At 61.9% G+C, this 52,414-nt stretch carries 54 protein-coding genes, 1 pseudogene and 1 riboswitch; of the genes and pseudogenes, 24 read left to right on the top strand and 31 right to left on the bottom strand.

The window, feature by feature from the left end:
* Positions 1 to 119: 119 nt before the first annotated feature.
* Positions 120 to 221: pseudogene (locus ACFQ6H_RS24820) on the top strand (4Fe-4S ferredoxin); the annotation flags it as partial.
* Here ACFQ6H_RS24820 and ACFQ6H_RS24815 read toward each other — a convergent pair.
* Positions 211 to 1,266, bottom strand: coding sequence for a 2,3-butanediol dehydrogenase (locus ACFQ6H_RS24815; RefSeq protein ID WP_003941279.1), 1,056 nt, complete (start codon positions 1,264 to 1,266; stop codon positions 211 to 213). The pseudogene ACFQ6H_RS24820 and the gene ACFQ6H_RS24815 sit on opposite strands and share 11 nt — an antisense overlap.
* A gap of 164 nt (positions 1,267 to 1,430) precedes the next feature.
* Here ACFQ6H_RS24815 and ACFQ6H_RS24810 point away from each other — a divergent pair, with 164 nt between their 5' ends.
* Positions 1,431 to 1,937: a DUF3558 domain-containing protein gene (locus ACFQ6H_RS24810; protein ID WP_378649183.1), complete on the top strand. Its 507-nt coding sequence runs from the start codon at positions 1,431 to 1,433 to the stop codon at positions 1,935 to 1,937.
* Between the two features lie 30 nt (positions 1,938 to 1,967).
* Positions 1,968 to 2,321 (top strand): hypothetical protein, encoded by a 354-nt coding sequence (locus ACFQ6H_RS24805; RefSeq protein WP_235867922.1) that lies wholly within the window; start codon positions 1,968 to 1,970, stop codon positions 2,319 to 2,321.
* Between the two features lies 1 nt (position 2,322).
* On the opposite strand, the gene ACFQ6H_RS24800 is transcribed toward ACFQ6H_RS24805, so the two are convergent.
* The 3 genes from ACFQ6H_RS24800 to ACFQ6H_RS24790 form a co-directional block, all read right to left on the bottom strand.
* Positions 2,323 to 2,676, bottom strand: coding sequence for a UBP-type zinc finger domain-containing protein (locus ACFQ6H_RS24800; RefSeq protein ID WP_003941317.1), 354 nt, complete (start codon positions 2,674 to 2,676; stop codon positions 2,323 to 2,325).
* Positions 2,677 to 2,746: 70 nt separating this feature from the next.
* Positions 2,747 to 4,183, bottom strand: a complete 1,437-nt coding sequence (locus ACFQ6H_RS24795) for an ATP-binding protein (protein ID WP_378649181.1) — start codon at positions 4,181 to 4,183, stop codon at positions 2,747 to 2,749.
* Positions 4,184 to 4,192: 9 nt separating this feature from the next.
* Complete coding sequence (locus ACFQ6H_RS24790; RefSeq protein ID WP_378649179.1) at positions 4,193 to 5,869, bottom strand: FAD-dependent oxidoreductase; 1,677 nt, start codon at positions 5,867 to 5,869, stop codon at positions 4,193 to 4,195.
* Between the two features lie 180 nt (positions 5,870 to 6,049).
* Here ACFQ6H_RS24790 and ACFQ6H_RS24785 point away from each other — a divergent pair, with 180 nt between their 5' ends.
* Genes ACFQ6H_RS24785 through ACFQ6H_RS24770 form a run of 4 tightly spaced genes read left to right on the top strand, consistent with a single transcriptional unit; the run spans position 6,050 to position 7,838 of the window.
* A complete protein-coding gene (locus ACFQ6H_RS24785; RefSeq protein WP_378649177.1) occupies positions 6,050 to 6,577 on the top strand; it encodes a DUF3558 domain-containing protein in 528 nt (175 codons plus the stop codon).
* 7 nt (positions 6,578 to 6,584) lie between these two features.
* Positions 6,585 to 6,947: a hypothetical protein gene (locus ACFQ6H_RS24780; RefSeq protein ID WP_378649175.1), complete on the top strand. Its 363-nt coding sequence runs from the start codon at positions 6,585 to 6,587 to the stop codon at positions 6,945 to 6,947.
* A gap of 8 nt (positions 6,948 to 6,955) precedes the next feature.
* On the top strand, positions 6,956 to 7,471 hold the full coding sequence (locus ACFQ6H_RS24775; RefSeq protein WP_378649187.1) for a DUF3558 domain-containing protein: 516 nt from the start codon (positions 6,956 to 6,958) through the stop codon (positions 7,469 to 7,471).
* Positions 7,472 to 7,478: 7 nt separating this feature from the next.
* Positions 7,479 to 7,838 (top strand): hypothetical protein, encoded by a 360-nt coding sequence (locus ACFQ6H_RS24770; RefSeq protein ID WP_378649173.1) that lies wholly within the window; start codon positions 7,479 to 7,481, stop codon positions 7,836 to 7,838.
* A gap of 56 nt (positions 7,839 to 7,894) precedes the next feature.
* Here ACFQ6H_RS24770 and ACFQ6H_RS24765 read toward each other — a convergent pair whose 3' ends face one another.
* Positions 7,895 to 8,356, bottom strand: a complete 462-nt coding sequence (locus ACFQ6H_RS24765; RefSeq protein ID WP_070797143.1) for a 6,7-dimethyl-8-ribityllumazine synthase — start codon at positions 8,354 to 8,356, stop codon at positions 7,895 to 7,897.
* 46 nt (positions 8,357 to 8,402) lie between these two features.
* Entirely contained in the window at positions 8,403 to 8,915 is a 513-nt protein-coding gene (locus tag ACFQ6H_RS24760; RefSeq protein WP_003941343.1) for an Lrp/AsnC family transcriptional regulator, read from the bottom strand.
* A 219-nt stretch (positions 8,916 to 9,134) separates the two neighbouring features.
* Between ACFQ6H_RS24760 and ACFQ6H_RS24755 the strand changes: the two genes are divergently transcribed.
* The 3 genes from ACFQ6H_RS24755 (at position 9,135) to ACFQ6H_RS24745 (ending at position 12,979) form a co-directional block, all read left to right on the top strand.
* Positions 9,135 to 10,250, top strand: coding sequence for a Glu/Leu/Phe/Val dehydrogenase (locus tag ACFQ6H_RS24755; RefSeq protein ID WP_378640125.1), 1,116 nt, complete (start codon positions 9,135 to 9,137; stop codon positions 10,248 to 10,250).
* Positions 10,251 to 10,379: 129 nt separating this feature from the next.
* Positions 10,380 to 11,498: a methyltransferase gene (locus ACFQ6H_RS24750; RefSeq protein ID WP_378640127.1), complete on the top strand. Its 1,119-nt coding sequence runs from the start codon at positions 10,380 to 10,382 to the stop codon at positions 11,496 to 11,498.
* Positions 11,499 to 11,611: 113 nt separating this feature from the next.
* Positions 11,612 to 12,979 (top strand): acetamidase/formamidase family protein, encoded by a 1,368-nt coding sequence (locus ACFQ6H_RS24745; protein ID WP_378640129.1) that lies wholly within the window; start codon positions 11,612 to 11,614, stop codon positions 12,977 to 12,979.
* 21 nt (positions 12,980 to 13,000) lie between these two features.
* On the opposite strand, the gene ACFQ6H_RS24740 is transcribed toward ACFQ6H_RS24745, so the two are convergent.
* The 7 genes from ACFQ6H_RS24740 to ACFQ6H_RS24710 all read right to left on the bottom strand — a co-directional run bounded on the left by ACFQ6H_RS24740 (position 13,001) and on the right by ACFQ6H_RS24710 (position 19,394).
* Positions 13,001 to 14,347 carry a hypothetical protein gene (locus ACFQ6H_RS24740; protein ID WP_378640131.1) on the bottom strand — a complete coding sequence of 449 codons (1,347 nt, stop codon included), beginning with the start codon at positions 14,345 to 14,347 and terminating at the stop codon, positions 13,001 to 13,003.
* 212 nt (positions 14,348 to 14,559) lie between these two features.
* Complete coding sequence (locus ACFQ6H_RS24735; RefSeq protein WP_378640133.1) at positions 14,560 to 15,042, bottom strand: hypothetical protein; 483 nt, start codon at positions 15,040 to 15,042, stop codon at positions 14,560 to 14,562.
* Between the two features lie 165 nt (positions 15,043 to 15,207).
* A complete protein-coding gene (locus ACFQ6H_RS24730) occupies positions 15,208 to 15,765 on the bottom strand; it encodes a LysM peptidoglycan-binding domain-containing protein (RefSeq protein ID WP_378539397.1) in 558 nt (185 codons plus the stop codon).
* Between the two features lie 288 nt (positions 15,766 to 16,053).
* Positions 16,054 to 16,845, bottom strand: a complete 792-nt coding sequence (locus ACFQ6H_RS24725) for an ABC transporter ATP-binding protein (RefSeq protein ID WP_378640135.1) — start codon at positions 16,843 to 16,845, stop codon at positions 16,054 to 16,056.
* A complete protein-coding gene (locus tag ACFQ6H_RS24720; protein WP_378649170.1) occupies positions 16,842 to 17,645 on the bottom strand; it encodes an ABC transporter permease in 804 nt (267 codons plus the stop codon). Before ACFQ6H_RS24720 ends, ACFQ6H_RS24725 begins: the two co-directional genes overlap by 4 nt.
* Positions 17,623 to 18,651 (bottom strand): ABC transporter substrate-binding protein, encoded by a 1,029-nt coding sequence (locus ACFQ6H_RS24715; protein WP_378539456.1) that lies wholly within the window; start codon positions 18,649 to 18,651, stop codon positions 17,623 to 17,625. The genes ACFQ6H_RS24720 and ACFQ6H_RS24715 overlap by 23 nt, the downstream gene beginning before the upstream one ends.
* Positions 18,651 to 19,394 (bottom strand): TenA family protein, encoded by a 744-nt coding sequence (locus tag ACFQ6H_RS24710; protein WP_378649168.1) that lies wholly within the window; start codon positions 19,392 to 19,394, stop codon positions 18,651 to 18,653. Before ACFQ6H_RS24710 ends, ACFQ6H_RS24715 begins: the two co-directional genes overlap by 1 nt.
* Positions 19,382 to 19,477, bottom strand: a riboswitch (TPP riboswitch). It overlaps the preceding gene by 13 nt.
* A 130-nt stretch (positions 19,478 to 19,607) precedes the next feature.
* Between ACFQ6H_RS24710 and ACFQ6H_RS24705 the strand changes: the two genes are divergently transcribed.
* Positions 19,608 to 21,176, top strand: a complete 1,569-nt coding sequence (locus ACFQ6H_RS24705) for a carboxylesterase/lipase family protein (protein ID WP_378649166.1) — start codon at positions 19,608 to 19,610, stop codon at positions 21,174 to 21,176.
* Here the strand turns inward: ACFQ6H_RS24705 and ACFQ6H_RS24700 are convergent.
* Together ACFQ6H_RS24700 and ACFQ6H_RS24695 are read right to left on the bottom strand one after the other, a co-directional pair.
* Positions 21,169 to 22,395 (bottom strand): MFS transporter, encoded by a 1,227-nt coding sequence (locus tag ACFQ6H_RS24700; RefSeq protein ID WP_378549480.1) that lies wholly within the window; start codon positions 22,393 to 22,395, stop codon positions 21,169 to 21,171. The two genes, ACFQ6H_RS24705 and ACFQ6H_RS24700, sit on opposite strands and share 8 nt — an antisense overlap.
* A 181-nt stretch (positions 22,396 to 22,576) precedes the next feature.
* Entirely contained in the window at positions 22,577 to 22,846 is a 270-nt protein-coding gene (locus tag ACFQ6H_RS24695) for a GNAT family N-acetyltransferase (RefSeq protein WP_007726096.1), read from the bottom strand.
* A 575-nt stretch (positions 22,847 to 23,421) separates the two neighbouring features.
* On the opposite strand from ACFQ6H_RS24695, the gene ACFQ6H_RS24690 reads away from it, so the two are divergent.
* Positions 23,422 to 23,748, top strand: a complete 327-nt coding sequence (locus ACFQ6H_RS24690; protein ID WP_003941297.1) for a hypothetical protein — start codon at positions 23,422 to 23,424, stop codon at positions 23,746 to 23,748.
* A 26-nt stretch (positions 23,749 to 23,774) separates the two neighbouring features.
* Here the strand turns inward: ACFQ6H_RS24690 and ACFQ6H_RS24685 are convergent, their stop codons facing one another.
* Both ACFQ6H_RS24685 and ACFQ6H_RS24680 read right to left on the bottom strand, forming a co-directional pair.
* Positions 23,775 to 24,398, bottom strand: coding sequence for a Type 1 glutamine amidotransferase-like domain-containing protein (locus ACFQ6H_RS24685; RefSeq protein ID WP_378649185.1), 624 nt, complete (start codon positions 24,396 to 24,398; stop codon positions 23,775 to 23,777).
* Between the two features lie 34 nt (positions 24,399 to 24,432).
* Entirely contained in the window at positions 24,433 to 25,251 is an 819-nt protein-coding gene (locus ACFQ6H_RS24680) for a maleylpyruvate isomerase family mycothiol-dependent enzyme (protein ID WP_378649164.1), read from the bottom strand.
* Positions 25,252 to 25,442: 191 nt separating this feature from the next.
* Here ACFQ6H_RS24680 and ACFQ6H_RS24675 point away from each other — a divergent pair, with 191 nt between their 5' ends.
* A complete protein-coding gene (locus tag ACFQ6H_RS24675) occupies positions 25,443 to 26,981 on the top strand; it encodes an AMP-binding protein (protein ID WP_378649162.1) in 1,539 nt (512 codons plus the stop codon).
* Positions 26,982 to 27,004: 23 nt separating this feature from the next.
* On the opposite strand, the gene ACFQ6H_RS24670 is transcribed toward ACFQ6H_RS24675, so the two are convergent.
* On the bottom strand, positions 27,005 to 27,442 hold the full coding sequence (locus tag ACFQ6H_RS24670; protein WP_378649160.1) for a DUF488 domain-containing protein: 438 nt from the start codon (positions 27,440 to 27,442) through the stop codon (positions 27,005 to 27,007).
* A gap of 202 nt (positions 27,443 to 27,644) precedes the next feature.
* On the opposite strand from ACFQ6H_RS24670, the gene ACFQ6H_RS24665 reads away from it, so the two are divergent.
* From ACFQ6H_RS24665 to ACFQ6H_RS24655, 3 genes are read left to right on the top strand one after another with little or no spacing between them, the layout of a single operon-like run.
* Positions 27,645 to 28,754: a Re/Si-specific NAD(P)(+) transhydrogenase subunit alpha gene (locus ACFQ6H_RS24665; protein ID WP_003941381.1), complete on the top strand. Its 1,110-nt coding sequence runs from the start codon at positions 27,645 to 27,647 to the stop codon at positions 28,752 to 28,754.
* A complete protein-coding gene (locus ACFQ6H_RS24660) occupies positions 28,754 to 29,077 on the top strand; it encodes an NAD(P) transhydrogenase subunit alpha (protein WP_003941319.1) in 324 nt (107 codons plus the stop codon). Before ACFQ6H_RS24665 ends, ACFQ6H_RS24660 begins: the two co-directional genes overlap by 1 nt.
* Positions 29,077 to 30,507 carry an NAD(P)(+) transhydrogenase (Re/Si-specific) subunit beta gene (locus ACFQ6H_RS24655; RefSeq protein WP_230817005.1) on the top strand — a complete coding sequence of 477 codons (1,431 nt, stop codon included), beginning with the start codon at positions 29,077 to 29,079 and terminating at the stop codon, positions 30,505 to 30,507. Before ACFQ6H_RS24660 ends, ACFQ6H_RS24655 begins: the two co-directional genes overlap by 1 nt.
* Before the next feature lie 359 nt (positions 30,508 to 30,866).
* On the opposite strand, the gene ACFQ6H_RS24650 is transcribed toward ACFQ6H_RS24655, so the two are convergent.
* From ACFQ6H_RS24650 to pdhA, 5 genes are read right to left on the bottom strand one after another with little or no spacing between them, the layout of a single operon-like run.
* The gene (locus tag ACFQ6H_RS24650) at positions 30,867 to 31,520 is read right to left on the bottom strand and encodes a hypothetical protein (protein WP_378539406.1); all 654 of its coding nucleotides are present in this window, start codon (positions 31,518 to 31,520) and stop codon (positions 30,867 to 30,869) included.
* Between the two features lie 29 nt (positions 31,521 to 31,549).
* Positions 31,550 to 32,755, bottom strand: coding sequence for an MFS transporter (locus ACFQ6H_RS24645; protein ID WP_378640156.1), 1,206 nt, complete (start codon positions 32,753 to 32,755; stop codon positions 31,550 to 31,552).
* A gap of 10 nt (positions 32,756 to 32,765) precedes the next feature.
* On the bottom strand, positions 32,766 to 33,965 hold the full coding sequence (locus ACFQ6H_RS24640) for a dihydrolipoamide acetyltransferase family protein (RefSeq protein ID WP_378649158.1): 1,200 nt from the start codon (positions 33,963 to 33,965) through the stop codon (positions 32,766 to 32,768).
* Entirely contained in the window at positions 33,962 to 34,939 is a 978-nt protein-coding gene (locus ACFQ6H_RS24635) for an alpha-ketoacid dehydrogenase subunit beta (RefSeq protein WP_378640161.1), read from the bottom strand. Before ACFQ6H_RS24635 ends, ACFQ6H_RS24640 begins: the two co-directional genes overlap by 4 nt.
* A complete protein-coding gene (gene pdhA, locus ACFQ6H_RS24630) occupies positions 34,936 to 36,024 on the bottom strand; it encodes a pyruvate dehydrogenase (acetyl-transferring) E1 component subunit alpha (protein WP_378649156.1) in 1,089 nt (362 codons plus the stop codon). The genes ACFQ6H_RS24635 and pdhA overlap by 4 nt, the downstream gene beginning before the upstream one ends.
* A 221-nt stretch (positions 36,025 to 36,245) precedes the next feature.
* Between pdhA and ACFQ6H_RS24625 the strand changes: the two genes are divergently transcribed.
* Positions 36,246 to 37,274 carry a phosphotransferase family protein gene (locus tag ACFQ6H_RS24625; protein ID WP_378640166.1) on the top strand — a complete coding sequence of 343 codons (1,029 nt, stop codon included), beginning with the start codon at positions 36,246 to 36,248 and terminating at the stop codon, positions 37,272 to 37,274.
* Here ACFQ6H_RS24625 and ACFQ6H_RS24620 read toward each other — a convergent pair.
* The 3 genes from ACFQ6H_RS24620 to ACFQ6H_RS24610 are packed head-to-tail and all read right to left on the bottom strand — an operon-like array spanning position 37,271 to position 39,465.
* Positions 37,271 to 37,720, bottom strand: coding sequence for an acyl-CoA thioesterase (locus ACFQ6H_RS24620; RefSeq protein ID WP_378549340.1), 450 nt, complete (start codon positions 37,718 to 37,720; stop codon positions 37,271 to 37,273). The two genes, ACFQ6H_RS24625 and ACFQ6H_RS24620, sit on opposite strands and share 4 nt — an antisense overlap.
* Positions 37,717 to 38,955, bottom strand: coding sequence for a benzoate/H(+) symporter BenE family transporter (locus tag ACFQ6H_RS24615; protein ID WP_378549337.1), 1,239 nt, complete (start codon positions 38,953 to 38,955; stop codon positions 37,717 to 37,719). The genes ACFQ6H_RS24620 and ACFQ6H_RS24615 overlap by 4 nt, the downstream gene beginning before the upstream one ends.
* 36 nt (positions 38,956 to 38,991) lie before the next feature.
* Positions 38,992 to 39,465, bottom strand: a complete 474-nt coding sequence (locus ACFQ6H_RS24610; protein ID WP_003941284.1) for an Lrp/AsnC family transcriptional regulator — start codon at positions 39,463 to 39,465, stop codon at positions 38,992 to 38,994.
* Between the two features lie 102 nt (positions 39,466 to 39,567).
* Here ACFQ6H_RS24610 and ACFQ6H_RS24605 point away from each other — a divergent pair, with 102 nt between their 5' ends.
* Together ACFQ6H_RS24605 and ACFQ6H_RS24600 are read left to right on the top strand one after the other, a co-directional pair.
* The gene (locus ACFQ6H_RS24605; RefSeq protein WP_378539414.1) at positions 39,568 to 40,191 is read left to right on the top strand and encodes a LysE family translocator; all 624 of its coding nucleotides are present in this window, start codon (positions 39,568 to 39,570) and stop codon (positions 40,189 to 40,191) included.
* A 22-nt stretch (positions 40,192 to 40,213) separates the two neighbouring features.
* Positions 40,214 to 41,050, top strand: coding sequence for a sulfurtransferase (locus ACFQ6H_RS24600; protein ID WP_378649154.1), 837 nt, complete (start codon positions 40,214 to 40,216; stop codon positions 41,048 to 41,050).
* A gap of 1 nt (position 41,051) precedes the next feature.
* On the opposite strand, the gene ACFQ6H_RS24595 is transcribed toward ACFQ6H_RS24600, so the two are convergent.
* The gene (locus ACFQ6H_RS24595; protein WP_003941357.1) at positions 41,052 to 41,513 is read right to left on the bottom strand and encodes a DUF6328 family protein; all 462 of its coding nucleotides are present in this window, start codon (positions 41,511 to 41,513) and stop codon (positions 41,052 to 41,054) included.
* 12 nt (positions 41,514 to 41,525) lie between these two features.
* Positions 41,526 to 42,344: a shikimate 5-dehydrogenase gene (locus ACFQ6H_RS24590; protein ID WP_378649152.1), complete on the bottom strand. Its 819-nt coding sequence runs from the start codon at positions 42,342 to 42,344 to the stop codon at positions 41,526 to 41,528.
* 128 nt (positions 42,345 to 42,472) lie between these two features.
* Between ACFQ6H_RS24590 and ACFQ6H_RS24585 the strand changes: the two genes are divergently transcribed.
* Complete coding sequence (locus ACFQ6H_RS24585; protein ID WP_378649150.1) at positions 42,473 to 44,047, top strand: molybdopterin-dependent oxidoreductase; 1,575 nt, start codon at positions 42,473 to 42,475, stop codon at positions 44,045 to 44,047.
* On the opposite strand, the gene ACFQ6H_RS24580 is transcribed toward ACFQ6H_RS24585, so the two are convergent.
* Entirely contained in the window at positions 44,034 to 44,669 is a 636-nt protein-coding gene (locus ACFQ6H_RS24580) for a TetR/AcrR family transcriptional regulator C-terminal domain-containing protein (protein ID WP_378649148.1), read from the bottom strand. The two genes, ACFQ6H_RS24585 and ACFQ6H_RS24580, sit on opposite strands and share 14 nt — an antisense overlap.
* A gap of 176 nt (positions 44,670 to 44,845) precedes the next feature.
* Between ACFQ6H_RS24580 and ACFQ6H_RS24575 the strand changes: the two genes are divergently transcribed.
* Positions 44,846 to 46,078 (top strand): amidohydrolase family protein, encoded by a 1,233-nt coding sequence (locus ACFQ6H_RS24575; RefSeq protein ID WP_378649146.1) that lies wholly within the window; start codon positions 44,846 to 44,848, stop codon positions 46,076 to 46,078.
* A gap of 1 nt (position 46,079) precedes the next feature.
* On the opposite strand, the gene ACFQ6H_RS24570 is transcribed toward ACFQ6H_RS24575, so the two are convergent.
* A complete protein-coding gene (locus ACFQ6H_RS24570; RefSeq protein WP_378649144.1) occupies positions 46,080 to 46,781 on the bottom strand; it encodes an HNH endonuclease family protein in 702 nt (233 codons plus the stop codon).
* An 80-nt stretch (positions 46,782 to 46,861) separates the two neighbouring features.
* Positions 46,862 to 47,782, bottom strand: a complete 921-nt coding sequence (locus ACFQ6H_RS24565; RefSeq protein WP_378649142.1) for an NADP-dependent oxidoreductase — start codon at positions 47,780 to 47,782, stop codon at positions 46,862 to 46,864.
* Between the two features lie 92 nt (positions 47,783 to 47,874).
* On the opposite strand from ACFQ6H_RS24565, the gene ACFQ6H_RS24560 reads away from it, so the two are divergent.
* The 3 genes from ACFQ6H_RS24560 (at position 47,875) to ACFQ6H_RS24550 (ending at position 52,360) form a co-directional block, all read left to right on the top strand.
* The gene (locus ACFQ6H_RS24560) at positions 47,875 to 50,691 is read left to right on the top strand and encodes a DEAD/DEAH box helicase (protein ID WP_378649140.1); all 2,817 of its coding nucleotides are present in this window, start codon (positions 47,875 to 47,877) and stop codon (positions 50,689 to 50,691) included.
* Positions 50,688 to 51,461: an SWIM zinc finger family protein gene (locus ACFQ6H_RS24555; protein ID WP_378539424.1), complete on the top strand. Its 774-nt coding sequence runs from the start codon at positions 50,688 to 50,690 to the stop codon at positions 51,459 to 51,461. The genes ACFQ6H_RS24560 and ACFQ6H_RS24555 overlap by 4 nt, the downstream gene beginning before the upstream one ends.
* A 149-nt stretch (positions 51,462 to 51,610) precedes the next feature.
* Positions 51,611 to 52,360, top strand: coding sequence for a GntR family transcriptional regulator (locus ACFQ6H_RS24550; RefSeq protein ID WP_378549304.1), 750 nt, complete (start codon positions 51,611 to 51,613; stop codon positions 52,358 to 52,360).
* The last annotated feature ends 54 nt before the right edge of the window (positions 52,361 to 52,414 follow it).

Genomic DNA, 52,414 nt, shown 5'->3' with positions numbered 1-52,414 from the left:
ACCCCTCAAACGCTTTTTTTTTTTTTTCTGGGGGGTGTGTTTTTTTTTAAACTCCCCCGGTTTTTCTGGTCAACAAAAAACCCCCCCGGGTTAAACGGGCGGTGGTGATGGTGTACTACCACCCGGCCCGCTACCGAGAGAAGCTAGGATGGGGCAAGGGCCGGGCACCTGGGTCGCTGACTGCGGTGGGTCCCGAGGTGCCCCGTCCGGTCACGACCTGACGAGAATCTTGACCGCCGTGTCGTTGTGCTCGATCAGAGTGGTGAATCCTTCGGAGATCAACTCTTCGAGCTGAATGCGACCGGTGATGAATGGCGCCAGATCGACGACACCGTCCTGGACCATCTTGATGACCGCTTCATGGTCACGGACGTACGCGATGGTTCCGCGTAGATCGATTTCCTTGAGGACCAGCTTCTGCATGTCGATGGTCGCGGGCTTGCCCCAAATCGACACGTTGACAACAACTCCAGCAGGCCTGACCGTGTCGAGCATGGTGTCGAGTACTGCGTTGACGCCTGCGCACTCGAATCCGATGTCTGCGCCGATGCCTCCGCTGAGTTCGAGGACGCGCGCCTTGACGTCTTCGGTGGTGGGATCGATGACGTAGTCGGCGACTCCACTGGAGAGGGCCTTGGCTTTGCGGGCTTCGCTGAGTTCAGTGACGATCGTCGTGACACCCAGACCCTTGAGAACGGCCGCAACGAGGAGGCCGATCGGTCCGGCTCCGCCCACGATGGCGACGTTGCCGCTTTCGGCTCCACTGCGCACGACTGCGTGATGGGCGACGCTCAACGGTTCGATGAGAGCTGCCTCGTCGAGCGGGATGTTGCCGATCTTGTGGATCCAACGACGGTCGACGACGACCTTCTCGCTGAGTCCGCCACCTCCGCCAGCCAAGCCGATGAACCCCATCTTCGTACACAGGTGGTAGTTGCCCGCCTTGCACGGGGCGCACTCGTTGCAGACGAAGTAAGGCTCGACAACGACATTTTCACCGACCTCGACGTCCGTGACACCTTCGCCGACCTCTTCGACGGTGCCGGAGAACTCGTGGCCCATCGTGACCGGCGCATTCTCGTGTGAGAGTGGATGCGGGTGTCCGGGTGCGGAGATGAAGATCGGTCCTTCGAGGTACTCGTGGAGATCGGTGCCGCAGATTCCGCACCATGCGACCTTCAGCTTGACTGTTCCTGGCCGCAATTCGGGCTCAGGGATCTCTTCGATCCGGATGTCTTTCTGCCCGTGGAACCGTGCTGCCTTCATTGATCCGCACCTCACTTCGTTGTGAATCCCCTGGTAGACCGACGTTAGGCCGATTATCGGCGCGGGTGAAGGGTTGCAACGGAATGCAATGGGGTGGAACCGATCGGTGCTGGGGAGCGTCCATTACTGTGAGCGGGTCGCGAACGAGGGGGAGTGCTGTGGGAGTGAGGGTTGCAGTGGTCCTGGTCGCGGCCGCGCTGTTGGTTGGGGGTTGTTCCTCGACCGTCGAGGGGCATGCAGTACGAGCCGACGAGGCTGTTGGGCTATTTGACCCTTGTAGCGGTATTAGCGACAGTGCCTTGCGGTATGTCGGCGTTGATCCGGCGACTGAGGAACGCGGGATTCTTGGAGTTCAGATTCCACGATTTGAAATCTGCTCATGGGATGGGACGGGAATTTCGCTGAGCGTCTGGTCAACAGACCACACTCTCGACGAAGTCGAAGCGAACACCAACAATGCCGATGTAAGGGCTGCGAATGTTCATGGCGGCCCTGCTATCAAATTCGGGCAGCGTGACGATGCGACCGGACAGATTTGCTCAGTAGCTTGGACGACCAATCAGGGGGTACTGATCGTTCGGATCGCCCCAGATTTCGGTGAGACGGCGATCGACCCGTGTGGCCTCGCCTCGACGATTACCGACAAACTCTTCCCGGAGCTCCCCAGATGAATCGCTCGCTTGATGAAGGTGGTGCTACGCATGAGTTCAAATGAGGACTCCGGGGCCGAGGTTTCGTTCTCGCTGGATCCGGATACGGCGCGATTGCTAGTTACGGCATGCGGCGAATACCAAATGACGTTGGAGCATTTGTCTGTTGCTGCTGCGAAACTGAGTTGGGTTGGTGGTTTAGGGACGCTCGCATCAGGTCGAGCGCTTCAGACGAAGTTCGAGGAGAAGGCCGTCGGTGGCCACGATGCGCTCGTCGATGTGTTGGCGAGTCATATCGCGGTCGTGGAGGCAATGCAGGCTCAGTTTCAAGCCTGCATCGACAACGCATTGGATCAGGAGTCGTCGAACGTCTCGACTTTGAGGTCGATCGACCAACCGAACTGAGTCAGTGGATGTGTTGCTGCCAATCGGCTGGGACACGACCCTTAGGTCCCGGCGTCGGCTGATCTACGGGATGTGAAGTGGGCGCCGCCAATTCAGGTCCGTCGTACGCCTCGTTGGTTTCGAAGCTCCAGAACCAATCCTCGCCGGGTTCGTAGCTCTGCATGAACGGATGCTTTGTCGAGGCCGCATGCTTGCTCGCGTGCTGTGACGGTGAGGAGTCGCAACACCCCACGTGACCGCATTGCGCGCAACGACGCAGGTGCACCCACCAACCGCCGCTCGCATCGCATTCGACGCATCCCGCGCCACTGGGCGGCACGCTCGGATCGATCCCCGCTGGAAGTCCGTCGGTCATGGTTCACCCTCTCACTGCCTGAAGTCGGTCATTTCATCGTGCGCTTTGCCTGCCGGCCGTGCAAGGGCGACTAGTCGTCACGCGTATCCCGCGGTGGGCCCGCGATTGGCAGCAAAACTCTGAACCGGGTGTTACCAGGCTCTGACGTGACCCGCAGCTCACCACGATGCTTGCCGACCACAATTCGCCACGAAATATCAAGGCCGAGACCGGTTCCCTCGCCGACTGGCTTGGTAGTGAAGAACGGTTCGAAGATCCTGTCGATGACGTCATCGGGAATCCCGGCACCGGTGTCACAGATCTCGATGCACACGCGGTCGCCATCGCGGCTTGTCCGAACGGTGAGTGTTCCCGATCCGTCCATGGCAGACACCGCATTGTCGATGAGGTTGGTCCACACTTGGTTGAGTTCGGCGGCGTAGGCGTCGATCGGTGGCAGCGCGAGGTCGTATTCCTTGACGACTTCGATTCCGCTTCCGATCTTTTGCCCCAACATGATCAACGTGCTGTCGAGCAGTTCGTGGACATCGATGGTCTGGAACGGAGCGCGATCCATCTGTGAATACTGTTTCGCCGCACCGACGAGCGTCGAGATCCTCGTTGTGGAGTCGGCGATCTCGTTCATCAGGAGTTCGGATTCGATGGTGTAATTCAGCCAGCGAATTGCGCCTTCTAGCACCGACTCGTCTACGGCTGCAGCAACATTCTCGAGCCAAGCGGTGTCGAGACCAGCTTGCACGAAGGTCGGAGCCAGATCCCAACCTTCTCGAATCGAATGATCCTCGAACCATTCACCCAACGAATCCTCTCGATCCGAGGCTTCGAGGGGAGTGAGCGTCGGCGCCTTGGCGACAACCTCTGCAACTTCCTCTTGAAGTCGCATGAGAGTGACGAGGGCATCGCGGTCGTAGGTGCCCAATGCGACCATTCCCAGTTTGTGACGCATGCCTGCGACACGCTCGCGCAAAGAGGCTGTCGCTCGAACCGCCGCGGCTGCAGGGTTATTGAGCTCGTGAGTCAACCCGGCCGACAGTGATCCGAGTGCAAGGAGTCGCTCTCGCTGATCGATGATTTGCTGAGTGTTCTTCTTGCCGAAGAAAACACCTTCGAGTAGATGAACCGCCATCGGAAACCACTCGCGCATCGCGTTGCCGAATTTGTCGGCGTCCAGGACGAAAAACGTCGAAGGAGTCGTCACTCGCATCGACCCCGCGTAGACCTGCGGTACACGATCGCCGAGATACGCCGTCCAGCCTCCCGAGTAGACGCCGCGCTGGGTGGTCCTGTTGATCTCGATGTCTTCGCCGCCCGACAGCTTGGACAAGACCACTTCGCCCTCGATGAGGACGTAGAAGCAGGTGGCAGGCTCACCTTCGAGGTAGACCTGACCTCGATCGATCTCGGTGATATGGCCTGCCTGGCACAGTGATTCGAGCTGATCGTCGGTGAGCTTCTCGAACAGGAACAGGGTGCGAAGCAAGTCTGGGCTGCATTCAGGAATGGACATCGAATCTCCCTATTGTTGAGCGAGATAGCGGTGGACGAACATCACGGCCATCGCGCCCTCTCCGACGGCCGACGCGACGCGCTTGGCCGATTCGGCGTGTACGTCCCCGGCGACAAATACTCCGGGGACACTGGTTTCGAGATGATGTGGTGCGCGGTCGAGCGGCCACCCGTCCGGTGTGACGCCTTCGGACGGAAGGTCCGGGCCGGCAAGAACGAAGCCATTTCCGTCGCGGACCACCACGTCTCCGAGCCAGTCGGTCAGGGGAGCGGCACCGATGAAGATGAACAACCACTGAGCATCGACAGTGTCTTCTTCTCCGGTGGCTCTGTTACGCAGTGTGATTCGTTCGAGGTGATCGTCACCCTCAGCGCCGACTACCTCCGTACACGTGCGCACGGTGATCTTCGGATTCTTTTCGATCTGCTGAATCAGGTAGTACGACATCGAGGCTTCGAGCGAGTTGCCGCGAATGAGAATGGTGACTGACCTAGCTCCTCGGGAGAGGTAGACCGCAGCTTGGCCTGCCGAATTGGCGCCGCCGACTATGTACACATCCTGCTCGCTGCACCGAGCGGCTTCGGTGACAGCTGACCCGTAGTAGACCCCTCGGCCGGTGTATGTATCGAGCCCTGGTGCTGAAAGTTGGCGATAGGAAACACCGGTCGCCAGGATGACCGAATGGGCGTCGACCGACGAACCGTCGTCGAAACGCACTGTGCGGGCCGAGCCGTTGATTTCCAGACCGGTGACGTCGCGAGCAGTGATGACCTCGGCGCCGAACTTGGTTGCCTGGCGCCTGGCCCGATCGGCCAACTGTGCGCCGGAGACTCCGTCGGGGAAGCCGAGGTAGTTCTCGATTCGTGAACTCTGGCCGGCCTGACCGCCGGTCGCTCGCCGTTCGATGAGGACCGTCCGAAGTCCCTCCGAAGCGCCGTACAGGGCCGCTCCCAGACCGGCGGGGCCGCCGCCGATGACAACGAGATCGTAAAAGTCTTCGGAGAGAGTGGTGCTCAGCCCGAGTTTGTCGGCGAGTTCGGCGTCGGTGGGCTCGACGAGGACATCTCCGTTGGATGCGATGACGACGGGAAGGCGCAGTTCGTCGGTGCCGGCGGCCGAGAGAAGTCGTTGACCTTCAGGCTCGTCCGACATGTACCAGCGATAGGCAAGTTGGTTGCGTGCCAGGAACTCTCGAACATCGGATGATCGCTCGGACCAACGATGGCCGATCACCTTGGTTTCCTCGGAGGGGTGATGGCTCGAGCTAGCCCAGGCATCGAGCAGCGCGTCGATGACGGGGTACAGCTTCTCTTCCGGGGGATCCCACGGCTTGAGGAGGTAGTGGTCGAGGTCGACTACGTTGATGGCGTCGATCGCAGCATCAGTATCGGCGTACGCGGTCAGTAGAACGCGACGAGCTACGGGATACAGGTCCATTGCCTGTTCGAGGAACTCGATCCCACTCAAACCAGGCATGCGGTAATCAGCGACGATCACAGCGACTGCATCGCCGCGAAGTTTCATTTCGCGCAAGGTCTCGAGAGCCTGGTCGCCGGACTCCGCACGAATGATTCGGTACTTCTCGCCGTACCGCTTGCGGAGGTCTCGGACGACGGCACGCGAAACACCCGGATCGTCGTCGACGCTGAGGATCGCTGGTTTGGCCGGGGCTTTCGGTGCGCTCACTCGGTGCCTTCCCGAAGTCGTAGTCAACCTCTCCAGTATGCGACTGCTGAGCTGAGCGTCAATCGCTGGAGATGCGCTCTGAGTGAACCGCCGAACGTGACCTGGGAATTTCGAGATTGCGGGAACCGATCGAGCCTCCGGTGCATCCAATACAGTGGGTCCACATCAACAGGGGGTGCCATGCGGGGGTCGGTGGGGGTTGGGCGACTGCTCATGGCTGGGATGTTGGTGTGGGCTGCGGCAGGATGCAGCTCAGTCGTGGAGGGGGCGGCTGAGCCTGCATCCGGCCAAGAGGGTTTGTTCGATCCGTGCAAGGACATCCCGGACTCGGTTCTGGAAGAAGTGGGGCTTGATCCAGCGACTGAACGAGGCGGAATCGCAGGGGTAGAACAACCTGGGTGGAAGATCTGTAAATGGAGCGGGTCATGGTTCTACCTCACGGTCTATTCGACGACGTACACCATCGAGGATGTGCGTCGGAATTCTGACTATGGAGGCTTCGAAGATGTGACTGCTGGCACCCGCCGCGGAATCCAGTATCAACGCGTCGCCGACGAAGGTGGCGAAGGCTGTTACGTGACGTTCCCTGCGACACAGGGGTCGATTTGGATCAACGTCGAGAAGATTCTGTCCAAAGTTCAGAAAGATTCGAGTTGTGCCGTAGGTCTGCGTGCCTCGGTCGATCTCGATCCGGTGCTACCGAATTGAGGGTTTCATGAACTGGTCGGAATTGGGAAATGGCGTCACGGACCCAAGCCTTGTAGTTGATTACGACGTTGCCCTGGGTGTCGTGGCAGCGTGTGTTGCACTCATTGGCGAAATCGATCTTCTGACGGGTGAATTGGCCGGAATCGAAACAGTTGTAGGGATGGGGACCCTGCAATCCGGATTGGATTTGGCCGATAAATTCTCAAAGAAGGCCATAGGTGGGGAGGACTCGTTGGAGAAGGCGCTGAAGAGCCACGTCCAGGTTGTCACCGAGATGCGGGACTTTTTTCAGAAGTGTCTGGACAGTTACAGCGGTGTCGATACGTCCAACGCGGTCACACTCGCGGGCCAGGATCTTCCGGGTTCGTGAGTTCTCGGATGAAGGCCAACAGGGTGGCGGCCGTACTGTTCACGGCCGCACTGGCGGCGGGGTGCAGTGCATCGGTACGAGGGGCGCCGCAGCCTGCGTCGGGTCAAGAGGGTTTGTTCGATCCCTGCAAGGACATTCCGGACTCGGTTCTGGAAGAAGTTGGGCTTGATCCGGCTACCGAGGAAGCTGGTGCGGCGGGCGTGGAGCAGCCAGGATGGAAAATCTGTGGGTGGAGCGGGTCCTGGTATTTCTTGACCGTGTATTCATCGTCGTACACCGTCGACGATGTTCGACGGAATCCTGATTTCCGAGGGTTCGAGGAACTCAATGTCGGTGGGCGGCGTGGTATCGAGTATCAGCGCGTCGACGACGAGGACAACAATGGTTGCTACCTTGCTTTCTCGGTTGAACACGGCTCAATCTGGTTCAACGTAGAACGAAAGCTGTCTGAGGTTCGGCAAGAGTCCAGTTGTGTTTTTGTGCAGCGTCTGTCGGTCAATCTTGAACCGACGCTACCGAAATGAGGTCTCGGTGAGTTGGTCTGATCGAAGCAATGGGTCTGACGACTCGCGGCTGGAAGTTGAGCCAGACATCGCACGTGATGTGGTTGCGGCATGCAATGGACTTCTTGGCGAACTCGATCAGATGCGCAGAAATCTGTTCGTGATAGCGAATGTTTCTGGGATGGGAACGCTCCAATCTGGAATCAACCTGGCCGAGAAGTTCTCCAAGAAAGCTAAGGATGGTGAAGATTCGTTGGAGAAGTCGTTAAACAGCCACATCCAGGTAGTCACCGAGATGCGGGACTTCTTCCAGCAATGCGTCGACCGCTACGGCGAAGTCGACGACTCGAACGCCTCTGCGCTGGCTGGTGCTGAGACCCCTCGATAGACACAAAAAATCTCGCTGAGCCGATGGCATTCGACTCAGCGAGACTTGGGAAACGACTAGCTGGTGGGCAGGGCCTTCAACGACTTGACGGTGGCGTCGACCGCGCGAGCAGCCTCGGCGCCCTTCTTCACGAAATGCGTGCTGAAGTACTCGACGTGCTCGGCGTGCTCGTGGAAGTGATGCGGTGTCAGGACTACCGAGAAGACCGGAACGTCGGTGTCGAGCTGCACGCGCATCAGACCGTCGATGACAGCCGTCGCCACGAAGTCATGCCGGTAGATACCGCCGTCGACGACCAGACCTGCGGCGACGATCGCCTGGTAGCGGCCGGTCTTGGCCAACCGCCGAGCATGCAGCGGGATCTCGAAAGCCCCCGGTACCTCGAAGAAATCAACCGTGTCCTTTGGGTAGCCGAGCTCGACGATCGCGTCGGTGAATCCGTCGCGTGCACGGTCGACGATGTTGCGATGCCACGTCGCCTGAATGAACGCGATGCGCTGTCCCTGGATCTCACTCATAACCATGAAACTAGCGCACCGGGAAGCAACGCCGCGACCACCCGTCCTAGTCCTGCTGGCGGGGGAAGGCAGTCGAACGACCCCAGCCGGCGTCATTGGTGAGGTGCTCGAGGAGAGGCTGAATTCGATACGGAAGGGGATTGGTCAGAGCGATCGTCGTGGTGGAATGCGTGACGCCTGGAAGCGACACGATCTGCTCGGCCAACTTCTGCAATGCCGCGTGCGTCGACGTGGCAACCCGAACGAGCAGATCCTCGCGGCCGGTTGTGGCGTGAATTTCGATCACCTCGGGCAACTCGGTCAGACTGCGGGCCACTGCGCTGATCTTGCCCTGCTCGAGCTCCAGACCGACAAATGCCTGAATCGGGATACCGACCTCGGGGAGATTGAGATTCGGCCGAAACCCGGTGAGAAGTCCGTTGGATTCCATGCGCTTCATTCGCGACTGGACGGTGTTGCGGGCGACGCCCAACGAGTTGGCCAACTCGGCCACACTCATCCTCGAGTCCTTGCTGAGCAGTCCGAGCAACTGGACGTCGAGCTTGTCGATGCTGAGCACTTTGTGAACCTCTCCTCAGTGATATGAGTCACTGGATGATCGAATTGACTAGTTCAAGAGATTTGCATTGACCAAATCGTAACTCAGGCAGAGCATTGGTTCCACGAATTGCTCAGCGGGATTCTCTTTGGGTTATTTGTCCCTAATAGTACCCAATGGCCAATTCGTCCCAATATTTCGACTGCGCCCCGTTAATCCTTCGGAAAGGTCTATCCCACAATGACTCTCACCGCCGAGCCCGTGAACTCCGTTGTTTCCCATGACGACACTGCGGGCGTGTTCGATCGCGCCGACTACCTGCGCGATTACCCCCACGAGCAGGTGAGCTTCTTCCAGGATCCCGCGAGCGGCCTCAAGGCCATCGTCGCCATCCACTCCACGACGCTCGGCCCCGCGCTCGGCGGAACGCGCTTCTACCCGTACTCCGACGAATCCGCCGCAGTCACAGACGTTTTGCGCCTCTCGCGCGGCATGACCTACAAGGCTGCGGTTGCCGGCGTCGACCTCGGCGGCGGCAAGGCTGTCATCATCGGCGACCCCGCAACGGCCAAGACCGACGAATTGCTCGGCGCCTACGCAAAATTCGTCCAGACCCTCGGTGGCCGCTACATCACCGCTGGTGACGTCGGAACCAACTCCAACGATCTCGACATCATCGGTCGCAACACCGACTTCGTCGTCGGCCGCAATGCCACCGTCGGCGGTTCCGGCGACAGCGCGCCGATGACGGCCCTCGGCGTATTCCAGTCGATGCGCGCCGCAGCGCAGTCGCATTGGGGCACTCCGTCGCTCGCGGGCAAGACCGTTGGTGTCGAGGGCACAGGCAAGGTCGGCTACGAGCTGATCAAGCTCCTCCTCGCAGACGGCGCAACCGTTCTCGCGACCGACGTCAACGCCGCAGCGCTCGACCGTGTCAAGGCGGACTTCCCGCAGGTGAGCATCGTCGACAGCATCGTCGACGCCGATCTCGACGTTTACGCACCCTGCGCGATGGGCGCAACCCTCACAGACACGACCGCACGCTCGATCAAGGCCGAGGTTGTCTGCGGCGCTGCCAACAACCAGCTCACCGTCCCCGAGGTCGAGAACATCCTCCGTGACCGCGGCATCACCTGGACCCCTGACTACGTGGCGAACGGCGGCGGCCTCATCCAGGTCGCCGGCGAGCTGAAGGGCAACTCGGCCGAAGAGGTCAAGCTCAAGGTCGAGAAGATCTTCGACACGGTCACCGAGATCTTCGCGAAGTCGAAGAAGGACGGAATCCTCGCCGGCGAGGCTGCTGACGCGGTCGCCGAGGCTCGGATCGCCGAGGCAGCTCGCGTCGCCAAGGGCTGACATCCCTCTCACAGTCATGTAGCGCGGCCGGTCCCGACTAGTGTGGACACCAGACAAGCAGATTTTGCAGATCTGGACCACTTCAGCCGGTAGACCGGCCGCCATGCGTCGGACGCCGGAAGGGCTTACATGACTGAACAATTCGCTGTGTGGACCGAGAACGACGCCGAACAATCGGCCCGTTGGGGTTCGACGAGCAACGCCCCGGCGCCCAAGCGCATCGTCGTCGCCGACGACACGATGAAGGCCGACGACGCCTATCGCTTGGCGTGCGAAGGCACGGCGCTGCTGTGGCGCGGAGACTTTCAGAACGCTCGCCAACTGACGAAGGCCGTCGCGTCGCGCATCGACCGCAAGCCGCGCCGAGCCTCCGACGATCCGGCCAAAGCCTTCCATCTCCACCGGCAGACCCAAGGGCGTCGTGCGCAGATTCTCGGCATGCTGCTCATTCCCTTGGATGCAGATTTGTCGATTCCACTTCGGCGCTCCCCGGACGCGCAACTGGCGTTGACCGAAGCCTTCGGGATTACCGGTGAGCCGTCGGTTCGCTCGTTGCGTGACATCCTCGGCGCGATCGGCGCTCACGAGTGGCACCGCAAAGGTGTTTTCATCGAGGCTCTCGACGAGCGCATCCATCCCGCCTTCGGAGTGTTCTCACCCGTCCGCGGCGAGTATGTCGATCTGGTCGCGTCTGCACCACTGCCGTCGATGGAATCGGCTTTCGACATCGGCACCGGCACCGGCGTTCTTGCCGCCGTACTGGCGCAGCGCGGGGTCAAGACAGTGACAGCCACCGACCAGGACCCCCGGGCACTGCAATGCGCCCGTAGCAACCTCTCGCGGCTTGGCTACGGCGATCAGGTGAATGTGGTGGAAGCAGACCTCTTTCCCGAAGGCACCGCTCCGTTGGTGGTCTGCAATCCTCCCTGGATTCCGGCCAAGGCCACCTCGCCCATCGAATACGCCGTCTACGACCCCGCTGGAGCGATGCTGAAGGGCTTCCTGACTGGTGTCGCAGCGCATCTGGACGACGGGGGAGAAGCGTGGCTGATCCTCTCGGACATTGCCGAACATCTCGGTCTCCGAACGCGATCCGAACTGCACGACCTGATCGCGGCCGGTGGACTCACCGTTGTCGACCGCATGGACGTCAAGCCGACGCACGCAAAGGTCAGTGACCGAACCGATGCGCTTCACGCAGCCCGGGCAAGAGAGACGACCTCGCTCTGGCGGCTTCGCCGTCGCTGAATTCATTCTCAGTCAAAGGTATTTCCTTGCCATGAAATGGTAATGAACGAGTAACAAATCGGGTCTAGCTTTCTTCGCAGTCGCACATCGTCACGCACTCCGGAGGAAACTCGATGGAAAACACTCTTGCCCGCAACGCAGCCGAAGACCTGACGAAAGGACTTGGCCGACGCGGATTCATGAGGGCAGTCGCTGCCCTCGGCGCGGGCGTAGGAGTTGCCGGTGTGGCTTCGGGGTGCGCGCACTCGAACGCATCGCCGGCTGGATCATCCTCCTCTGCACTGCCATTCGCCGATGGTGTTCCGATACTGCAACCGGGCCGCGGAAATGTCAGCGGCGATCACTATCTGAGTTCGGATCCGTCGGACGTCATGTGGGGCTATGTGCCCAACATTCATACCCGCGAAGTGATGCGGATGAAGTCGGGCCAGACCGTCACCATCGACGCCCTCTCGCACGAGGGAATTCTCGAGGATCAAGGTCGCAATCCCCTCGAATACTTCGGCAGTAAAGGCGTTTCCGAGCAAGACGTGCTCGAGGACGCGATTGCCGTTGCGGCCGAATACAACCGAACCGAACGAAACTTCGACAAGGACGGCCCGCACGTCGTCACCGGACCCGTCTTCGTCGAGGGCGCACAGCCCGGGGACGTACTCAAGATCGAGACCCTCGAGGCCATTCCCCGCGTGCCGTACGGTGTTGTGTCGAGCAGACACGGCAAGGGCGCTCTCGCCGTCACGGCAGATGGAACCGCTCCGGCGGGAATCACTCTGGACGAAGTCATGCCGCCGGTCGCCACGGACGGGCGGGCGACAAAGGATCCGTTGAAGTACGGCGGTGTTTCCACTTTCACAGCGATCGAAGACGGCAAAGGCGTGATGCCCTTCGGAAAGTCGAAGGTGCGGTTTCCCTTGCGTCCGTTCATGGGAATGATGGGAGTTGCCTACTCCACGGACGCCGATCCGACATCCCCGTCGTCGAACTCCATTCCTCCGACGCTGGGCGGCGGGAACATCGACATCAGGCATCTCGGCGTCGGATCAACCTTTTACCTGCCGGTCTTTGCCGAAGGCGCCCTGTTCTACGTCGGTGACCCACACATGGCCATGGGCGATGGTGAGGCAGCGCTGACGGCGATGGAAGGTTCGCTGCGCGGCACGTTCCGACTGAGCGTGTGCAAGAAGGATTCCGGCGACGCCCCGTCGGTGGCATTCGGATACCCGTTCGCAGAGACCGAGGAGGCTTGGATTCCGATCGGCCTGTCCGACCCCAACGGTTCGGTCGACGGGCAGAACAGTGACCTCAACGGTGCCATGCGGCGCGCGGTGGTCAACGCGCTCGACTTCCTCGAGCATGATCGCGGAATGGATCGAGCGACGGCCTACGCCTATCTTTCTGCCGCAGCGGATTTCACGGTCTCACAGGTAGTCGATCGAACCGTGGGCGTCCACGGCCAGATCTTCAAATCCCACTTCGAATAGTGAGAAGGGCGATCCGTCGTCTCAGGACGGATCGTCGAAGAGGCTCTGCTGCAAGGGATCGGCGAACAGGCCCATCTGCTCAGGTTGCGGCTTCGCCGGTGTTTCGGTTCGAGAATTGGGCAGGACTACCAGTCGCAAAGCCCCGCGCAGGCGGTCGACCATGAGTTCCCACCCACCGACCTGATCCTCGTAGCCCGCAGCCTCTTCGGCGTCCCCGCGACTGTGGGCGTCGACGGCCTGACTACGCAGCTGAATCTGCCATTCGTTACTGATGTGGAGGAGCTGAAGAATCAGATCGCGATCGCGACCGCAGACATCCGCCACCGCATCGAGATCCTCGGCCACATCCAGATCGAGGTGCAGTAGGGTCTCGAGTTCGGGAGGCAGGTCCTCGGCCGTCAGATCGGGCTGTAGCGAGGAAGAATCACCGTTCTTGTTCGCGAAGAAGAGGTCTCCGCCGACACGTGCGGCGAATTCGTCGTCCACGGTGCGCAGGAAGGACGTCAAGGCCGCGCACGTATCCGTCAGTTGCTTCGGAACGAATGGTGAACCCGCTACCTCGAGGAACACCGACAAACGGTCGTCGATCAAGACGAACTTGATGCGTGACCATTTGCGGTTGAGATCGGCGATGACCTCGGCTGCGCGGGTGCGGTTGCTGATGTCCTGAACGAGCGGCGAGAACAACTGCACGTCCATGGACTCGGACAGCGGACCCACGAACATGACGGTCGAGCCGACACGAATTGGTATGTCCCCGTCGCTGTCCCGCTCGGGAAGAGTGCCGAGCATAGGAATCAATGCGAGAGTGACCAACTCCTTGAGATGGTCGATATCGGTGGGCATGTACGCCGCGGTGGGGTCGAGTGTCGGAAGTTCTGTCGACTCGACAACCGACGGATCGAAATCCGGAGTCTGCTCGTTGCCGGTGAGATCGCTGGCGAGGAAGGCCGGGTGCTGCACACCGAATACGTCACGGAAGGCGGCGACTGTCATCGCTGCGAGCTGATCGGCCCAGTTCTGTGCCTTGTCGACGCAGAAGGCGGGGGAGTTGTTCGGATCCTCGAGATTCTCGGACGGTGGGTTCCATCCCAGTGCGATCAACTTTTGTTCATCGGCGTCTTCGAGTCGATAGCGCGGATGAAGGAAGTCGTTGGAAGGAACCTCGCAGCGGACTGTGTTCTTGTCCCACACGAGGAACTGAACGCATGGCGCTGCGCCGTCAGCTGGATCGAAGTCGCCGGTGGACGATTCCACGGCAAGCACGTCGCCGTCGACCATGATGGAAATGTGATCGCCGAGGCGACGTTGAAATTCTGCCCATGCCCGGTCGACACTGACATCGAGATCGAAGCCCATTGCGCTCATCAGCCACCTCCTTCCGCAAAAGCTCAGACCTATACGGTAACGCGAGGCTCCGACAATGCTGCTGTCCTTTTCCGGTCGACCGGATTGCAGCGGGTCACAGGCCGTGCGGACGAGGAAGGTCGCCGCAGGTAGACCGCGTATTCGGGATCGGCGACTGAAGTGCTCCTGTAACCGCCGTCACGCCAGGTAATACGCGAGCGAATGAGCGAGAACTATCCGGCGAGAACGGGCGAGACTTCGACGACGGGCGGCGTGGACCCGGTCGTGACCACTGGGGTGGTGCTGGTCTTGGTAGTCGTGGCTGTCGCGGTCGGTGTTGTGGTCGCGGTGGCCGACGCGGAGGTCGTGGACGAGACCGGTGTTGTCGTGCTCGTTGCAGTAGTAGTCGAGGTGGCAGAACTCGTGCTTGTCGCGGTCACCACCAGCGGCTGATTGCGAGGAGCAGTCGTCTCGTCGGCGATTCGCCAGGTCGGCGTCGGCGGAATGACAACGGTAGGAACTGCCACCGAGCTGTAGAACGCGGCCGGTTCGATCCCGGCGACGGACTCCACGGAAACCGAGGAGACCAGAGCGGGAGGCTTCACCACAGGGCCGCCGGCACCGAATGCGCCGGCTGCTCCGCCGAAAACGAGGCCTGATGTCAGAGAGAGAGCGGCCACTGCGACAGCGCCGATCATGACTGTTCTGTCTTTCATGCACACCTGTCCTTCGGGAGCAGTACGGAAGTACTGTAGGCGAAAAGATGCCGCAATGGAGTATCAGGGCCTGCTGGGCGAGACACGAATCTGTGTGGCGTAGAACACAAAAGGCCCTGGGGGTCGACGCGAACGTCGGCACCCAGGGCCAGGTCAAGCAGTGAATCAGGCGGGGATCGTCAGTACCTGACCGGCGTTGATGAGATCCGGGTTCGGGATGCCGTTTGCATCCGCGATGCGCTGGTACTGGTTGCCGTCACCGTAGAAGCGCTCTGCGATCGCCCACAGGGTGTCGCCGCTTTCGACGGTGTAGCTCTGCGCTGCCGGAGCGGCGGGCGCAGGCTCGGGCTCCGGTGCCGGAGCGGGCTCGGGGGCAGCCTCGGCGGCCGGCGCCTCGATTGCGGTGTCCGAAGACCACAAAGCGTTTCCACCGGCGGACAGAACGACGTTGCGATCGTCCTGAACCGAGAGGGAGGCACCGTCGTTGCCTGCGGTCTGCGATGCCCACACGGCGTCGGAGTCCTTGTAGATGACGAAGTTTCCGTCAGCCTGCACCTCGGCGCGGTTGGCGCCGGATCCGTTGGTGCCTGCGGCCCAAACAGCCTGTCCACCCTCGGACAGGACCAGGTTGCCGTCGTCCTGCAAGCTGAGGGTGTACGCGCCGTTGTCGGACTTGAGTTCCTGGCCGACTCCGAGGCTCTGACCTGACTGCAGTGTGCTCACGCTGTCCCTTTCCAAATCTGTTGCGATGACTGTGCCTCCACGATTCCGCTTTACCGTCCAGTTACCTTCTGGCCGTTGGTCTCGTAGGCGACCGAGTGTACGTTACCGAAGAGTACAGAGAATTGTGCAGCGTTGACGGACTGCGTGTCGAGCGTTCGGATCTTGCTGATATTAAGGCGTTTTGGGCGAAAGTGCCGCGACATCCTACGCGAAGTTGCACCGTCGCGATGCACTTTCTCTTGAACGGCAGGTGAAATCGGCGCGCTCTCAGCGCATTTTCAGTAACCGCTAGGGGCGTAGCGACTTGCGCGTCTCGTCGTGGAGAACGGCAAGCAGTTCACGCTCGACGTCGGCGAACTCGGGCGTGGTGATCATGTCCAGCTCGCGTGGCCTCGGCAAGGGAACGTCGACGACGCACCTGACCGTGGCCGGACGCGCAGACAGAACGACCACGCGGTCGGACAGATAGATCGCTTCACGAATATCGTGGGTGATCATCAGTACGGTCCACCGGTACTGCTGCCACACGTCTTGCAGCCAGGCCTGCATCTCGGTGCGGGTCAACGAGTCCAGTGCGCCGAACGGCTCGTCGAGCAGCAGGACAGGTTTGCCCTGAACAACGGTGCGCAGCATCGCCGCTCGCTGGCGCATACCGCCCGAGAGCTGCGACGGCCGAGCGTCCTCGAATCCGGACAGGCCGAATGCCGGGAACAACTCACGAGCCCGCTCGCGTGCTTCCTTCTTGGCGACTCCCTGCACTTCCAAACCGAGGGCCGTGTTGTCCAAGACCGAGCGCCAGGGAAACAGCAGATCCTTCTGCGGCATGTACGCGGTGTGTACCTCGGCGGCTGCTTCGGATTCTGGTGCGCGCGTGCCCACACGGACCGAACCGGAGGTGGGAGATTCGAGCCCGGCAAGGACGTTGAAGATTGTGCTCTTGCCGCAACCGCTAGGCCCGATCACTGACACGAATTCGCCGGATTCGGCGGAGAATGACACCGAATCGAGCACGAGACGCGATTCTCCGGCAGTGTCGAACCTCTTGGTCAGGTCCTGGATTTCGACCATGGGGTCAGTCATGTTCGTGACCTTTCGTTCATCGCCCATGGTGCAACGATGCGCTCCACAGCGAACGTCAGCAAGTACAGCGTGACGCTGATCAATGCCGTCACCAGTACGGCCGCCAAGACCAGGTCGGTGCGGAAGGAGTTCTTCTGGGTGCTCATGTAGATACCCAAACCGGAAGTAGCGCCGACGTATTCGGAGAACACGGCACCCACCACCGCGTAGGTGATGCCGATACGTAGGGCAGTGAAGAATCGCGGAATCGCCGAAGGTAGGCGGACGTAGCGGAACTCCTGCCAGCGAGTGCTGCCCATGCTGCGCAGGAGAGCACCCGCCTCCCGGTCGGCCGCGGCAAATCCCTCGATGAGTCCGATTGTCATCGGGAAGAACGTCGCAAGGGCGATCACCAACACCTTCGGCAACAGCCCGAAGCCGAACCAGATGATCATCAGTGGCGCGATGGCGATGATCGGCAGCGTCTGCGAGACGACGAAAAGTGGTACCAGCGCGCGTGACAACCACGGCGAAAAGTCCACGACCACAGCAAGAATCCAGGCCAACACCAATGAAACAGTGAAGCCGACCAACGTGACCTGCAATGTCGACCAGGCGTGGCCGGAGATGATCTCGCGGTTGTCCCACCCCTGGGACAGAACGCGCCCCGGAGACGGAAGTACTTGCGGCCGAATCCCACTGATCTCGACGTAGATCTGCCACGCCGCCACGAGGAGCACCACCACGGCGAGCGCGGGAAGCGCCCGCCGCATGGTCGAGACCAACCGTCCGCTCACGTCAGGACGCGTCGAGATACTCATTGGTGAAGTACTCCGAGAAGTCCGGCTTCTGGGTCAACGGCTTCCCGTCGGGTCCGGCGAGCAATCCGTTCTCGAAGAGGAATCCCGAATAACCCGACCAGGTTTCGAGATTCTGGGCACCCACAACGCCGTTGGCGTCTTTCATGTAGTCGGCGGCGAGCATCCGCTGACTCTCACGCACGAGGTCTTCGTCGGTGAAAGCTCCGGGGTTCGCGTCGATGAGATCCTGCGCGGCCTGGTCCGGGTTGTCGGCAGCAGTCTGATATCCGCGTTGAACGGCTTTGACGAACTTGCGTGCCTCGTCGGGATGGTCCTTCAACCACTGCTGGTTGCCGTTGATCACGATCGAATACGCATCGGGGAAGCCGTAATCGGTGTACTGGAAGTACCGCATCGGAGTTCCGTTTCGCTCCGCTTCGAGGCCTTCCCAAGCAAAGTAGGAGACGGTGAAGTCTGCCTGGCCCGAGTACACGGCTTCGTACGCGGAAGTTCCGAGCGTGACCGTCGTGAAGTTCCCGGTCCCGCCGTCGTTGCGGATGATCTGCTGCAGCGTTTCGACTTCGCCGGGATCGCCGAACCCGGCGTACGTCTTCCCGTCGAGATCACGTGGGCGCGTGATGTCCGCACGATCCGCCTTCACACCGATGCCGGTGGCGCGGTGCTGAAGTGGCGCGATGACGGACGTAGTGGCGGCGCCGGCTGCACGGGCGAAGGTGGCCTGACTCTGTGTGCTGATGCCGAACTCCGCATTGCCGGCATCGACCAGGGTGTCGGGCGAGGTGTTGTTGTACGGCAGGATCGAGACGTCCAGGCCGGCGTCCTCGAAGTAGCCCTCTTGGAGTGCTACGTACAAACCGGTGTGGTTCGTGTTCGGTGTCCAGTCGAGTGCGAACCGAATGGTCCCGTCGGAAGAGCCGCTGTCAGAGGCGCATCCGGTCAGAACTGTGAACGCGGCTGCGATCGCGGCAGACGTGGCAAGCGTGCGGCGCAGCGCCGCAAACGACATCACGACGCCGGCCAAGGCTGCTGGTGGAGTGCGGAATCCCAGAACATCAGCTCGTAGCGACTGGCGATGCGGAACGCCTCACTCATCGCGTCACGCTCTGTCTCGGTGGCTGCTTCAGCGGCCGCGTCGACCAGTGCGCGAGCCTGCGCCACAGACTCGTGGAATTCGGGTGCGTCGTAGGTTGTGACCCACTGCGCGTACGGGTGTGACGGATCGGCGTCGAGCACCTCGCGCGCTGAAGCGGCAAGATCGCGGCCGACCTCGGCGTAGATCCAGAAGCAGGGGAGTACCGCCGCTGCGGAGACCGGGTAAGGCGAGGTTGCTGCAGTCGCCGTCAGATACGAGACGTATCCCAGGCAGGCCTGCGAATGCTCCAGTTTTCCCGATCCCGCGGGAAGAATTCCGCCGGTGAGCAGTCCGTCGTGAAGCGCAGATTCCACTGTCGCTGCCGTGGACGCGGAATTGGACCAGAAGCCCGCGGACTGCGGATCGGGTGCGTGCGCCGCGACCAGGGACAAGGCTTTCGAATATCCCTCGAGATAGAGCTTGTCCTGCTCGATGTAGGTGCGGAACGCGTCGAGAGGCAGTGTTCCGTCGCCGAGGCGTTTGAGGAACTCGAGCGAGTCGATCGACTCGCGGAGTGCCTTCGTCTCGGCCCAGAGTCGATCGGTGAACCGATCCGTCGACGGCGCTGTGGCCACCGAGTTTTCGGCAGAATTGTATGCAGGCTGCGTAGTAGCCATGACATCCCTTCGTCAGCATTACCTGATCAGGTTCCCGGGTGTGTTCTCAGCCCCGCCCATGCGGAGCACCCCGTGTCAGAACTAGGCGACCTTAACACCGAGCCTCTCCTTCGTCGGCGCCTACCTGGCAGTTGAGTAATCGGCGCGCACCGGCCTTAAGTTGGTACGTTTGGTCTTGTTTGCCACACGCGCGGGTCGGGAGGGGATTCAGACATGGAGACCGACGTTCGACCGAATCTTGGCGAGGACGGAACTCTCGTGATCCGTGCCCGAGGCGGAGAAGCCCGGGGATATCCGGATGGCGGAGTGTTCGCGTGGAAGGGCATGCCCTACGCATCAGCGCCGGTGGGTGAGCGGAGATTCCGCGCGCCGCAACCCGCAGGGCCGTGGGACGGGGTGCGCGACTGTCGTGAGTTCGGGCCGATCGCGCCGCAAGGGCAGAGTCCGGCGGTTCCGATCGACCGTGCTTTCAAGATCGACGAGGACTGTCTGTCGATCAACGTGTGGGCCCCGCGCCCCGACGGAACGCCGCGACCGGTGATGGTGTGGATTCACGGCGGTGCTTACTGCCTCGGGTCCGCCGCGCAAACAATCTACGACGGCCGTCATCTGGCTGAAACCGGAGACGTTGTTCTCGTCTCCTTCAACTATCGCGTCGGTGCCCTCGGATTCCTGGACCTGTCCGGATTCTCCACCGCGGATACCGTTTTCGAATCGAACTGTGGTCTGCGAGACCAGATTGCGGCACTCGAGTGGGTTCGAGACAACATCGACGCGTTCGGCGGAGATCCGGGAGCGGTGACCGTCTTCGGTGAGTCCTCCGGCGCAGGATCCATCACGACGCTCATGACCTGTCCCAGCGCCGAAGGTCTGTTCCACCGCGCGATCGCTCAAAGTCCGCCCGCGACCTCCGTCTACGGGGCCGAGCGCGCCAAGACCGTGGCGGAGCGGTTTCTCGAACTGCTCTCGATCGAGCCCGAAGATGCGGGCGATCTGCTGACCACGGATCTCGAACTTCTCGTCAAGGCAAGCGATGACCTGGTCAACGAAATCCCGACACGGATTCCGGGAACTTTGGCGATGGCGCCCGTCGTCGATCGCGATCTGGTGCCGCACTACCCGGTTGCGGCTTTCCAGAAGGGTTATGCGCACCGGATCCCGCTGATCATCGGTTCCAACAAGGACGAGGCGTCGATCTTCAAGTTCATGAAGTCGCCCCTGATGCCGGTGAGCGCGCAGTCCGTCGAGGCCATGCTGCAATTACTGGCCGACGATCACCCCGATATCTCCGCAACCAAACTCGCCGAGATCATGTCGGCTTACCCTGACCACGCGAAACCGAGTGGCGCGCTGGCACTCTCACGGGACGCGGCGTTTCGCATGCCGACCCTGTGGATTGCCGACGCTCACTGCAGGCATTCCCCCACCTGGGTCTACCGCTTCGATCACGCGACGCCGATGCTCAAAGCGGCACGGATCGGCGCGGGCCACGCGACCGAATTACCTTATGTATTCGGTAATTTCGGAACCCTGAACGTCGATCCCACGTTCTGGCTCGGCGGACGTAAGGCCGCGATGGAGGTAGCAGGGCGTATTCAACGGCGATGGCTGGCCTTCGCCAGGCATGCCGTGCCGGCGGCCCTCGACGGCTCGAAGCACTGGGCGCCGTACGAGGAAGAGAAGCGGTCGACGCTGTTGATCGACTCCGCCGACACCCTCGTCAGCGACCCCGATCACGGATTGCGCGTCGCCTGGGGCAACGACGTGATGGGGTTCAACTGACGTCGGTCGAGTGCCGCGGACGATCGAGTTCGCGAAGCACCGGCAGGGAAGCACAGACAGCGGCGATCAGGATGATCGGAATCGACAGGGCCACAAAGGTCGACGCGATTCCGAGTTGATCGAGCAGAGGGCCGACTGCAAGGTAGCCCAGCGGGCCGGCGGCGTAGGCCGTCGACGTCATGACACCGACGACGCGTCCGCGCATGTGCTCCGGGCTGTGCGTCTGCATGGCGTAGTTGGCGATCGGTCCGACCGGTCCGTAGACGAGACCCTGTAGCCCGGCGAGTACGAGGATCACCCAGAGCGGGGGGAGGAGCGCCATCGCGAGCATTGCGATGCCGAGAACGGCGACCGCAAAAATCATGATCAGGCGTCGGGACATGATCGGTGCGAGTGGAGCATAAGCGAGAGAGCCGATGATGCCGCCGATCGCCAAGGCCATCAGCACCGATCCGAGTTGGGCAGGTTGATCCAACTCGGTGAAGTACACCGGGAACACGACGCTCTCCACCGGCATGTAGAGCGCGACGACGGCCATGTCGATCAGAGCCAGAGTGCGGAGCAGTTTGTTGTTCCAGACGAACCGAAGACCGTCGAGGGTGCCGTGCCAGATCGATTTCGGCCGATGTTCGTGTTCGGGCACCCCGGCCCCGGGAAGCCGGATGAAGGCGACCACGACTATCGAGAACACAAAGCCTGCCGCCGTCACCCAGAGCGTGTTCACCGCTCCGATCGTTGCGATCAGGACACCGCCGATGCCAGGGCCGATCAGGTACGCGACATTGAAGTTGGCCTCGTACACACTGTTGGTTCGATCGAGTTTCCACTTGGCGGCCCGAGTTGCGGCGGGCAGCATCGACTCCCGCGCCGCCATTCCGGCGGGGTCGAACACGGCGCCGAGCGCGGCCAACGCCGCGATCACCGGGATGGTCAGGTCGGCAGTGGCCGCGATGATCGGAATCGTTGCTACCGACATCGCGGAGAGTGCGTCGGAAATCATCGAGGTACGACGACGTCCGAACTTGTCGACGAATGTCCCCGAGAACAAGCTCGATACGAGTAGCGGAATGGCTGCTGCGCCGGCCACTATCGCCGCGTCGGTGGCCCTGCCCGTTCGTTCGAGGACCAGCCAGGGGAGCACGACGATAGCGATACCGTTGCCGATCGCCGAGAACAGCGTCGCGAGATTGACCAGTACGAGAGGGAGATAGCTGGGAATAGCTACGTCCGAGGATGTAGGTGGACGCCGATCTGCTGAGGCGACCACGTTCTTTCCTTCCCCGAGATGGTGCCGACCAGGGTTTCGACTCGGATTTCGACGAGTTCGACGACGGCACCATCGACGCTAGCAGCGGGGTCTGCAGGTCCGCGAGTGGTTTTCGCGGATCGTCTTCGTTCGGTTATGCCTGGTAAACGGGGTTCTCTGCAACAAACTTCTCGACGTACGAGCACGTCGGAAGGATCTTCAATCCCTCGTTCCGGGTCTGATCGAGCGCTTCACGCACAACGATGGCGGCAAGCCCGCGCCCACGAAACTGCGGATAGGTCACCGTGTGGTGGAAATCACGGACGCCGGAATGGTCCGAGTACTCGGCAAAACCGGCGAGTTCGCCGTCGACTCGGATCTCGAAACGCGTTTCCGCGGGATTGTGCGCCACTGTCTCGGTCATCTTCGGGCTCCGTTTCGAAAGGGCGGCCGGCCGCGCCGCGCCGCGTCTGCGTTCTCTGGAGCACGCTACCTGGCAGGCCGCCCGCAATATCATTCGCTGACGTGGGATCCGTTACTTAGCGCAACTACAACTGGACGACCGTTCAAGGGACCTTCGTCGCCACGGAGAACGAACAAAACTGGTCTGTACGTGCCGATTTGTCCGTGCTTTCATGCCCACATCCGGTGATACATATGCATTGTGATCGTAAACATCCCAACATGTGGAATGTGTCACAAACTTTTTTGTCGTCTGTTCGGATGCTTTAAGAAGAGGGCCTGAACCGGGCAATTTGCAGGTCAGCGGCGCGCTGATCGCGTGTCGGTGTTAGGTGCAAGGTGCCGAAAACCCCATGGGTATTGCCTTGGTCATCAGATCGTTTCTTGGACGTGATCCCAAAGACCCGCTCGGGGGGTTAGCGTTTGAATCGTCGGGGATAGAAGAAGCGTTACACCTTCGCCGGAAGAACTTTTGGCGCGGCGCAACAACGGTTCGATTTCGAGTCTTCGTCGGACAACTTCGAGGAAGGAACGCACATGATTTTCGGGCAGCGTGAGTCGAACAGTTACTTTGCCGCAATTTTTTCGTACGACTTCCTTGACGAAGGTCTGGGATACGAGACCATCGCTCGGATTCACCGGGGTGAGATCTGCGAGTGGATTCGCGATCTCGAGGCTTCCGGTTTGTTCTCCGCTGCAGAGGTCCACGCCGCTGAGCTTGCATGGCGAGAGAATCCACGCTTGCTCCTCGACGCTCTACTCGAGGACGCCGACGAGGTCTCGGTCAAGCGCTGGGAGATTGCGTGGACGAGGCTCGAGCGCCAGTCGCCGGCGGCCGGAACCGCGGTGGCAGAGCACGGCTGACGCTCAGCTGAGATCTAGTCGACGGCTCAATCGTCGACTAGAACCGCGTCCTGATCGGTGAGCACGGTGAATTGCGCGCCCGCAGTGGTCAGCGCCGCAACCGTCCGAGCGGTTATCTGGGGATCTTCGAGTAACGAATCGCCGCCGTGCGGCACTATCGCGAAGTCGACGAGCGCGAGCCCGGACCAGATCGGGTCGATACCGCACGTAGGCATGACTTCAGCGGGGTCGTCCGACGCGTCCAGCCCGATCAGAGTCGGAGTCACGAGGCACGCTCCCGCACTGTATCCCGCATAGGCCGCAGCACCGGAACGAACCAACATCTCGATGACCCGATCTGCGCCGCTTCGGGCTAACTGTGCACGCAGGACGAACGTATTTCCGCCGCGGACCCACAGGCAGTCGAATTCACGAAGCCGGACTTCGAGTGCTTCCGGTGCACCCAGGAAATCACGGACGTCCACTTCCTCCGCTGTGAAGCCCGCTGCTCGTAATGGGGTCAATTCGCTTGTGACTGCCGAACTGCGGGCATTGAGCGGCCATGAATCAGCAGCCGCGGCGATTACCGCTATGCGAGCGCCGCGGCCTACGAGATCGACAAAAGCCTCGGCGTGATCGCCGAATCTGTAGGACGAGAGAAACAGCTTCACCACTCAGTACCCTCGCGACCGGCTCACCCAACCCTCAAATCGTGAACGCCAGATTGTCGACGACGCGTGTGCCCACCGTGACGTCACCGCGAAGCGAGATGTCGGTTCGGTGATCGGACGCGTGGACGCGGCCACCGGCAATTCGGGTGAAGAGCGGTGAGCTCATCGTGATGGTCGTTGTCGCCGGACTGTCCAGTTCCTCGACGAGTGATGCGCGCGCGTCGACCGAGACGTGGAGTGAACGAGCAAGGGGCCCTTCGAGTTCGAAAGTGATCCGTGCTCCCTCTGGAGCCTTTCCTCGTTTTCCGACGACGAATCCGAGCGCGCTGGTGATTTCGCCGAATGCAGTCTCCGCGCGCAATCCGCCTTCTTCGCCCGGAATGCCAACTGCATCTCTGATGTCGAGTTCGTGCATCCAACAGTCGAAGGTCCGAATACGCATGAACCGGCCATAGGGCGCAAGACCGACCGGTGTTTGTGTGTCGGCGTCCCAGTCCGCGCTGGTCATCGAGCGCAACGCTTCGGTTCGCTCGGCGGTGATGTCGCGATATCGGGCCAGCAAGTCAGCGTGCGGTGTCCGCCTCAGGCCTTCGACCCAGCGCTCGTTGAACGCCGCAATCTCGTTGTGGACGTGGGGCAATGCGTGCACGTCCAGGTCGATCGACGGCGGATTGATGCCCGCGAGCAGTGATTCCGTACCGATCAGGTGGGACACGATATCGTGAACCGTCCACCCCGGTAGGTTCGACGGAGCCAACCACTGATCGCCGTTGAGTTCGGCAAGCAGTGCGTCGATGACACTCCATTCCTCGGTCAACGCGTCGACTACTGAGTCCTGGGGCCAACCACTCATGTGGACATCTCCTGTTTCGGACGGTGCGGTTCTCCTCACTGTATGTCGCGGCGGATAAGTGAGCGGGGATTCCCAGGCTTCGAGTCGGTGTCGCCAAACATCCGAGGGAGGCAGAGTTCCTGTGGTAGACCAGGATTGTCGACGCCGAAGCAGGCTCACGCGGCGTTGTCGTCACCGACAGAGGAGTCTTCGTGTTTCCAGGAAATTTTGTCCAGTCCACGCCGGACAAGCCCGCCGTCATTCGCCCGGCGACGGGTGAGTCCATCACCTATCGGGAACTCGACGAACGGTCGACGCAGTTGGCGCGATACTTCCGAAGTGTCGGTGCCAAGCCTGGGGACCACGTCGCTCTCATCTCGAACAACGATCTCCGGGCGTTCGAGGTGTACTGGGCAGCGTTGAGGTCAGGCCTCTACATCACCGCGGTGAACTGGCATCTCACCGCTTCGGAGGCTGCCTACATCGTGGACGACTGCGAGGCGACAATTCTGGTCGCGTCAGGGCAGGCGTCGGCAGCAGTTCCGTTGGACGAGAATCTGATTCCGCGTGTTCGTCATCGATTGGTGTACGGCGGCACTCTCGACGGTTTCGACGACTACGAGGAGGCGATCGACGCTCAGTCCGCCGATCCACTCGATTCACAGCCACGTGGGGCGGACATGCTGTACTCGTCCGGAACCACCGGCAGGCCCAAGGGGATCAAGGGAGATCTTCCGGAGGGTGAGGTGGACACCACCATGGATCCGTACACAGCGGTATTTGCGCCGATGTACGGGTTCGATTCCGACACAGTCTATTTGTGCCCGGCGCCGGTCTATCATGCGGCGCCCCTGCGCTTTTGCGGCGTGATCAATTCGGTCGGCGGAACCGTGATCTTGATGGATGCCTTCGAAGCCGAGACTGCGCTGGAATTGATCGGTAAATACGCTGTGACGCACAGTCAGTGGGTGCCGACGATGTTCGTTCGAATGCTGAAACTTCCCAAGAAGACCCGCGATCGTTACGACGTCTCGACGGTCAAAGTCGCAATTCACGCTGCTGCTCCTTGCCCACCCGAAGTGAAGACGGCAATGATCGACTGGTGGGGGCCGGTGATTCACGAGTACTACGCCTCGACCGAGGGGTCGGGAGCCACCTTCATCAACAGTGAGCAGGCCTTGTCACATCCGGGTTCCGTCGGTCGTGACGGAGTGATGGGGATCGTGCACATCTGTGACGACGGTGGGCGCGATCTTCCGGTCGGCGAGATCGGTACCGTGTTCTGGGAACGAGAGACTCTGCCGTTCCGTTACCACAACGATCCCGAGAAAACGGCTGCCGCGCAGCATCCCGATCATCCGACGTGGACGACAAGTGGAGATATCGGATACATCGATTCCGAGCGCTTTCTTTATCTGACCGATCGCGCGGCATTCACGATTATCTCTGGCGGCGTCAATATCTATCCGCAGGAGTCCGAGAACATCCTCACCTTGCATCCGAAGGTGTTCGACGTGGCAGTCATCGGTGTTCCCGATGAAGAAATGGGTGAACAGGTCAAGGCGGTTGTCCAACTTGCGGAGGGAATCGAGCCGAGCGCCCATGTCGCCGAGGAATTGCTGGAATACGTCCGCAGCCAGGTTGCACATTTCAAAGCTCCGAGAAGCATTGACTTTGCCGACGAATTGCCTAGGACCGCGACAGGAAAACTCGTGAAGCACAAGTTGCGGTCTCAATATGTGAGCAATTGACCCTCAGGCGAAATGCTAGGACATCAGAGTATTTCTGCAAGATAGTCGGCAAGGACCTGCGCATGGCTGTATGGCAGGTCCTTGCTTGCTGTCAGCAGGACAACGGGTCGAGCATCCGATGTCGGTGCGATGCGTTGGACGTATTCGCGAACGGGAGATGCATCTAATTCGTCGATGTATCTGCTTTTGAATGCGTCGAAACGGGTGTGGTCGTGGCCGTACCATTTTCGCAATTCAGGGGAGGGTGCCAAGTCCCTCGGCCAGTCGTCGTACTGCAGGTTTTCGCGTTTGACGCCGCGTGGCCAAAGTCGGTCGACGAGGAGGCGGACGGCGTTACATTCGGAAGCAGGTTCGTAAACTCGCTCGACGGTGATGATTCGGCGCGCCATTGTGATGCCTTTACGTCTTTCGGCCGTTTCAAATAGTGGAATAGCCCGCCATTCGAGTGTGATCGGCCTCACAGTAGGCTTCTCCGGGTATGTCCAAACATACTGTTCGGACTCGATTCAGATGGAGAAAGTGCGTCGCCGGTTTCCCTACGCCGCGGTAACTCTGGCTACTATCAGTCACCATTCACCCAAAAGCGGGTCATCTTCCGCTCATCACATGCTGGTTGCCGCTCGTCGCAGCAGGCGAACCACCAACCGCAGAAGGTAATGGAAAATGGAAACATCGAAGAGCGCACAAGTGCGTCCGTCGGTCGGCGTCCCTCGAGAATCGAGTGACGGTGAGCGTCGGGTCGCGTTGGTGCCCAAAATTGTGTCCGCTTTGATCGGCAAGGGTGTCGACGTCGTCGTCGAGTCCGGGGCTGGTCTCGGGGCGTTGATTCCCGACGAGCTCTACACCGCTGCCGGCGCGAAGATCGGCGATCCGTGGACTGCTGACGTGGTGGTCAAGGTCGCGCCCCCGTCGACGGAAGAGATCGCCCGGATCAGCACCGGCGCGAAGCTCATCGGATTCTTGAATCCGCGTAATGCAGACAACCGCATCGCCGAATTGAAGGCCGCCGGGATCGAGGGATACGCCGTGGAGGCGATTCCTCGTATCTCCCGCGCGCAGGTGATGGACGCGTTGTCCTCGCAGGCGAACGTGTCGGGGTACAAAGCTGTTCTGTTGGCGGCATCGGAGTCGACGCGGTTCTTCCCGATGCTCACCACCGCTGCGGGCACGGTGAAGCCTGCGACCGTTCTGGTGCTCGGAGTGGGTGTGGCAGGTCTGCAGGCGCTGGCGACAGCCAAGCGTCTCGGTGGCCGCGCTACCGGGTACGACGTGCGCCCTGAGGTCGCAGACCAGGTGCGTTCGGTGGGTGCACAGTGGCTCGACCTCGGAATCGATGCAGCCGGCGAAGGTGGCTACGCCCGCGAGCTGACCGACGACGAGCGCGCGAAGCAGCAGCAGGCACTCGAAGACGCGATCAAGGGCTTCGACGTCGTGATCACCACGGCTCTGGTTCCGGGGCGTCCCGCGCCGCGCCTGGTCACCGCAGCCGCGGTCGAAGGGATGAAGCCGGGCAGTGTCGTGGTCGACCTCGCGGGTGAAACCGGTGGTAACTGCGAGCTGACCGAGCCGGGTCAAACCGTCGTCAAGCACGGCGTGACCATCTGCTCTCCGTTGAATTTGCCGGCGTCCATGCCTGAGCATGCGTCGGAGTTGTACTCGAAGAACATTTCCGCGCTGATCGAACTCATGCTCGTCGAAGGTGCCTTGGCGCCTGATTTCTCCGACGAGGTTCTGGCCGGTGCGTGCGTCACCCGTGAAGAGAAGGGCGCCTGATGTACACATCACTTCTGGCGAACATCGCGATCCTGGTGTTGTCCGGATTCGTCGGTTTCGCTGTGATCTCCAAAGTTCCGAACACCCTGCACACCCCGCTGATGTCCGGTACGAACGCCATCCACGGCATCGTCGTCCTGGGTGCGTTGGTCGTCCTGGGCAAGGTGCACGATCCTTCGATCGGGTTGCAGATCATCTTGTTCGTCGCGCTCGTCTTCGGAACCGTGAACGTTGTCGGTGGTTTCGTGGTCACGGACCGCATGTTGGCGATGTTCAAGGCCAAGCCGGCCGCCAAGTCTGTGTCGAAGGATGGTGACCAGTAATGGAATACCTGGTCAATGCGCTCTACATTGTCGCGTTCTCGATGTTCATCTACGGCCTCATGGGTCTTACCGGCCCGAAGACCGCAGTCCGCGGCAACCAGATCGCCGCGGTCGGCATGCTCATCGCCGTCGTTGCAACTCTGATCTCCATTCGTGATGCGGAGATGGGGAACTGGATCCTCATCGCTGCCGGCCTTGTCATCGGTGTCGTGCTCGGTGTGCCGCCGGCGCTCCGCACGAAGATGACGGCCATGCCGCAGTTGGTCGCACTGTTCAACGGTGTGGGTGGCGGCACCGTCGCGTTGATCGCGTACGCGGAATTCCTGGACTCGGACGGGTTCACCGCATTCCAGCACGGTGAGTCGCCGACGGTGCATATCGTCATCGCGTCGCTCTTTGCCGCGGTGATCGGATCGATCTCCTTCTGGGGCAGCGTGATCGCGTTCCTGAAGCTGCAGGAAACCCTGCCTGGTCGTCCGATCGGAATCGGTAAGCTCCAGCAGCCGCTCAATGCTCTGCTGCTCATTGCCGCTATCGCGTTCTCGGTGATCATTGGTATCAAGGCGATCTCGCCGGAAGGTCCGACAAGCTCACTGTGGATCGTCGGCGTGCTCGTTCTCTCGGGCATCCTCGGACTGATGGTCGTGCTGCCCATCGGCGGCGCGGACATGCCCGTCGTTATCTCGCTGCTCAACGCTCTCACCGGTTTGTCGGCTGCTGCTGCAGGTTTGGCGCTCAACAACCAGGCGATGATCGTCGCCGGCATGATCGTCGGTGCTTCGGGCACGATCTTGACCAACCTCATGGCCAAGGCGATGAACCGGTCCATCCCGGCCATCGTCGCCGGCGGCTTCGGTGGCGGCGGCGGAGAAGCGCCGTCCTCCGACGGTGTCGTGCGCACGGCAAAGGCGACCTCGGCGGCCGACGCGGCTATCCAGATGGCCTACGCCAACCAGGTCATCGTCGTCCCCGGATACGGACTTGCCGTCGCGCAGGCTCAGCACGCAGTCAAGGACATGGCGAAGTTGCTCGAGTCGAAGGGCGTCGAGGTCAAGTACGCCATTCACCCGGTCGCCGGTCGTATGCCCGGTCACATGAACGTTCTTCTTGCAGAAGCGGATGTCTCGTACGACGCGATGAAGGAAATGGACGACATCAACGACGAATTCGCGCGTACCGACGTCACCTTGGTGATCGGCGCGAACGATGTCACCAACCCGGCGGCGCGCAACGATCCGAGCTCACCGATTCACGGAATGCCGATCCTCAACGTCGACCAGTCGAAGTCCGTCATCGTGCTCAAGCGCTCGATGAACTCCGGTTTCGCCGGTATCGAGAACCCGCTCTTCTTCGCCGAGGGCACCTCGATGCTCTTCGGTGACGCCAAGAAGTCGGTCTCCGAAGTTACCGAGGAACTCAAGGCGCTGTAGCGCTGGCACTCGTAAAGGGGCGTCCACTCGCAAGAGCGAGTGGGCGCCTTTCTTCGTAGCCGTGTGCGGCAACAACCTCTTGTGCTGCAACGACAAAGGCGCCTGGTCCGAGACAAAACTCGGAACAGGCGCCTCTGGCGACGTTTTACGGGACCTCGGGAGTTTCGGGGTCGGAGGAGAAGCCGGAAAGTAGTTCGATCAACTTCTGGATCAGTTCGAGCGGGTTCAGATCTTCGAGGCTCACGGTAAAGACTCCTTCGCTGTGGAACTACTTGATTCGGACATTTCCGAACATACGTCATGTCCGAGCGTGGCGGGCGAGCTATCGGCGAAAATCTCTGGATCCCAAAGATTTAGGACTAAAGTCGGATGCTCCGGTGCCTGGAGAACGCGATTGCAGCCGTATCCGGGCGTAGCTCTTCACGTTTCGCGGCGATGGGCGATCGTGCCATCAAAATGGCTGCGGCACAGGCCCATACCAGAGCGATCAGAACTCCAGCTATCACGCCGAAAAGGCCGCTCAACTCGGCGGCCAGTGCGCTGGCACTGATCGCAGCAACCCCGGCGAACCCGAGTCCGGCGACCACCGGACGCCACTGCGGGGCGGAGATCAAGATCGCCGAGCCGTACAGCGCGGTCGCCGCTGCGACGTGACCGCTGGGCAGTAGGTCCTGGGGAACATCGGGAAGCCAGGAACCGAATGCCGCGTTGGTGAGATTGGCGCCCATTCCGAGGAGCAGGATCGCGCCGATGCCGTATGGCAGTCCGCGGACCATCGAGACGACGGCCAGAGCGGTAGTGGCTGCGAGTACAGCGGTGACGTCGAATCGGCCTACCGTCCACTCGGCAAGTGCGCGCACCTGATCCGGGACGCTCAAACCGGGCGAGGCGGGTCGCACAAAATACAAGACGCCTAACGCTACGACGGCGATCGCAGCAAGAACGAGGAAGCGAGTGGTTGTGGAGGGAGCGGGGTGCTGGGTGGAGGTCGAGACGGTCACGAGTACCAGCATCCCTGTTGAGTCTGTGCCGATCGTGAGGATCAGCTGTGAGGTCTGTAGGCGGTCGGAGAATCGCGCCGAACGACACCCGCACAACCCGCTGCGACCAGGACGCATGCAAATGGGATCAGCATTGCTGTGGTGAGAGGCACAAGCTTGGTGACCCACCCGATGGTTGCCGGCCCGGCGAGGAATCCGATGTATCCCATTCCGACGACGCGAGACATGTTGGTACCGGCCGAACCTGAGCCCAGATTTCCGGCCGTGGTGAAGATCTGCGGAATACATCCCGACAGGCCTGCGCCGAACAGTGCCCAACCGAGCAGCGTCAGCGGTAGCCAGTCGGATACCACGACGGTCAGCATGCCGACGGACGACAGCAATGCGCCGTAGCGAACCACGGCCACCGGGCCGACTGCCGCGCTGATCCGATCCGCGGTGAACCGGCCGACGGTCATCATGGCGGAGAATGCGCCGAACGACAGTGCGGCAACGGCATTCGAAACACCGAGATCTTCCTTGACCTGCAGCGCGCTCCAGTCGTTTGCCACTCCCTCGGCCAGCATCAGAACAAAGGCGAGGGTTCCGAGCGCGAGCACGCGAGCCGAGAATCTGCCGTGCGTCTTTCCTGCAGTCGACGCCGTATCTGCGTGCACGTGGACGTGGGGGAGCAGGGGGCGCGAGCACAGCCAGACCGCCAGCAAACCGATTGCCGACGCGATGCTGAGCGTGACGTACGGCGGAAGATCCAGTGCGAGAGTGCCGAATCCGATGACGGACCCCAGCACACCGCCGACAGAGAACATGCCGTGAAAGGCCGCCATGATCGGACGCCGGTACAGCTGTTCGGCTTCGACAGCCTGCGAGTTCATCGACACGTCCAAAGCGCCGTTCGCGAAGCCGAACACCACAAGGGCAGCACCGAGTTGCCAGGTGTTCGTGGCAAACCCCGGGCCGAGGGTGGCGAATGCCAACCCGCTGCCCGCGAGGATGACCATGCGCCTGCTGCCATATCGATCGGCGAGCGGGCCGCTCAATTGCATACCGGCAATGGCTCCGACAGCGAGTAGGAGAAGCAGTGAGCCGAGCGTCGAGTGACTGATTCCGACACGGTGTTCGATGGACGGAATGTGGACGACCCACATTGCGAGGAGAAATCCGTTGATGCCGAAGATGCCGAAGATGCCGGCCCGGGCGCGTACCAGGGCGGAGGTGGGGACTGCGCGGTCGGTGGGGTTGACGCTCACTCGTTCCTTTTTACAGGTGAGACAGCAACAGGTCCGGGTCCGCGAGCATCTCCGCGACAAATGAGAGGAATCTCGCGGCCTGCTCACCGCTCAGCACGCGGTGGTCGAACGTCAACGTCAGTGTCACGACGCTCCGCACTTCGATCTTGCGCTCGATCACCCACGGACGCTCGCTCACCGAGCCCAGGCAGAGGATGACGGCTTCTCCTGGATTGAGAAGCGGAATGCCGCCGTCGACGCCGAAGACTCCGACATTGGTGATCGTGACCGTGCCACCGGTCAGGTGATGGACGTCGGTCACTCCCGCGCGGGCAGCGACAGTCAGTGCGGTCACGGCGCGGGCGAGTTGAACCAGGTTCAGGGTCTCGGCGCTCTTGATATTGGGCACGGACAGCCCACGCTCGGCGGCCACGGCGATGCCGAGATTCACGTGATCGTCGATGACGGCGTCGCCGCGAGCCTCGTCCCAATGCGCGTTCACCATCGGGTGCGACGCGATTGCGGTCACCAATGCCTTGGCCGCGAGAGTCAGTGGAGTGAGGGACAGCCCGGTGAACGCGTCCGAGGAACGGAGCCTGCCGAGCAGTTCCGTCGACGCCGTGACATCGGAAGTGAGAAAGACGCTGGCCTGGGGAGCGCGGGTGCTGGCAACCATCGCCGACGCCATCTGTTTCCGTATGCCGGATGAGGTCGGCTGTGCCGCTTTATCCAACGGCGCCTTTGAGTGAAGCGCGTCTGCGACGTCAGCCGCGGTGACGGCGCCGTCGAACCCGCTTCCGGGGATCTCACTCAGATCGACTCCTGCTTCACGCGGCGCGCGTCGCGCCGAGGGTGTTGCGGGCCGTCGCTCCGGTGTCGGCCGGGGCTGCGGGTGCGGCGCGATCCTGCTCCGTCGCCGACTCGGTTGCTCAGCCGTCGGTCCGTACCCGACCAGCACATTCGGCGACTGGGGATCACGTGGATCGGCAGGCCCCTCGATACGGATGATCGGAGTGCCGACCGGAACAGTGGTGCCAGGTTCGACGAGGAGTTCTCTGACAACGCCGACATAGGGCGATGGTAGTTCGACAAGAGCTTTGGCCGTCTCTACCTGGGCGAGAACTTGATTGAGTGCCACAGTCTCGCCGACCTTGACCGTCCACTCGACCAGATCTGCGGAAGTCAGGCCCTCTCCGAGATCCGGCAATCGGAATTCCTGCGCTGTACTCATGCCGCCAGCGTCCGGTCGAGCGCCGCGAGGATCCGGTCCGCGTCCGGAAGGTGAAACTGCTCGAGCTTGGCGGGCGGATAGGGGATGTCGAATCCGGTGACCCGCAGGATCGGCGACTCCAACTGGTAGAAGCAGTGTTCCGCGACGTGTGCTGCGATTTCGGCGCCGACGCCGAGAAACTTCGCAGCCTCGTGGACGACGACCAGTCGGCCCGTCTTGTTCACCGACGCCTCGATCGTGTCGAAGTCGACGGGGGAGAGCGAACGTAGATCCACCACTTCCAGGTCGTGGCCTTCTTCTTCGGCGATCCGCGCGGCGTCGAGTGCGGTGGTGACCATGGATCCGTACGCAACCACTGTCGCGTCGTTTCCTGAGCGGGCGACGCGGGCACGGTAGAGCGGAAGCTCAGGCGCGGCATCGGTATCCACGTCGGCGGTGTCCCAGTAGCGCCGTTTGGGTTCGAGGAAAATCACCGGGTCGTCCGCGGCAATCGACTGTCGGATCATGTGAAAACCGTCGACCGGATTGCTCGGATACACCACCCGCAGCCCTGCGGTGTGAGCGAAGTACGCTTCCGGTGATTCCGAATGATGTTCCACCGCACCGATTCCGCCGCCGCTGGGAATCCGGATGGTCAGTGGTGCGGTCACAGTACCTCGGGTGCGGTAGTGGATCTTTGCCACCTGGGACACGATCTGATCGAAGGCCGGGTAGACGAAACCGTCGAACTGGATCTCGCAGACCGGACGGTATCCGCGCAAAGCCAAGCCGAAAGCTGTTCCCACGATCCCTGATTCGGCGAGCGGCATGTCGATCACCCGGGTATCGCCGAAGTCCTTCTGCAAGGCGTCGGTAACCCGGAATACGCCGCCGAGACGGCCGACGTCCTCTCCCATGATCACCACGCGACGATCGTCTTCGAGTGCGCGTCTCAGGCCGGCGTTGAGCGCGGTCACCAGATTCATGACGGTCATGACAGAGCCCCTTCCAGGCTGCCCAGATACACGCGATGCTCTTCGCGTTCAGCGTCGATCAACGAGTGTGCCTCGACGTAGACGTGATCGAACAGCGCTGACGGGTGCGGATCGGCGAGTGCGATGGTTGCGCGTCGCAGCCCGGCTGCGACGTCGTCGGCGGCCGCCGCGATGGTGGTGACGGCGTTCTCATCGAGAAGGCCGCGATGTCCGAGGAGCAGACGCATTCGCTCCAGCGGGTCGCGGTTTCTCCACTCCGACATATCCGTATCGGTGCGGTACCTGCTCGGATCGTCGGACGTCGTGTGCGGGCCCATTCTGCAGGTGATCGCCTCGATGAACGTCGGGCCGCTGCCTTCGCGTGCGCGATTGAGCGCCGAGCGCGTGACTGCGAGAACGGCGAGGACGTCGTTACCGTCGACGCGGATCGCCGGAATGCCGTAACCGATCGCCCGATGTGAGATGGGTGTGCGGGACTGCAGGGATACCGGTTCACTGATGGCCCACTGGTTGTTCTGGCAGAAGAAGACAACGCCGACACGGAAACTGGCGGCAAATCCCATCGCCTCGGCGATGTCGCCTTGGCTAGAGGCGCCGTCACCGAAGTAGGCGATCGTCGCGATCTCGGCGCCGTCCAGATGCGCGCCCAGTGCGTATCCGGTGGCGTGCAGACCTTGGGAGCCGACGACGATCGCCGGATTGGTGACGTTGAATTGTGCTGGATCCCAGCCTGAATGGGAGATTCCGCGCCACATGGTCGTCAGCAGTTCGGCGGGAACTCCCCGGCAGTACGCGACGGCATGTTCGCGATAGCTCGTGAAGGCGAAGTCGTCGGGGGCAAGCGCTCTCGCGGAACCGACCTGCGAGGCTTCTTGGCCGAGCATCGGAGCCCACAACCCTATTTCGCCTTGACGCTGCAGGGCAACAGCTTCGGTGTCGATTCGGCGACTCACGACGAGATCGCAATACAACGACAGCAGTTCGTCGGGCCCGATGTCTGTTATGAGACGGTCGAATTCGGGACGGCACACGCGTGCGCCGTTCGGTTGGATGAGTTGGACCGGATAATCGAGGTTGTCGATCATCTTCGCTCACCTCGGTTTCTGCTCATGCCCGGCGCGCCTCGTGAGTACGCCGCACAATCCCGATGTGTTGTATGCAGTTGTCGCTCTACCATCAGGATCCCCCTGATCGGGAAATCCGCAAGTGTTTTCACCGCTGTATCAAGGCCGGAATTGCGAACTGGCGAGTAACAAACGTGTCGGTACGGCCAACCGATCGGAAATCAACCGCTAGCATCGGTGCGGTGACTGCAGTCGGTTTGAACGAAGAAGCTGTTTCCGCGTGGATCGCCGAACTGGGGGTCGGCGCCACGACACCACTGACTTTCGAGAGGATCGGTAACGGGCAATCGAACCTGACCTACTCCGTGACAGATGCGGGCGGAGGACGGTGGGTACTGCGCAGACCTCCACTGGGCACGTTGTTGGCGTCAGCGCACGACGTCGTTCGTGAGCACCGCATTCTGTCCTCGCTCCAGGGCACCAAAGTGCCCGTTCCCAAGATTCTCGGCATCACGGAAGACCCGGAGATCACGGACGCTCCGCTGGTTCTCATGAGCTACATCGACGGCGTCGTGATCGACGGCGTACCGGTGGCTCAGAAGCTGACCGAGGACGAGCGTCGTGCGGTCGGATTGGCGATGCCGAAAACCCTCGCGAGCATCCATGGGGTCGACCTGGAAGAGACCGGCCTCGACGATCTGGCCAGCCGCAAGCCCTTTGCCGAGCGTCAGCTCAAACGGTGGTCGGCGCAGTGGGAGAAGTCGAAGACCCGCGATGTTCCCGACGTCGACCGGTTGGCCGAGATTCTGCACCGAAACATTCCGGAACAGAGCGAAGTGACCTTGGTCCACGGCGACTTCCACCTCAACAACGTCATCACCGATCCGGTCGAGGGACGCATCGTTGCCGTCGTCGACTGGGAGCTGTGCACGTTGGGGGAGCCACTCGCGGATCTCGGTGCGCTCCTCGCGTACTGGCCGGAAGCCGGTGACAAAGTTGCCGGTCCGTTCATGGCGTCCACGTTGGAAGGCTTCCCGAACCGTGACGAGCTGGTCGCTGCCTACGTCGAGGCGACCGGCCGCGACGTGTCAGCTGTCGGATATTGGCACGTACTCGCTCTGTGGAAGCTCTCGATCATCGCCGAGGGCGTGCTGCGACGCATTCTCGACGATCCGCGCAACAAGGCTGAGCACGGCGGGCCGACGGTCACGCTGATCGACGGAATCGTTGCACGCGCCGTCTTGACGGCAGATCAGCTCGGTCTGAGCTAGCTTCCGGTCAAGGTCCCGGCTGCCGATCTGATGGCGGCCGGGATCTCCACCGGCTTGCGGGTGTCAGCGTCGACGTAGACGTGAACAAAGCGTCCGCTGGCAGCGGGTTCCCAATTGCCGCCGTCGACCTCGTGAAAAATCGCGAGGGAGTAGACGATGCTCTTGGTGCCCAGCTTTTCGACGGAGATACCCACCTGCAACTGCTCGGGGAACGACAGTTCGCTCAGGTACCGGCACGACGTCTCGGCGACGACGCCGATAGCAGGCAGGTTGCGGATGTCAGTTCCCGTGGACGACATCAGCCAGGCGTTGACCGCGGTGTCGAAGTACGAGTAGTAGGTCACGTTGTTGACGTGGCCGTAGTGATCGTTGTCGTCCCACCGCGTCGGGACGGGCCAGAGGACGGGAAACTCGCTGATCGACGGGGGCGTCTGCGCTGTGCTCACGGCTTCGACTGTAGTGAGGACTTTCGCGAGAGTGAGGGCAGGGTGGTGCCCTGCAGGACGGCACGCACGATCAGTCCCACCAGCAGTGCCCAGAATGCCGAACCGATTCCCAGGATACTGACGCCGGATGCGGCGATCAGAAACGTGACCACGGCGCCTTCACGTTCACTCGCCTCGCTCAGCGCCGAAGTGAGGGCACCGGCCAGTGTTGCCAGGAGTGCCAGTCCGGCAACAGTTTCCACGACGCCGGCCGGAGCGGCAGCTACCAGAGCGGCCACGGCGGCCGCGCCCGCAGCGAGAACGAGATACGCCCAGCCTGCGGTGAAGGCAGCGATCCATCGGCGTTTGGGATCCGGATGTGCGGTGGGGGCGGCGGCCAGGGCTGCGCTGATTGCCGCGAGGTTGATCGCGTGGCCACCGGCCGGAGCGCCGACGATGGTGCCGATACCCGTCACGATCATCGACGGTCGCCAGGGAACGGTGTATCCGAACGAATTCATCACCGCCACACCGGGAATGTTCTGCGAAGCCATCGTGACGATGTAGAGCGGAACGGCGATGCCGATCATCGCCTGCCAGGTCCACGACGGCGCGGTGAGATCGATGCGGGGGATCATGGCGCCGGCGTCGAGCGCGCGATCCGACGTGACGAGGCTGATCCCGATCACGATCGCCGCGGTGAGAAACGCGAGCGGAACCGCCCATCGCTTGGAGAAGCGTTGCGCCGCAAGCCAGACCAGGATGACCGGTGCGACCGCTGCCGGTGCGTCCCGGACGGCGATGATCGGCGCCAGGCACAGCGGCATCAGAACTCCGGCGAGCATCGCCTGCGCGAGGGGCGTCGGGATTGCCGAGATGACTCTTCCGAGCGTCGGCCACAATCCGGTCAGAACTATCGCGATTCCCACGACGACGAAGGCGCCGACCGCGGCCGGCCACCCACCCTCGACCGCACCCGCGCCGGCGAGCAGAGCGGCACCGGGCGTCGACCAGGCGAGGGTGATCGGCATCCGGTACCGGCGTGAGAGCCAGAGCATTCCCAATGCTTGGGTCACGCACAGAACCAACAGACCGGACGCCGCCTCGGCTGCGTCCGCACCGACGGCGGCGAGTCCGGTGAGCACCACCGCGAACGAACTGGTGAAGCCGACGAGGGCCGTGACGATGCCTGCGCTCATCGGTTGTGAGTTGCTGCGAACGGCTTCCGGTTCGGTTGTTTCTGTGGAGTCCGACATGGTCAGTGATTCTGCCCGACCACCTCGGGGCGCGAATTACCTGTCCGGTCGGATGGGCGAGGTGACCGCTTTGCCGTAGATGAGGTGCGTTTGGGCGTGCCAGACCTCGGGGTGCGCGGCGAGGTGGTCGATCAGTACTCGTTGTAGATGAGCACTGTCGCGGACCGCGACGTGGAGGAAGAAATCCTCAGGGCCCGAGACGTTGAAGAGGGCAAGGGTTTCCGGCAATGCGAGCGCGTCGGCTGTGAAGCGGTCGACGAGGTCGCGGCGGTGCGGTCGCAATTGCACGGCGATGATCGCCTGCATCGACCGACCCACCGCAGCCGGGTCGACAACCGCATGAATGCCGCTGATCGTCCCGTTGGCGCGTAGGCGTCGTACGCGCTCGTGGCACGAGGACGTCGCCAAACCGACTCGATCGGCCAACACCTTGTTGGTGATCGACGCGTCGTTCTGCAATTCGGCCAAAATCTTCCAGTCCACCGGATCCAGAGGCTCATTCTTCGTCATCTGCCGAACTATATCCGGAGTCGTTTTGAACTTCCCGGATCCAGTTGCACACTCCTGGCATGAACATGTGTCTCGAATCAGCTCGGGTGTGAGGTATTTCGGATGAGTGTCGGTCAATGGCTCGCTTTCGGCTCCCTGCTATCCATCGTCCTGTTCACGCCGGGACCGGATTTTGTCCTGATCCTGCGTCATTCTCTGGCAGATCGTCGGACCGGCGCGGTGGTGGCTGCCGGCGTGATCTCGGGGCTGTTCGTTCACACCGCTGCGGCGTCACTGGGTCTTTCCGCCCTCGTCGCGACGCGTCCGCAGTTGCTCTCCGCGCTCACGTACGCCGGGGCGGCATATCTGACCTGGCTCGGCATCTCGGCGATCCGAAGTGCATTCAAAGCCAGAGCCTCGGACGAGGGAATTCCGGCGGCAAAGGAACCGATTGCCGCCACCACGGCGTTTCGCTACGGATTCCTGTCGAACTTGCTGAACCCGAAGGCGTTGTTGTTCTTTCTCGGACTCCTCCCGCAGTTCATCGAGCCGGGTGAAGGCGCAGGGCTGCGCACGTTGATGTTGGCGGGCGCGACGGTCGTCGCCGCAGCGTTGTGGTGGGCGATCGTGGTGGTGCTGGCGGCCGGAGCCGGCAAGAAGCTGCGTCGCCCTGGCGTCGGCAAGAGGATCGATGTGGTGACGGGCGTGTTGTTGGTGGGCCTCGGTGCCTTCTTCGGGGTTGCGTGAGAGTTCGTGTCAGGATGGGCTCATGACACTTCCCGTGCTGATCGACGTCGAAGAACTGTCCGCTCTCATCGAGGCCGGCGCTGCGCCGCGATTGCTCGATGTCCGATGGGCGCTGGGTGATTCGAACGGCGAGCAACATTTTCGCGACGGCCATATTCCCGGCGCGGTATTCGTGAACCTCGACGAGGAACTTGCCTCGCCGCCGTCGCCGGAAAAGGGAAGGCACCCGCTGCCGAGTCTCGAAGACCTGCAGGACGCTGCGCGTCGTTGGGGAATCGACGACGGTGATTCGGTGGTGCTCTACGACGCCACCGGCAACACGGCCGCTGCCCGTGGTTGGTGGCTGCTGCGGTGGGCCGGGCTCTCGGATGTCCGACTACTCGACGGCGGGCTACAGGCCTGGGAGTCCGCGGGACTGCCGTTGGCGGCCGGTATCGGTGAGTCGGTCACTGAAGGCAACGTGACTTTCACCGGCGGCAACATGCCGACTGTCGACATCGACGGCGTCGGCGACTGGACGCGTGCGGGCGGTGTGCTTCTCGACGCCCGAGCGGGGGAGCGGTACCGCGGCGAGGTCGAGCCGATGGATCCCGTCGCAGGGCACATCCCCGGTGCGGTGAGCGCGCCGACCGCACAGAACATCACCGGCGACGGTCGGTTCGTGAATGCGGACGGCCTGCGTGAGCGGTTCGCCGGACTGGGCGTCGGAGACAAGGTGGCGGTGTACTGCGGGTCCGGAGTGACTGCAGCGCACGAGATTGCGGCGCTCGCGATCGCAGGTTACGACGCGACTCTGTTCCCGGGCTCATGGTCACAGTGGTCGAACGACAGCACTCGCGCCGTCGACACCGGAGCCTGAGTCAGCTCTTGGTGCGATCGATGAATGACGGCACGAGAAACCACAGTGCCGTGAACATGATCGCGGCGCACGCTGCCAAAACCTTTGCGGCAACTCCGCCGACGGCGACCTCGGCGATCAACAGGACCGTGCCGGTCATGGAGGCGGCCAGAAAGGCTATGCCGCACAGGGCGAATCGGTTGGCCACGGGCAATATGTTCTCGCGGTGCCCACGGCGGAAAAGCATGCGATGCCAGACCGCGGGTGCCATCAGGAACCCGAACGAGATGGCAACAAGGATCACCGTCACCAAGTGGATGCCGCGGATGTACGCCGACGCTTCCTCGTAGCGTTCGGTGAATGCCACGGCCAGCAAGAAGGCGAACAGGATCTGCACACCAGAGAGCGCGACGCGCAGTTCTTGCAACAACTCGTTGAAGTTCCGCGCGAGTTGTTGAGGTGGAGTCTCCCCGGTCTCGTTCACGGCGTCGTGGTCCTAGGCCCGTGAGTATTCCGACGCTCGCTGGATCTGCTCCGCGCTCGGACGCACACCGGTGTAGAGAACGAACTGCTCGGCAGCCTGCAGAGCGATGACCGATGCTCCGGTGATCGCCGTCTTGCCGAGTTCGGTCGCCAACGCGATCAGTGGTGTGTTCGCGGGCATCGCGACGACATCGAAGATAACCGTGGCTGCGCGCACTGCTCGTTCGGGAAACGACAATGCATCTGCTTCCGCGCCGCCGGACATGCCGATCGGAGTCGCGTTGATCAGCACACCGGGACGCAACTCGCCCAGCTCTGCGTGCCACTCGAAGCCGTACTGCTTCGCGAGCGCTGACCCTACTTCCCGGTTGCGTGCGATCACCGTGACATCGGTGAACCCGGTGTCGCGCACCGCAGCGACGACTGCTTTGGCCATGCCGCCACTTCCGGCGACAGCGACGGACAGGCTCGTGTCGACGTCGTTGTCACGCAGCAGATCGGCCACCGCCTGATAGTCGGTGTTGTAGGCGTGCAGCACTCCGGACTCGTTGACGATCGTGTTCACGGAGTCGATAGCACTGGCCGAATCGTGCATGACGTCGATGTGCTCGATGACCTGTTCCTTGAACGGCATCGACACCCCGCATCCTCGAATCCCGAGTGCGCGTATGCCGCCGATCGCGGCGGGTACGTCTTCGGTGGTGAAGGCTTTGTAGACGAAGTTCAGGCCCAATTCCTCGTAGAGGTAATTGTGAAACCTGGTGCCGATATTGCTCGGTCGCCCGGAGAGCGACATGCACAGCAGCGTGTCCTTGTTGAGGTCGACGGTCATCGTTCCCACTCTAATCGCGACGACGGGGTAGTTCTTGATGGAGGAGGGACACCCATCCGGATGTCCCGCAGCGCCGAATGTCGGGTATCCGATCGAAGCACCACTCGCACCGACAGAGCCGAGACGACATGGTCACACAGAACATCGACGAGCACCCGAGCACCGAATCTCGTCCACCGCGCCGTAGGTGGGCTGCCCATGCGATCTCCGGAGTGTTGGCCGCGGCTGTCGTCCTGGGTATCGGTGAACTGGTGGCGCTGCCGATCAACCCGGACGCATCGCCGTTCTACGCGGTAGGTGCAACCACCGTCGACCGAACGCCGGCGTGGGCCCGAGAGTTCGCGATCGACACTTTCGGCACCAACGACAAGCCGGCGCTGTTCATCGGAATGTCGATCTTGATAGTTCTGCTCGGCGCGGTGGCCGGATTACTGGAACGGCGACGCCGCCCGATCGGCAGTGTCATCCTCGTTCTTCTGGGTGCGGTTGGTGTGTATGCGGCGATGCAACGCCCGACTGCCGATGCGATGTACGTGTTCCCGACGCTGGTCGGTGTGGTGGCGGGCGTCGCAACCCTGCGGTTGTTGATAATGCAACTGGAGGTGCCGCTCTCGCCGGGCGTCGCCGACTCGTGGTTGCCTCGTCGTCAGTTCCTTCTGCTCGCGGGTGCGGCGTTGGCAGTGGCTGCGGCAGCGGGCGCGGCCGGAAAGTTCGTGGGGCAGAGAATCGCCGGCGCGGTGGCGAATCGTGAAGACTTCGTCGTGCCCACCGCCGCTGACCCGGCGCCGCCGATTCCGGCGGGTGCGGACATCGGGATTTCGGGCGCATCGACGTACATCACGCCCAACGACGACTTCTACCGAATCGACACCGCGCTCCTTGTTCCGCAACTGACGACGGATTCGTGGGAACTACGGATTCACGGAATGGTGGACCGCGAGATGACGTTGTCGTTCGACGATCTGGTGGCGCGAACGCCGATCGAACGAGTGATCACGCTGACCTGCGTATCCAACGAGGTAGGTGGCGTTCTGGCCGGGAATGCGAAGTGGATCGGTTACCCCATGAAGGATCTGCTCGACGAAGTCGGTGTCCATCCCGACGCCGACATGCTCCTCTCGACCAGCGTCGACGGCTTCACGGTCGGGACTCCCGTCGAGATAGTCACGGACGGCCGCGACGCGATCCTCGCCGTGGCGATGAACGGTGAACCGTTGCCGTTCGAGCACGGTTATCCCGTTCGGCAGGTGGTTCCGGGGCTGTACGGTTTCGTGTCCGCCACCAAGTGGGTGACGGAGTGGGAGTTGACGCGTTTCGACAAGGTCGAGGCCTATTGGACCCAGCGCGGTTGGGGCGCGCAGGCACCGATCAAGACGTCCTCGCGTATCGAGGTACCGGCAGCTTTGGCGCCGATCGAGCCGGGGCAGGTGCTTGTGGCGGGAACTGCTTGGGCGCAGCATCGCGGGATCGAGAAGGTCGAGGTTCGCGTCGACAACGGTGAATGGCAACCGGCGACGCTGGCGCAGGAGTACTCGATCGACACGTGGCGTCAATGGTCCTGGATGTGGGACGCGGGCTCAGGCTTGCACACGGTGCAGGTCAGAGCGACGGACTTGGACGGGAACGTTCAGGTGGAAGAGCGCACTCCGCCGATTCCCGGTGGAGCCACTGGCTGGCACACCAGGTCGTTCACCGTGAAGTGACCGGAAAATCCGAATGGGGTTCGGTATACAGGCGGACGACTCGCTGAGCCATCCATCCGGCGATCAGGGTTCGCAGGCCGAAGTCGAAGGTGTCGTCAGTTCGCAGTGGTGTCGTAGCCTCACGCGTGATCTCGCTCGGGTTGGAGGATTGGGTCCATGCGACGTCAGGCGTCGACAGTTTCACGACTGATCCGAGAACCAGACTGTCGAGTGTGGAAATTGCGTGACGAGTGTCGGTCGGATCGAAACCGCCGTCCGAAAATGCTTGAACCAGTGCAGTATCGATTGCGAAAGTCACCTCGGTACGGACGCTTCGTGTCATGAGCAGCGGGATGAGGCGCCAGTGCTCGACCGCAGCTCGGCGATACGCCCACCCCCACGCGCTGATCCGCTCGCTCCACCCTGCGGGTGGTTCGGGGACCGAGATCGACGACATCACGCGGATGCGCATGAGTTCGACGATCTCGGATCGACCTGAAATGTGTGTGTAGAGCGAAGACGGAGTCACGTTCAGTTGCTTGGCGATCCCGGGCATGGTGAAGTCGCCGGTCGCGTCGACAGCGTCCAATGCCGCATCGGTGATGTTGCCGGTGTTCAGTATCGGCTGGGTGGGACGCGGCATCGATTCTCCTGGTGAGGGATTCGGGGCAATCTCGGACTCGCGGGCAATCTTCGGACTTGATCGATTGACGGCAACTTCTTGATTTCGGGAGCCGATATGCATCATACTAACCGAACCCTATTCGGTATGTCGGCGGATTCTTCCGGCGATCGGTACACGTCGGAGGAACATTCAATATGTCTGTCGTATGGCTGACCGGTGCAACGATCATCGACGGAACGGGCGCCGACCCGATCGAGAACTGCGCTGTTGCTGTGGAAAACGGGCGCATCAGTGCACTCGGTGGCACGTCACCCGAGGGAGCGGAGGTGCTGGACTGCACCGGGCTGACGATCACGCCCGGCCTCATCGACGCACACGTTCATCTCGGTGGATCGAGCGATCTCGCACCGAGCCTGCGGCGTCAGATCTCGGTAGCCGAGCTTGCTGCCGACATGTTCGCGACCTGCGCGTCGACCCTCGACGGGGGATTCACCACCGTTCGTGACTGCGGCGGAATCGACGGCGGACTGGCCGGGGTCGTCGCCTCGGGCAAGATTCCGGGACCGCGGATCATTCAGTGCGGCCCGATCCAGTGCCAGACCGGTGGACACGGACATCTGGCAGCGGAGTGGGAGCCGACTTCGGACTGGTCCGATCACGACATCCCCGGATTGCGTTGTATGTCTCTGCTTTCCGATGGTCCGCACGAAATGCGAAAGAACGTTCGCGAGACGTTCCGCAGGGGTGCCGACTTCCTCAAGCTTTGCGTCACCGGGGGAGTGGTATCGACTCATGACAAGCTCACCGACACGCAGTTCACGGTCGACGAGATCGAAGTCGCAGTCGAGGAAGCCAATGCGCGCGGTACGTATGTCACGGTGCATGCCCACAACAACGTGGGAATCCGGAACGCGGTCACTGCCGGCGCCAAATGCGTCGAGCACGGCTCCGATATCGACGACGAGACCGCCAAGTTGATGGCCGAGCACGACGTCGCCTTGGTACCGACGTTGGCTGTGGTGCAGGCGCTCTCGGACAGTGCGGCGTCGGCGGGTCTGCCCGAATCGATTTCGGCTCGCATCGGAAAGATGATGCAGGGGCAGATCGACGGGCTCCTCGCCGCTCGAAATGCCGGGGTCAGAGTGGGGCTGGGATCCGACCTCATCGGTACCGATCAAACGGGCCGTGGGATGGAGTTGGTCCTGCGCGCGAAGGTCGAAACACCCATGGATGCACTGATTTCCGCTACCCGGATCAACGCCGACATTCTCGGAATCGCCGACGAGGTCGGCACCATCGAAGTCGGTAAGTTCGCCGACCTCGTTGCCTTCCGCGGCAATCCGTTGACGGATCTCTCGATCTTTGCCGATCGTGAGCGGATCGCACTCGTCATCCAGAGCGGGCGAGTGGTGAAGGACTGCCGCTAGATCAGCAGCGAGTGGCAAGATCCGTCAGGGTCGAATGATCAGCTCGGCTGACCGGTAAGCCATAGGAAATCGCGACGGTCAGGTACTTGCCGGCGTAGAAACATCGGTACGCAGGATCGGGCGGCAACCAGTCACTGGGCGTGCTGTCGCCTTTCGACTGGTTGTCAGGGCCGTTGACGGCCAACAGGTTCAGTAAGGTGTCGTTCGCGAACCTCATCCGCAGCGCAGGAGTCCAGGAGTTCGCGCCGAAGTCCCAGGCCGCGGCGAGCGGGAAGACGTGGTCGATTTGGACGGACTTGGCCTGGCTGCGTTCGAATTCGATGTGATCACCGGAGTACGGGTCGGTCATCGCACCGGACAGTACGACGCAGTCACGTGTTCCTGGTTTGAACACCACGTCCGAGAGATCGTGGGCCAGGACGTTGTTGCGGGTATCGCACCCGTCGTGGCCACCTGGTGCGTCCTGGTCGTCGGACCAAGCGGGGCCGAAGACGCAGGCCTCGCCGTTACCGCAGCCGCGCTCGTATCCACCCGGATGTGGGCGCTTGTCGACGATCGCGGTCCGGGACAGCAACTCTTCGAGTTCCGATCGCGTCGGGCTGCCCGGGGCCGACTCGAGACGCTCGTCCCCGAACCATCCACAGGACGCGACGAGACATACGAGCACGAGCATCGACGTGATCGCGAATAACCGTGCAACCACCTGTGCCCCCGCCCGTCGTAGATGGTGATTGAACCCTGCCCGTCGTAGACGGTGATTGAACCACCGCGGGCCGACAGGAATCAGCCGAACTCGATCACCACTTTGCCGGCGGCATGGCCGTCTTCGACTGCAGCGAGTGCGTCACCAGCGCGGGAGAAGGGGTAGCGACCCGACACAAACGGGTTCAGGGTCCCATCGGCTACGAGTGCCGCCACCTCTGTGAATACTGCTGTAGTCCTTCGGCGTTCGACTCCGCCGCCGCCAAGGCGGCTTGCCGCCAGGGGATCGGCGATGCTCAGGATCGGCGCGCCCGATCGTGCGAGCGCGGCACCGCGGGCGAAAGTGTCCCCGCCGACCAGGTCGAAAACCGCGTCCACTCCGACTGGGGACAACGCGGACACGTCGTCGGCAAATCCGTCCCCCGACGCAACCCAGCGCGCTCCGGCTTCCTCGATCGCGGTTCTCTTGGACTCGCTCGCGACACCGATCACGTTGATGCTCTGCGGCAGTGCAAGAGCGATCGTGCTGCGACCCACGCCGCCACCGGCGCCGAGCAACAGGAGTGTCGCCCCGGGCTCGAGGCCGAGATCGTGGAGAGCGTCGTAGGCCGTTCCCGCCGCGACCGTCAGCACCGCGGCGTCCGCCCACGGCACGGTAGGTGGCTTGTGCGCTGACGACGAGACGTTGAGCAATGTCGACTCGGCGTATCCGCCGAAGCCGGTGGCGGTAGCGCCGAACACCTCGTCGCCGACCTCGAACTCGGTGACCCGCGGACCTACTCCGATGACAACACCGGACACTTCGCGGCCCAGAACCGCAGGCAGCGTCACCGGGACGGTGTCTTTTCGCGTGCCAGCGCGAACCTTCCAGTCGGCTGGGTTGACTCCCGCAGCTCGGACCGACACCAGCAGTTGTCCCGCGCCGGGCGGTGGCAGGGTGACGTCGAAGTAGGACTGTGTGTCGGGTCCGCCGTACTCGGTGAAGCCGTATGCCGTCGTCATGCCTGCCAGCCTATTGCCCTGCCAGATCGATAGGGCGGTCCGGAAGGGTGGTGAGGAGTAGTGGTGTCGGTGGCACCTGATTGGATGGTCGGATGCTGCATGGACTCTGGTCACCGGGATCGGGGCTCAAACTGTGGGTCGACGGGCACGACGGTGCCGGGACCGACGATCCCCGTGATCCGGTCAGTGCTGTCCTGCATCGCAAGTTCCGTCATCGTGTGAATGTCGCTATGCCGCCCGTGCCTGGCGGGCCTTTGCAGAGTGAGTACGCAGCTGTTGCGGTGGCACCACCGGACGCAGTCGATCTCTTGCTGCGGTTCAAGGCCGACGACCAGCGAATCGCCGGCGACCTGCACTTTCTCGTGCACGTGGCGCGGGGGATCGACCGTTGGGTACGTGCTGGGCGAGTGGTACCGGCTCTGACGCGGGCCGAAGGCAATTGGTGGCCGCGTTGGCAGTTGTCCGTAGGGGAACGCCAGCGCGCCTGGATCGGTGAACTGGTAGTTGCCATGCCGCCGGTGCAGCGGGCTGTTGGCTCGCCGCGGGCGACGATCGAAGACATCACGAACGAATTCACGGATCCGATCGTTCGTCGAGTTCTCGGTGGCTCGGTACCGGTGATGCAGACCCCGCTGTGGCAGGCAGTGCTGTCCGGAGACTCTTTCGACGAAGCGTCGGTACGAGCGGCTGAGGGACTCTCCGAATGGGGTTCGACGTTCACCGCCGGAGAGCCGGACCTGGTTCTGCGTCTGATCGAACCGGAACTTGACGACAATGCCGATCCGGACGACGACGCGCTGTGGCGCCTTCAGGTGTGTCTACGTCCCGAAGGCGAAGCACCCGAGCGTGTTCGACTGCACCGGGCCGATCCCACACGCATCCAGCTCGGCAGCCGCAAGCTCGAAGAGGCGATCAAGGCTTACCCCCGTTTTCGCGACGTGCCGCGAGACGAAGACAGTCTCGACCTGTTGCTGCCCACTCCTGTCGTGATGGACTTGGTCGGACATGGCGCGATTGTCTTGCGGGAGCGAGGGATCACGCTGCTGCTCCCGCGTGCGTGGAACGTGGTATCTCCCTCACTGCGTGTGCGGGTGACGTCGGCGGCATCTCCTATCGTGGCGGAGAATCGTACGGTCGGTATGGACCAATTGCTGGAATACGATTGGGAATTGGCGCTCGGAGACAAGGTTCTCACCGCCGAGGAAATGACCCGACTCGTCGATGCGAAGTCCGATCTGGTCCAGTTGCGCGGCGAGTGGGTTCAGGCGGACAAAGACGTCCTGGCCCGCGCGGCTCGTTTTGTCAGTCAACGGCATTCGAGCGGGGACCGAGCGATTGTCGATCTGATCAAGGACTTGATCGCCGACGACCTCAAAGACCTGCCGGTCGAGGAAGTGAAGGCAACCGGATGGGCTTCCGCCTTACTCGACCAGTCGGTGGCTCCGCAGCAGGTCGCGGTGCCGTCGACGGTCAATGCGACTTTGCGTCCGTATCAACGACGCGGTCTCGACTGGTTGGCGTACATGAGCGCTCTCGGGCTCGGTGCGGTATTGGCCGACGACATGGGTTTGGGTAAGACGCTGCAACTGTTGGCGCTACTTGCGCACGAGAAGTCCAAGACAGCAACGCTTTTGGTGTGCCCGATGTCGGTGGTCGGAAACTGGCAGCGTGAAGCGGCGCGATTTGTGCCGAGCCTGCGTGTCTACGTTCATCACGGTTCGGACCGCGCTACCGGGGCGGAGTTGGAACAGGCAGTTCGTGAGAGTGATCTGGTGATCACCACCTACGCACTCATGACTCGCGACGTCGCGGCGCTCAAGGATCTCGACTGGCGACGAGTGGTGCTCGACGAAGCTCAACACATCAAGAACGCCAAGACATCTCAGGCGCGCGCTGCTCGCAGCATTCCTGCGGACCACCGAGTTGCTCTCACCGGAACGCCGGTGGAGAACCGACTGGACGAGCTGCGGTCCATCCTCGACTTTGCCAATCGAGGGGTGCTCGGCTCGGAGCAGATGTTCCGTAAACGGTTTGTCGTACCGATCGAGCGGGAAAAAGACCAACTTGCCGTCTCGCGACTGCGAGCCGTCACGTCACCATTTGTGCTGCGGCGGGTGAAGACCGATCCCTCCGTGATCGCGGATCTACCCGAGAAACAGGAGATGACGGTTCGAGCGAATCTCAGTGAGGAACAGGCCGCGTTGTACCGCGCGGTGGTGGACGAGATGATGGCGCAGATCAAGGGGACGGAAGGCATGAAGCGCAAGGGTGCCGTCCTCTCTGCGCTGACCAAACTCAAACAGGTGTGCAATCATCCGGCGCACTTCCTGCGCGACGGATCGCCGATGATGCGCCGCGGGCAACACCGTTCGGGAAAACTCGGTCTTGTCGAGGACATCGTCGAGTCGGTCACCGCCGACGACGAGAAGGTTCTGCTTTTCACACAGTTTCGTGAGTTCGGAGAATTAGTGGTGCCGTACCTGGCCGACCGGTTCACCACCGATGTTCCGTTCCTGCACGGCGGAGTGTCGAAAGCCGGAAGGGACGCCATGGTCGAGGCGTTCCAAGGTGAAGGCGGCCCGCCCATCATGGTGCTCTCGCTCAAGGCCGGTGGCACCGGCCTGAATCTCACAGCGGCCAATCACGTGGTTCACCTCGACAGATGGTGGAACCCCGCGGTGGAGAATCAGGCGACGGACCGTGTGTTCCGCATCGGCCAGCGAAAGAACGTGCAAGTCCGCAAGATGGTGTGCGTCGGAACTTTGGAAGAGCGGATCGACACGATGATCGCGAGTAAGAGCGAACTCGCTGAACTTGCAGTCGGGACGGGCGAGAACTGGGTGACGGAGATGAGCGTCGAGCAACTGGACGAGTTGTTGCGACTCGGCGACGACGCGGTGGGCGAATGAGTGCGCGCGGCAAGGGCCCCGATTTCAGTGAGTACACCGGGCCTCGACGACGAGCCCCTGCGCCGGTCAAGCCCCGCCCCGCGTTCGGGAGGACGTTCTGGGGCAAGGCTTTTGTCCGCGTCGTCGAAGAAATCGGCGACAAACCTCGTGTCACTCGGGGGCGCACGTACGCTCGTTCGGGCCAGGTCTTGGCGCTCGACATCGAACCGGGAGTGGTGACGGCCGAAGTTCAGGGCAGTCAACTGCAGCCATTTGTTTCCACTCTGTCGATCGAGACCCTTGATCAATCGGATATCGACGACATCATCACCAAGATCCGCCGAGTGCCGGGAAGCCTTGCCGCACTGGTGTCCGGCACTGTCCCCGATATGCTTGCCGCTCAACTGATACCGGACGGCCCGTCTGCTTTCCGCTTCGACTGCACCTGCCCCGATGTCGGTTGGCCGTGCAAACACGCTGCGGCCGTGGCGTTCTTGACCGCCGAGCGAATCGACACCGATCCGCTGAGGTTGCTGAGACTTCGCGGTGTCGACCTGGAGCAGTTGATCGGCGGAGTGGAAGACGAGTCGACAGTTCCGCTCGACGTCGAGAATTGGTTCGGAATCGCGGCCGCGCTGCCGGCGCTACCGAACGTGCCTTTTCGTGCGGCGATCGACGATCTGGATGTCCGACGGCTGCGCGAGGCGGTTGCGGCACTGGGATTGGACATGGCTCAGCAGAACGTCGCCTTGGACGAAATACGGTCCATCTACCGACGGTTGGACGGTTGAAAACGGACAACTCCGGACTGGTGCTAGTTTCCTGTCGTGAATTCCAGTATCGTTAATTGGACCGGTCCGGTCGGGACCTGCCCGCGATTTCATATCGATATCGTCGGCGAATAGACGACTATTCATTTCTCGGAGGGACAGTCGCTGTGATGCCCGTTCATTTGCGCGACAGCGCAATACCCAAACATGAGCAGTTGCGCACCATTCTCTTGCGCAAGTGCACCCAAGAACTCCAGCCTGGCGACTTGATGACCAGCGAGCGAAACCTGATGCAGGACTACGGCGTCAGTCGGATCACCGTTCGTGAAGCCATCGGACAACTGGTCAATGACGGACATCTCGTGCGTGTACGTGGCAAGGGCACCTTCGTGGCGCACCGTGCCGTCCAGTCCAAGCTGCACCTTGCGTCGTTCACCGAAGAAATGCGTGCCCAGGGGCACCATCCCACTACTGTGGTCCTGGTCAGTGAACAGGGTCCTGTCCCCGAAAGTACTGCTGCCGCACTGAATATGCGACCGGGTTCCGAGGGCTATCACGTCAAGCGCTTACGCCTCGCCGATGGCGAGCCGGTGAGCGTCGACGACGGCTGGTTCAATCCTGAACTGTTGCCGGGTCTGCTCGACATGGACTTGACAGGGTCGATCTACCGGGCGACTGCCGACAGGTACGACAAGCCGATCGATCGGGCAGAACAGACGGTCAGTGCAGACGGTGCCAGTACTGAGATCGCGACTCTCCTGGGCACTCGTAAAGGCGCTCCGGTCTTGTACTTCGATCGAGTGTCGTTCAGCGAGATCGCACCGGTCGAGCACACTCGCAGTTGGTACCGATCCGACCGCTACCAGTTGCAGATGGAAGTCCAGGGTCAAGCGCGGCCCAAGACACGGGGCGACCAGTAGCCATCGATCGAACCGAAAGGGCGGGCACACCGGAAGGTGTGCCCGCCCGTTGCG

The sequence above is a fragment of the Rhodococcus sp. NPDC056506 genome (assembly GCF_042794945.1).
Classification (GTDB): domain Bacteria; phylum Actinomycetota; class Actinomycetes; order Mycobacteriales; family Mycobacteriaceae; genus Rhodococcus_F.
Note: the sequence above shows the minus strand (reverse complement) of the source record. Positions and strands in the feature narration are given on the sequence as shown.

Excerpts from the sequence above, each read along its gene's own strand:
- ACFQ6H_RS24780 (WP_378649175.1), top strand. The coding sequence starts at position 6,585 with ATGAACTGGTCGGAATTGGGAAATGGCGTCACGGACCCAAGCCTTGTA.
- ACFQ6H_RS24590 (WP_378649152.1), bottom strand. The coding sequence starts at position 42,344 with ATGACCGTCGACCTCAACAAGGACACGCTGCTGTGCATGTCGCTCTCC.
- ACFQ6H_RS24650 (WP_378539406.1), bottom strand. The coding sequence starts at position 31,520 with ATGCTGGTACTCGTGACCGTCTCGACCTCCACCCAGCACCCCGCTCCC.
- ACFQ6H_RS24785 (WP_378649177.1), top strand. The coding sequence starts at position 6,050 with ATGCGGGGGTCGGTGGGGGTTGGGCGACTGCTCATGGCTGGGATGTTG.
- ACFQ6H_RS24640 (WP_378649158.1), bottom strand. The coding sequence starts at position 33,965 with ATGAGTACAGCGCAGGAATTCCGATTGCCGGATCTCGGAGAGGGCCTG.
- ACFQ6H_RS24710 (WP_378649168.1), bottom strand. The coding sequence starts at position 19,394 with ATGGCTACTACGCAGCCTGCATACAATTCTGCCGAAAACTCGGTGGCC.
- ACFQ6H_RS24560 (WP_378649140.1), top strand. The coding sequence starts at position 47,875 with ATGCTGCATGGACTCTGGTCACCGGGATCGGGGCTCAAACTGTGGGTC.
- ACFQ6H_RS24745 (WP_378640129.1), top strand. The coding sequence starts at position 11,612 with ATGGAAAACACTCTTGCCCGCAACGCAGCCGAAGACCTGACGAAAGGA.
- ACFQ6H_RS24665 (WP_003941381.1), top strand. The coding sequence starts at position 27,645 with ATGGAAACATCGAAGAGCGCACAAGTGCGTCCGTCGGTCGGCGTCCCT.
- ACFQ6H_RS24735 (WP_378640133.1), bottom strand. The coding sequence starts at position 15,042 with ATGAAAGACAGAACAGTCATGATCGGCGCTGTCGCAGTGGCCGCTCTC.
- ACFQ6H_RS24610 (WP_003941284.1), bottom strand. The coding sequence starts at position 39,465 with ATGACGAAGAATGAGCCTCTGGATCCGGTGGACTGGAAGATTTTGGCC.
- ACFQ6H_RS24605 (WP_378539414.1), top strand. The coding sequence starts at position 39,568 with ATGAGTGTCGGTCAATGGCTCGCTTTCGGCTCCCTGCTATCCATCGTC.
- ACFQ6H_RS24615 (WP_378549337.1), bottom strand. The coding sequence starts at position 38,955 with ATGTCGGACTCCACAGAAACAACCGAACCGGAAGCCGTTCGCAGCAAC.
- ACFQ6H_RS24690 (WP_003941297.1), top strand. The coding sequence starts at position 23,422 with ATGATTTTCGGGCAGCGTGAGTCGAACAGTTACTTTGCCGCAATTTTT.
- pdhA (WP_378649156.1), bottom strand. The coding sequence starts at position 36,024 with ATGATCGACAACCTCGATTATCCGGTCCAACTCATCCAACCGAACGGC.
- ACFQ6H_RS24575 (WP_378649146.1), top strand. The coding sequence starts at position 44,846 with ATGTCTGTCGTATGGCTGACCGGTGCAACGATCATCGACGGAACGGGC.
- ACFQ6H_RS24705 (WP_378649166.1), top strand. The coding sequence starts at position 19,608 with ATGGAGACCGACGTTCGACCGAATCTTGGCGAGGACGGAACTCTCGTG.
- ACFQ6H_RS24740 (WP_378640131.1), bottom strand. The coding sequence starts at position 14,347 with ATGAGCGCAATGGGCTTCGATCTCGATGTCAGTGTCGACCGGGCATGG.
- ACFQ6H_RS24585 (WP_378649150.1), top strand. The coding sequence starts at position 42,473 with ATGGTCACACAGAACATCGACGAGCACCCGAGCACCGAATCTCGTCCA.
- ACFQ6H_RS24775 (WP_378649187.1), top strand. The coding sequence starts at position 6,956 with ATGAAGGCCAACAGGGTGGCGGCCGTACTGTTCACGGCCGCACTGGCG.
- ACFQ6H_RS24660 (WP_003941319.1), top strand. The coding sequence starts at position 28,754 with ATGTACACATCACTTCTGGCGAACATCGCGATCCTGGTGTTGTCCGGA.
- ACFQ6H_RS24755 (WP_378640125.1), top strand. The coding sequence starts at position 9,135 with ATGACTCTCACCGCCGAGCCCGTGAACTCCGTTGTTTCCCATGACGAC.
- ACFQ6H_RS24695 (WP_007726096.1), bottom strand. The coding sequence starts at position 22,846 with ATGACCGAGACAGTGGCGCACAATCCCGCGGAAACGCGTTTCGAGATC.
- ACFQ6H_RS24565 (WP_378649142.1), bottom strand. The coding sequence starts at position 47,782 with ATGACGACGGCATACGGCTTCACCGAGTACGGCGGACCCGACACACAG.
- ACFQ6H_RS24550 (WP_378549304.1), top strand. The coding sequence starts at position 51,611 with ATGCCCGTTCATTTGCGCGACAGCGCAATACCCAAACATGAGCAGTTG.
- ACFQ6H_RS24795 (WP_378649181.1), bottom strand. The coding sequence starts at position 4,183 with ATGTCCATTCCTGAATGCAGCCCAGACTTGCTTCGCACCCTGTTCCTG.
- ACFQ6H_RS24555 (WP_378539424.1), top strand. The coding sequence starts at position 50,688 with ATGAGTGCGCGCGGCAAGGGCCCCGATTTCAGTGAGTACACCGGGCCT.
- ACFQ6H_RS24680 (WP_378649164.1), bottom strand. The coding sequence starts at position 25,251 with ATGAGTGGTTGGCCCCAGGACTCAGTAGTCGACGCGTTGACCGAGGAA.
- ACFQ6H_RS24725 (WP_378640135.1), bottom strand. The coding sequence starts at position 16,845 with ATGACTGACCCCATGGTCGAAATCCAGGACCTGACCAAGAGGTTCGAC.
- ACFQ6H_RS24750 (WP_378640127.1), top strand. The coding sequence starts at position 10,380 with ATGACTGAACAATTCGCTGTGTGGACCGAGAACGACGCCGAACAATCG.
- ACFQ6H_RS24720 (WP_378649170.1), bottom strand. The coding sequence starts at position 17,645 with ATGAGTATCTCGACGCGTCCTGACGTGAGCGGACGGTTGGTCTCGACC.
- ACFQ6H_RS24765 (WP_070797143.1), bottom strand. The coding sequence starts at position 8,356 with ATGAGTGAGATCCAGGGACAGCGCATCGCGTTCATTCAGGCGACGTGG.
- ACFQ6H_RS24800 (WP_003941317.1), bottom strand. The coding sequence starts at position 2,676 with ATGACCGACGGACTTCCAGCGGGGATCGATCCGAGCGTGCCGCCCAGT.
- ACFQ6H_RS24635 (WP_378640161.1), bottom strand. The coding sequence starts at position 34,939 with ATGACCGTCATGAATCTGGTGACCGCGCTCAACGCCGGCCTGAGACGC.
- ACFQ6H_RS24580 (WP_378649148.1), bottom strand. The coding sequence starts at position 44,669 with ATGCCGCGTCCCACCCAGCCGATACTGAACACCGGCAACATCACCGAT.
- ACFQ6H_RS24715 (WP_378539456.1), bottom strand. The coding sequence starts at position 18,651 with ATGTCGTTTGCGGCGCTGCGCCGCACGCTTGCCACGTCTGCCGCGATC.
- ACFQ6H_RS24655 (WP_230817005.1), top strand. The coding sequence starts at position 29,077 with ATGGAATACCTGGTCAATGCGCTCTACATTGTCGCGTTCTCGATGTTC.
- ACFQ6H_RS24815 (WP_003941279.1), bottom strand. The coding sequence starts at position 1,266 with ATGAAGGCAGCACGGTTCCACGGGCAGAAAGACATCCGGATCGAAGAG.
- ACFQ6H_RS24600 (WP_378649154.1), top strand. The coding sequence starts at position 40,214 with ATGACACTTCCCGTGCTGATCGACGTCGAAGAACTGTCCGCTCTCATC.
- ACFQ6H_RS24805 (WP_235867922.1), top strand. The coding sequence starts at position 1,968 with ATGAGTTCAAATGAGGACTCCGGGGCCGAGGTTTCGTTCTCGCTGGAT.